The sequence below is a fragment of the Arthrobacter sp. UYEF3 genome, from assembly GCF_040546245.1.
GTDB lineage: Bacteria > Actinomycetota > Actinomycetes > Actinomycetales > Micrococcaceae > Arthrobacter.
Map to the genome: position 1 here is coordinate 1 of NZ_JBEPNK010000010.1, position 57,383 is coordinate 57,383.

The window sequence follows — 57,383 nt, forward strand, 5'->3', positions numbered from 1 at the left end:
ACCCGGGAGGGTGTGGGAGAGTAGGTCACCGCCGGAACATCATTAAACGGTCGAGGACCCCAACCACCACGTTGGGGTCCTCCCGCATTTAACCCCCCACCCACACCAGGAACCCACCCGGAGCACGGGGGTCCGGAACGATGATCAGCCCACTGTCGTTGTGCTTCGGTAGGCTCAAAGCCTAGAACCCGGTTACCGCTTCTGCTTTAAGGACTCCGCATGACTGCACGGACCATCATCATCACCGGCGCCAGCGACGGGATCGGCGCGGCGGCGGCCCGGGCCCTGACCGCGCAAGGCGAGCACGTCGTCGTTGTCGGGCGTTCCGCGGAGAAGACCGCGCGGATTGCCGGTGGGATCGGCGCTGAATACTTCGTGGCCGACTTCGCCGAACTGGCGCAGGTGCGCCGGCTGGCTGCCCAGCTGAAGGAGAAGTACCCGCGGATCGACGTCCTGGCCAACAACGCCGGCGGCATCATGCGTGCCCGGGAGCTCACCGTGGACGGCCATGAGAAGACTTTCCAGATCAACCACCTGGCGCCATTCCTGCTCACCACCGAGCTACTGGACGTCCTCGCCGCGAGCAACGCCACGGTCATCAACACGTCGAGCGTCGCCAACTCGATCTTCGCCAAACTGGACATCGACGATCTCGACGCGTCGCGCAGCTACTCCACCAACCGCGCCTACGGTAACGCGAAGCTCGCGAACATCCTCTTCACCGCGGAGCTCCACCATCGCTACAACGCCGACGGCATCTCGACCGCGGCCTTCCACCCCGGCGGCGTGGCAACCAACTTCGCGGCCGACTCCACGAGCCCCATGCGCCTGGCCTACACGTCGTTCCTCAACCGCTTCATGCTTACCCCGGAGCAGGGCGCTGACACCCTCGTGTGGCTCGCTACAGCGGTGCCAGGGCAGGACTGGACCTCCGGCGCGTACTACGCCAAGCGCGCGCTGGCCAAGGCCAACAAGCAGGCCTACGACGCCGGGCTGGCCCGGGAGCTCTGGGAGCGGAGCGCTGCGATGGTCGCGGAGGAACTCGACACGCTCGACCACCGCGGCTAACGACGCGCCAGGCCCCGCGGCCAACGACGGGCCATAACCCCGGCAGGGCTCGGTGGGATTTCAGGGGACGTGGCGACAGCTGGGTGGATCAGCCGAGGGCAAGGACCAGGTACAGGCCAGCGAGGACGAGCGCGGTGGGGGCCATGACCAGGCGTTCGGGCTTACTGCGGGAGATCCCGTTCATGAGAACGCCGAGGGCGAAGTACGCCGTCAGTACCCACACGGTGATTGAAGTAAACGTTGTACTGATCAACGGCGTGACGAGGTCGGCCCTGGCCAGTGCCGCATAGGCGAAGAGGGCATACACGGCGATGGAGATCCCGCTTGCGATTCTGAGTTTTGCAGGCAATACACGGTGCTGGCCGCCCCACGCCATCCCCCCGAGCGGAGCCCCGGCGATAAGCGAAACCTGGAAGATGGCCAGGGCGGCCAGAAGTGCGCAGGCGATTGTGGCAGATATCTGATCAAACGGCATTAGCAAACCATCCTCTGGTCCAGTGCGGGGCACTCTATGGATCCGCTTGCGGGGGTCCTCCAGGGCTTCCTGCCCGGTCGCAGCCAGTTGCTTTCGGCATGCCGGGCTCTGCGAATCAACTAGCCCGCGGCTTCGACCCTGTCCACCGCGTTGAGGGCGCTTTCCATGGTGCCGGCCAGCTCGCTGGCGGGGGCCGGCTTGGCGAACAGGTAACCCTGCAGCGAATCGCAGCCCAGGTCCATCAGGTACTTTGCCTGCACCGCTGTCTCAACGCCCTCCGCCGTGACCTTCAGGCCGAGGTCCTGGGCGGCTTTGATCATGGTGCGGAAGAACGGAAGCTGCTCCTTGCCGGTCCTGATCATGGCCACGAAGGACCGGTCGAGCTTGACCTTGTACAGCGGCAGTTCCTTGAGCCGGCCCAGCGTCGAATAGCCGGTGCCGAAGTCGTCCATGGCGATCCGAACGCCGGCGGCGCGCAGTTGCCCCAGCTGGCGCAGCACGTCCGAATCGGCATCGAAGAACACGCTCTCGGTCAGCTCCAGCACCAGCTGGCGCGGATCCACCCCGGTGGAGGCGACAATCGCGAGCACGTCGGTGGCGAAGTCGCGGTGCTGGAACTGCAGGCCGGAGACGTTTACGGCCACGCTGTATGCGGCGTCGCCGGCGAGCCAGGGACGGATCTCGGCGCAGGCGCGGCGCATGACCTCATCGCCGATCTCGCGAATCAGGCCGCTTTGCTCGGCCACGGGCAGGAACTGGTTGGGCGGCACCAGCTTGCCGTACCGCTCCCAGCGCGCGAACGCCTCGAACTGCACCACGGCGCCGAGCCCGGGGGACACCACCGGCTGGTAGTGGACCGAGATCTGGCCCAGTTCCACGGCCTGCCGCAGCCCGGACTCGCCCTGGTCCTTATGGGCGGCGGTGTTGAGCATCTCCGGCCGGAACTGCAGCCAGGTGTTTTTCCCCGCAGCCTTGGCCGCCGACATGGCCGAGTCCGCGTGCCGGAGCAGCTCCGCGCCGTCGTGCGTCTGCGGCGTCCTGGACGCCAGGCCCATGCTGACCCCGGGCCGCACCAGCGAGCCGGCGATCCGCGCCGGCACGTACAGGGACTCGGAAATCCGCTTGGCCACGGCCCCGGCGTCGAGGCACTCGGTCAGCAGCACCACGAACTCGTCGCCGCCCAGCCGGGCCACGGTGTCATGCGGCCGGACGCAGTTACGAAGCCGGCTGGCGACCTCCACCAGCAGCTCATCCGCGGCGGAGCGGCCCAGCATGTCGTTGTACCTCTTGAAATCGTCCACGTTCAGCAGCAGCACGTCTACCGGATCCGGCCTGCGCAGCGCCGCGGCCAGACGCTCATTAAACAGGGTCCCGTTGGGCAGCCCGGTCAGTGCGTCCCGCAGCACCGCCGCCTTGAGCCGGTCGTCCTGCTCGGCTGCGCTGGACCGGGGGAGGACGCCGGTGGTTCCGGGAACCAGTTCAGCCTCCGGCGAGTCGAAGGTCCGACGGCGGGGAACAGCCGCCGCCGCGGCGGCGGCCTGGGCGCCGCCGTCGTCCGCCGTCGTCCGCAGTACCCCGGCGACGGCGGGGCGGACAGAAAGTGCGACGGTTCCGCCGGTCCCGACGCCGCCGGTCCCGACGCCGCCGGTCCCGACATTGCCGGGCGCAGGCGGGAGGGCTGCCCACGTGATTTCCAGCGGAAATTCGGAGGCGTCGTAACGCCGTCCGGCACCGGCGAAGCGTGGCCGCGCCGCACCCGCAGGATTCCCGGATCCGCCCGCCGGGCCGGCAAAAACGCTATGGAAATCCTCCCGGGACGAATCGGCGAGCAGCAGTCTGTAGTCGGCGCCCAGCAGCTGCGCACGGGAGTAGCCGAAAAGCTGCTCCGCGGCGTTGTTGACGAAGGAGATGGATCCGTCCGGGGCCAGCAGCAAAAGGGCGTCGGGGCTGTGTTCCAGCACCGTTTGTGCGAATGCTGCGTCCATAGTGTGTCCTGCTCCCCAAAGCGATGATTCTGACTTTCCTGAATCATATGTGGTCAGAGGCACACTCCCGTGCCGCGGCTCGGAACAGGTCGCAACTACAGGACGGCGGCCGGTTCCTGCAGCGCCTCGATGGCCTCGGCGGACTGAGCCACGGCCGCTGCCCGCTGCGATGCCGACACGGGACGGGAGAAGAGGAACCCCTGCAGCGAATCGCACTCATGCTCCATCAGGTACCGGGCCTGCATGGGCGTCTCGATCCCCTCCGCCGTCACCCGCAGGCCAAGGCTGTGGGCCATGTGGATCATCGAGGTCAGGATGGGGAGCCGTTCCTCGCCGGTGCGCAGCATGGACACGAACGACTGGTCGATCTTTACCGCGTCCACGGGAAGCTCCTGCAGGCGGCCCAGCGAGGAATAGCCGGTCCCGAAGTCGTCCAGCGCAACCTGGATGCCGGCCGCGCGCAGCGTGATCAGCTGCGCGATGACGTGCGAGGCGGCGCCGAAGAACACGCTCTCGGTAACCTCGAGGACCAGCTGGTGCGGATCCACCCGGCTCCACGCCGCGATGTCCAGCACCCGCTCGGCGAAGTCCTTGTGCTGGAGCTGAACGCCGGAGACGTTCACGGCCAGGGTCCGCCCGGGATCCGCGGCCAGCCAGGACTGCAGTTCGGTGCAGCTCTGCCGGAGGACCTCCGCCCCGATGTCACGGATCAGGCCGCTGCGCTCGGCCGTCTGGATGAAGGTGTCCGGAGGCATCAGTACGCCGTCGCGTTCCCACCGGGCCAGGGCCTCGTACTGCACCACCTCCCGCTGGCTCGTGGAGACCACTGGCTGGTAGTAGACGGTGATCTGGCCCAGTTCGACGGCGCGGCGCAGCCCCGCGGTCAGCTGGGTGCGTTCCAGCAGGGTGGCCAGCATCTCCGGCTGGAAGTGCACGTAGCAGTTCTTGCCGGCCTCCTTGGCGGCATACATGGCCACATCAGCCTGCCGCAGCAGCTCGGAGGAGGACATTCCCTCCGCCGAGCGGGTAGCCACGCCCAGGCTCAGCCCGGGCCGCATCAGGGTTCCCTCAATGGTGACCGGGGCGTTCAGCGTGCTGACGATCCGTTGTGCCACCGCATCCGAGTCGTTGCAGTCGACCAGCAGGACCACGAATTCGTCGCCGCCCAGCCGGGCCACGGTGCCGTGCGGACCCACGCAGTTCTGCAGCCGGCGGGCGATCTCCACCAGCATCTGGTCCCCGGCGTGGTGGCCCAGGATGTCGTTGACTTCCTTGAAGTCGTCCAGGTCCAGCAGCAGCACCGCCACGGAGCCGGGTGATTCCAGCGCGGCGATGGCGTGCTCATTGAACAGCATGCGGTTCGCCAGGCCGGTCAGGGGATCCCGGAAGGCGAGGGCTTTGAGCTGGTCCGCCTGCTGTGCCAGCTCGTCGAGGGCACGGCGTGCCTGGTCCTGCGCGACGGTGCGCAAGGTGACGTCGCGGAAATTCCAGATCCGGCCCACCACCTCCTCCGCGACCTTCTGCGGCCGCGAATACAGTTCCACCGTGCGGCCGTCCTGGAACTCGAGCACGTCCTGGCTGTGCTGCTCGTGGTTGGCGTAAAGTTCGGCGACCTTGGCCTTGAAGGAGTCCGGGTCCAGCAACTGCTTGGCGATGAACCTGACCAGGGCGTAGGCGTCATCTTCGGCCAGGATCTCGCGCGGCATGCCCCACAACCGGAGGCATTGTTCGTTGACGCTGGTGATCTGGCCGGTGTTGGACACCACCAGAATGCCGTCCGCCGTCGTCTCCAGCGTCGCGTCCAGGAGCGAGACAGCCTGGCGGCGGCCGGCGTCGTTGTCCTGGCGGTGGGAGGCGTCGCGCACGGCAACTGCCATCGACGTTTCGCCCCGGGTCGTAACGAGCGAACAGGTGATTTCCAACGGAATTTCGCGGCCGTCCCGGTGCAGCCCGACGGCGGGGAAGGGCATGGTTCCGAACGTTGCGGAGCGGCCCAGGCTACTCAGGACCCGAAGGAACCCGCCGCGGTCGTCCTCCACTAGAAGGCGGCGGTGCCCGTCGCCGACCAGTTGCTCCGCCGCGTACCCGAACAGGCGCTCGGCCGCCGGATTGAGGAACGATATGGTCCCCTCGGTGCTGAGCAGCAGCAGCGCATCAGGGCCCTGCGCCAGCAGGCTCTCCGCCGGTCCTTGTTCCACGTTGATGCCAGCTCCCGGGCGTTCGGTATGTGATTCCACCGGCAGCGCGGCGGTCAGTAAACTTCAAGCATCATATGGCCCTGAGACGCAAATCACAGCACCGGCCGCTTTTGGGCGGCAGTGTTGCCGCGCAGGCCGAAGTCCGGGCCGACGCGGCGAGCGCCTCGGGGAGCATGCTCGCCGGTTGGGGCCGGGAAAACAGGAAGCCCTGGAGGGAGTCGCAGCCGCGCCGCATCAGGTACTCCGCCTGTTCCGGGGTTTCGACGCCCTCGGCGGTGACGGTCAGTCCGAGGCCGTGGGCCATATCGATCATGGAGTTCAGGATGGGCAGCCGTTCCTGCCCGGTACGGATCATGGCCACGAAGGACTGGTCGATCTTGAGCGTGTCCACCGGCAGTTCCTGTAACCGTCCCAGCGAGGAGTAGCCCGTGCCGAAGTCGTCCAGCGCTACCCTGACGCCGGCGCTGCGGAGCTGAGCGAGCTGGATCTGGACCTGGCAGTCGTCGTCGAAAAAGACGCTTTCGGTGACCTCCATGACCAGCTGGTGCGGGTCCACCCCGCAGGAGTTGGCGGCGGCGAACAGCAGGTCCGGGAAGTTGCCCCGCTGCAGCTGCACGCCGGAGACGTTGACGGCGAGGGACCGGGTGGGGTCCGCGGCGAGCCAGGGCTTGAGTTCGGTGCAGCCGCGCAGCAGGACCTCCGTGCCGATCTCCACGATCAGGCCGCTGCGCTCCGCGGCGGGAATGAACTGCTGCGGCGGGACCACTTCGCCGTCGCGTTCCCAGCGGGCAAGTGCCTCGACCGTGACCACGGTGCCGAGCCGGCAGGACACGATCGGCTGGTAGTGCACCACGATTTCCCCGCTGTCCACGGCAGCCCGCAGCCCGGCCTCCAGGTGGGTGCGTTCGAGCAGGGCGGTCATCATTTCCGGGCGGAAGCGCAGGTAGCGGTTCTTGCCGGCCGCCTTCGCCGCGTACATGGCGATGTCGGCCCGGCGGAGAAGCTGGGAAGCGTCGACGGCGTCGTCGCTGATGGACGCCAGGCCCAGGCTCAGGCTGGGCCACAGCATGGTGCCGTCAAGGCCGACCGGCGCTTTCAAGGATTCGACGATCCGTTTGGCAGCGGCGTCGGCGTCGAGCGAACCAACCAGCAGGATCACGAATTCGTCGCCGCCCAGCCGTGCTACCACGTCGCTGGGCCGGACAGAGGCACGCAGCCGGCGGCCAACCTCGATCAGCATCTGGTCGCCGGCGTGGTGGCCGTGAACGTCGTTGACCTCCTTGAAGTCGTCCAGGTCCAGGAGCAGGACGTCGACGGCGTTCCCGCACGGTCCGGCCAGGGCGTGCGCCAGGCGGTCGTTGAAGAGCTGCCGGTTGGACAGCCCGGTCAGCGGGTCCCGGAAGGCGAGAGCCTTCAGCTGGCTGGCCTGGGCCGCGAGGTCCGCCATCGCCTGATTGATCCGGTCCTGGGCGCGCCGGGCCTCGGTAACATCGCGGAAGCTCCAGACCCGACCCACTACGCGCTCATCCACCCGCTGCGGGCGGGAATAGCGTTCAAAGATGCGTCCGTCGCGGAAGTGAAGCACGTCGTGGCTCTCGGCCTCCGGATCGGCGAAGAGGGCGCTCACCTTTGCGAGGAACTGGTCCGGCTTCGCCAGCTGGCCGAGGACGAAGGCCATCAGGGCCCCGTTCTCGCCGGTGTCAGCTAGCTCGCGCGGGATGCCCCACATCGAGAGGAACTGGTTGTTGAGGGAGGAGATCCGGCCTTCGGCGCCGACCACAAGGATGCCGTCCGCGGTGGATTCCAGCGTGGCGGAGAGCAGGGACAAGGCCTCGCGGAGCCGGGCGTCCTCTTCGGTGCGCGCGGACGTGCTCATGCGGCGGCAACCGGATGAATCTGAGACCAACGTCGGTGCATAGTGAATCCTCCCCTCAGAAATCATAGGGGGCGCACCGGAGCCCCGGCGCCAGGGTGGCGCACGATGTGCCAAAGATGGCCGCTAAGCCTGACCTCGGAGCGGCCAATTCTGGCAATTGGATGGCAGGCGTGGCCCGGCGGGGTTCGTAAGGGCCGTAAAAGTGGACTCAGGGGTGTTCTAGAAACGGCCCGCCGTCGTCGGTGTGGCGCTTATAACCGCGGGCGTCCCGCCGCAGGACGTCCGGGAGTTCGTCGACGAAGACCGTTTGTGGCGGTTCGTAGTAGATCACCAGCACCTCCTCGCCCACGGTGAACTCGCTCTCCTTGTCGAACGGGTGGGCGTGGAAGGCGTTGGTACCCCCGAGGAACGGGAGCATGACTTCCCCGATCGTGCCCGGTCCGATGCGCCCGGTCACCCGCCCGATCTTGCCGGTCAGGCTCCGGTCGACCTCTCTATGCATCGGGGGCTTTCGGCGGCTGCCTCGTTGATTCCTTGCCGTTTTTTAGGGCGGACCGGAGGGCCGGGAGGTAGTCGCCCACCTGCGCCAGGATTCCGCCGACCATCCGGTTGATGCCTTCGCCGCCGTTGAGGACCGTGAACTGGCCGACATGGGCAAACGGCTCTGCCGCCGCCGCGATGATGGCCGGCATATTCTCGGCCAACTGCTGGGAGATGACGGCTTCCTGGTTGGTCCCGAGCGCTTCGGCACGAGCCTTAATGCCGTCCGCCTCTGCCAGCGCCTTGGCCTTGATGGCGGACGCCGCCGCGTCACCGCGCGCCTTCGTCGCGGCGGCCTCGGCTTCGCCGGTGACCCGGGTTGCTCCCGCCGCGGCCGACGCTGCCGTCGCGTTGGCCTGGGCCGTGAGCTCGGTGCGGCGGGCATTGGCCTGAGCCTCGAGTTCCGTGCGCCGGGCCAGTGCCTCGGCGGCGCTGATGTCCGCGGATTTCTGGCCCTCGGCGTCGGTGCGCTTGGCATACGCTTTCGCGTCGGCCGGTTTGCGGACGGTGGTCTGGAGTTTCTGCTCCTCGCGGTCCGCCTCAAGCTTGGCCACCTCGGTTTCCTGGACGACGACCTGCTGGCGGGCGGTTGCGTCGGCCAAGGGGCCGGCCTGGGCAGCATTGGCCTTGGCTTTCTCGGCGTTGGCCAGCGCCATGGATTGCCTGATCGCAGACACGCTCTGGGCGTCGGCAATCAGCGCCTCGGCCTCGGCTTCCTTTTCCGCAGCCTCCCGGTTCCGGGTGGCCTCGGCAATGCGGGCCTCCATCTTGACCTGGGCAATGTGTGGCTTGGCGATGTTCTGGATGTAGCCGGTGGGATCCTGCAGGTCCTTGATTTGCAGTGAATCGACCACCAGGCCCAGCTTTTCCATCTCGATACCACTGGCGCCGCGGACCTGCGACGCCAGCTTGTCCCGCTCGCGGATGATTTCCTCCATGGTCATGCTGCCGATGATGGAGCGCAGGTGTCCTTCGAAGACGTTGTAGACCTGGCTTTCCATTTTGGGCTGCTGGCCGAGGAAACGGCGGGCGGCGTTGGCAATGAAGGGCGGCGCGTCGCCGATCTTGTAGATGACAACGCCCTCGACAATCACCTGGATGCCCTGCGATGTCACGCAGGAAACCTTGAGCTCGGTTTCATTCAGGGTCAGGGACAAGGTCCGGACCGTCTGGAGCCCGGGCAGCACCAACGCACCTTTTCCGGTGACGATCTTGAAGTCCATGCCCTCCCTGGTGTCCAGCGTGCCCCGGGTCAACCCGGAAATGATGAGGGCCTCGTTAGGCTCAGCCACCTTCCACATCAGCTTCGTTGCCACCCAGACCAGCAGGATGACGACGAACGCCACGGCGAGGATGGCGAGAACCGGGATGAAGGCTGAGAAGTCCGGCATGGGTAACCTTTCAGGTCTGTGGGTCAGGCCAGTCTGGAGGGCCGCCGTCGAATAAGTCCAGCATTTGTCGGAACGGCGTGGGCGAGCTGGCGTCGGAAGTCGTCGCGCCGGGTGAAACGCCGGGTAGAAGGAAGCTGGTACGGCCGCCAACGAAACTCAAGGCGCCCGCACCAGCAGGTAGTACGAAATAATTGGATTGCTATGAAACGTTCCTCATTCGCGGCTCCCTTTCCCGGATATCGATTACCGGGTTTGTGCGTCATCGGCCAGATGCCTCGAAAGCAACCAGCCGGCGCCAATCATTGCCACGCCCAGCACCAGGAGGGTCCAGATGTCCATGGTGTTGAACGCAAGGAAGTTGGCCGCCGACCCTACGCCGACGATTAGCCCGTAAACGCTGAAGATGATGTACAGCAGGCCAAAGCCCATGAGGAAGTTCCGTGCTCCCATGTCGTTGCGCGCCATGGTCCACCCGGTGGCGCCGATGGCCAGCTGAACGATGTTCAGCAGCATGGACACCTGGAACAGGCCAAGGAACATGGCCCGCGAATCGGGCCCGAAGAACCTCAGTTCGCTGTACAGCGTGGTAACGCCCGGAATGAACCCCAGGACGCCCACGACCGTTAGGACAATACCCACACCCATGCCCACGTTCTGAACATCTGCCCGTCCGAAATGGGCTCCGTGTGCATGTGGAGATGCGGTAGTCATTTTCTGCCTCCAACCACTGTTGCGGACACTCTTAATTTTACGGCGGAGTGTCCAAAAAAGCGGTGCCCAGGGCGGCTGAAATGCAACGCGAGAGCCTGTCGGAACCGGGGGCGCGGCCCGGCGCGTGGCACGATGGATCACGATGAAACTGCGCGCTGATCAGACCGGGGACCGTGGCCTTCCGATGCCTTTGTGGCTACAGGGGGCGCTCGAATCCGCGCAGGCGGCCGTGATCTCCGCGCTCGCCGTGATTGCGCCGATCGTCGCGGTCTGGTCCACGGCCGGATTCAAGGACACCGGCTTTGACTTCCTCGCCCGGCTGGCCGGCCAGGCCTGGCTGCTGATCCACGGGGTTCCATTGCTGCTGGACACCGTCGGAGCGGGTGCCGCGGGCCAGCCGGAATCCGGCACGCTGTCGCTGATTCCGCTGGGCCTCACGCTGATCCCGTTCCTGCTGGCCTGGCGGGCCGGCCGGCGCCTGGCCCGGGCCTCCTACACCGACCAGCTCTGGCAGGCGCTGCTGGGCTCCTGGCTGATGTACGGCGCCTTCGGGTTCGCCACCGGTTTCCTCTGCCGCACCCCTGAAGTGGGCGTCAGCCTCTGGTTTGCATCCATCGTCCCGCTGATCCCCGTCGCCCTTGGCATGGTGATCGGCGCCCGCCGCGAGGCCGGCTCCTGGAGCCGCCTGATCGGCGTCGACGCCGTTGCCTGGCTCTCGCGCACCAGCCAGCACTCGCGTTGGGCGGGCTCCTACCTGGGCTCCGCCGTCACGGCCGGCTTCGTCGCCGTGATGGCCAGCCTGGCCATGGCCGCTGCGCTCCTCGCGGCGGACCTCCTCATCCACTGGAACCTCATCATCGCCGTGTACGAGGCCCTCCATGCCGGTCCCGTGGGCGGCGCCGCCCTGACCCTCGCGCAGCTGGGCTACCTGCCCAACCTGGCCGTGTTCGCGCTGGCCTGGACCTCCGGTTCCGGGTTCGCGCTTGGCGTCGGCTCGACGGCGGGCCCGCTGGCCACCGCCGTCGGACCGCTGCCCACCGTCCCGGTCTTCGCGGCCCTGCCCTCCGGCGCCCTGGACTATGGCTTCGTGGCGCTGGTGGTGCCGGCTGTCGCCGGTGTCCTGGCGGGCTGGTGGTTCCTGCGCGCCGGCGAAAACCATTTCGACGAATGGCTCTCCATCAAGGTCAAGTCGCGCTGGTTCACCGCCACCGTGTCCACCCTGGTCCTGGGCGCCTTGATCGGCACCGTGGCGGGGCTGCTGACGGCGGGCTTGGCCTGGCTGGCCCGCGGTTCCGCCGGCGTCGGACGGCTGACGGATATCGGCCCGGATCCGCTGCTGACCGCGCTGTTCGTTGGCGTGGAAACCGGCATTGGCGTCGTGATCGGTTACGCGGCCGGTCCATGGCTGGAACGCCGGCAGCGGCTACATGAAGCCGACCTGGAGCCGGCCGCGAATTCGGACTGAGCCGGTGCCGTCCGGGGCAGGGCCGCTAGCGCAGCTGCGTGGGCAGGGACTTCTCCAGCGCCGTCCGGCACGCGGAGGCAGCCTGCTCGGTGAGTGCGTGGCGGGCGCATTGCTGGTAGTCCCGGATCTGGTTGAAGAAGACCGCGGACGCGAGGACCATCAGGACCATCACCGCGGAGACCACCAGGCCCGAGATGGTCCCGAACAACACCAGGCGCGATTCCCTGAGCCTCGCTGCGCGGACCAGCAGGACGACGCCGATCACCACCCCGGCCGCGGTGAGGACAGCGGCGAGCCAGAGGTAGTTGACGTCCAGCTGGAAAACAAAGAACGACCCGAGCACCGCCACAATGAACGTGCGGAACAGCGTGTGCGTCGTGAGCAGCGACGCTTTGGCCGCTTCGCTCCGCGGATGCTGGCCGCGCGGGGTTGCACCGGGGTCGTGGGGGGAGTTCATATTTTCCAGCGTACGCGAGCTACTCATAAGCTAAGGCCATGCGCATAGTAGTCCTCGTCTCCGGCACCGGCTCCAACCTCCAAGCCGTCATCGACGCGGTCAAGGCCGGCGAGCTGGACGTGGACCTCGCCGCCGTCGGGGCGGACCGGTCAGGAACCTACGGGGTGGAGCGCTCCGCGGCCGCCGGAATCCCGACCTTCGTGGTGGACTTCAAGGCCTACTCGGACCGGTCGGCCTGGAACGCGGCGCTCACCGAGGCCGTGGCTGCCTACCGGCCCGACGTCGTCGTGTCCTCGGGGTTCATGCGCATTGTCAGCGCGGACTTCATCGACGTGTTTGGCGGCAGGTACCTGAACACCCACCCGGCCCTGCTGCCGGCCTTTCCCGGAGCGCACGGTGTCCGGGACGCGCTGGCGTACGGCGTGAAGGTTACCGGCTGCACGGTGCACTGGGCCGACGCCGGCGTGGACACCGGCCCGATCATCGCCCAGGAAGCCGTGCCGGTGGCAGAAACCGACACCGAGGAGACCCTGCACGAGCGGATCAAGGCCGCGGAACGGCGGCTGCTCGTGTCGACGCTGCGGTCCCTCGCCGCTGCGCCCCAGTCACCCAACTAGCTCGCAGCAGGGGCCGTTCTGGGCCCTCAAAACGGCCCCTGCTGCGAGTCACATTGCGGGGGAGGGGCCGGCCTGTGGATAACCGTCAAGGAGGGCCCTCGGGTTTGCGACGATGGGTCGATGAAAACACCCCGGCCGCTCCCGGAGCCGTTCGGCTCGGCGCCCTTTACTTTCCAGGAGGCCATCGACGCCGGGGTCAGCCGGCGCCGGCTCAAGCACCGCTCCCTGCACGTTCCGAGCCGCGGGATCCGGCTGCCACTTGATCCATGCTCGGCTGTGAAACTCCGGGCCCGGCCACTCACCCTGATAACGCAATTCTCTGCAGCGTCCCACGCGACGGCCTTTCTGATCTGGGACTTTCCGGGATTCCTGCCGGGTTTGCACGCTCCAGGCATCCATATCTCCAGGCCGGACACGATGGCGATACCCCGCCGCCGGGGCGTGATCGGCCATGTCGGACAGTTCTTCGACGACGAAATCACCAGGCTCGACGGCGTTATGGTCACCACACGTGCCAGAACTTGGCTGGATTGTGCCCGGAAGATGAGCATTGACGAATTGACCGTGGTGGCCGACCACCTGTTGCGCCGTCCCCGGCCTACGTTTGAGCACCGGTCGGATCCCTTCGCCAGTCCGGAGGAACTCGCCGAGATGCTCGACCGGCACAAGGGCACGCCGGGCATTCGGAAAGCGCGGCTCGCCTTGGAGCAAGCCCGGATCGGGGCGGACTCAGCCCCCGAGACGAGGCTTCGGCTGGCGCTGGCCCGAGCAGGACTGCCGGAACCGGAACTGAACGCCGCCACAATCCTGCGCTCCGGCGTCGTGCGTGAACCGGACCTGGCCTACCCGAAGCACAAAGTTGCCGTGGAGTACGAGGGCGCCGGGCACTCCGAACCGGCCCAGATCATCCGTGACATCGCCAGGGAAGAGGATTTCGGCGGCGCCGGGTGGATCCTGGTCCGCATATCGAAACGGCACATGGAGAACGACGCCCGCGCCGCCGCGGTCAAGGTCCGGGCTGCCCTTGCCGGCCGGGGCTGGCAGCCAAGGTGACTGGCAGCTGGGGACGTTTTGAGCGCTCAAAACGGCCCCAGCTGCCAGTCAGTTGGGTTAGGCGAGGCGGCGCTGCTTGGTCTCCGGGGCGAAGAAGGCCATCCACAGCACGCTTAGCAGCACCAGGCCGCCCGCCAGCGCGAAGGACGTGGCGAGTCCTAGCTGCGGCCACAGGAACGCCGCGAAGACCAGCGGACCGAAGCCTGCGCCAAGCCGGGAAAATGTCGAGGCCCAGCCGAAGCCCGAGCCGCGCAGCTCCGTGGGGTACAGCTCGGACACGTACGCGTACAGCACCGGGATGGCCACCTGCACCAGGAAGCCGAACACCAGCAGCCAGAACACGGCCGCCGTCGGGATGTCCACGACGACGGCGACGATCACCAGCGTCAGCGCCGACAGCGGGCCCGTCACGGCCAGGATCCACTTGCGCCCGGTCCGTTCCACAAGCAGGGCGGCTACCACCACGCCCAGCAGGCCGACGGCGGCCATCGACGCGGTCGTGAGGAAGGCCTTGTACTCCTCGAAACCGGCGCCGATCAGGATCCGCGGCATCCAGGTCAGCGACAGGTAATAGACCAGCAGGATGCTGAAGAACAGGGCCCAGGCCGCCGTCGTGATCTTCCAGTCGTACTGCCAGAGCGCGCGGAGCTGGATCCAGGCGCTGCCCGCGGAGAGCCGCGGCGCATCCTGCGGTTCGGGCAGGCTGTAGACCCGGGCTTCGGCGCCGGTGGCTGCTACCAGGCCGTCGATGACGCCGGCGGCTTCCTCGCGGCGGCCCTTGCGGATCAGGAACAGCGGCGACTCCGGGACGCTGCGCCGGATCCAGAACACCAGCAGCGCGGGCAGCACCATGATCAGCATGGTCAGGCGCCAGTCCGCGAAGGCGGCGACCAGTCCGGCCGAGACGAAACCGCACAGCGCCGCGCCGATCGGCCACCAGCCGTCCATGGCGGTGAGGACCCTGCCGCGCTGCTTGCGCGGGGTGAACTCGCCGACCAGCGCGTAGTCCACCGGGATGCAGCCGCCCAGGCCGAAGCCGGCCAGGAACCGGAAGGCCACGAACCAGAGGAAGTCGGGGGAGAAGGCGCCCAGCACGGTGAAGACGGCGAAGATCAGCAGCGTCGCGCTGAAGGCCTTCTTGCGGCCGATGGTGTCAGCGACGGTGCCCCAGACGAAGGCGCCCAGGGCCATGCCGATCAGGTTCGACGTGCCGATCCACGCCGCGTCGCCCGTGCTCAGGGACCAGTGCTTGGAGAGCAGCGGGATGAGGATGCCGTTGAGCGTGACGTCCCAGGCGTCGAACATGAAGCCCAGGCCGCCGATCAGGAAAATCCGTCCCTGGACCTTCCACCGCCACGGCAGTTCCTGGACCACCTGCTCGCCGCTGGGCACCGTGGTGTAAGTGTTCATTTTCGCCTCCTGGGAAAACTCTACGTGGCCCAGGCGCGGCCCATACCCGCTTCACGCTCCGGCGCGCGGGCTTCCCGCTGGAAGGCAGAGCGCCGGGACGCGATAAACTGGCCGCACCCCACCAACCGCGGCCGCGCCGCGATCTAAGACCGCGATCCAAGACGGAGACTTTTGTGAGCTTTACGCAGCCTGAGCGTGTATCCATCGACCGTGTTCCCATCCGCCGCGCCCTCATCTCGGTCTACGACAAGACCGGCCTCGAGGAGCTCGCGCGCGGTTTGCACGACGCCGGCGTCAAGATCGTTTCCACCGGTTCCACCGCCAAGAAGATCGCCGCCGCCGGGATCCCCGTGCAGGAGGTCGAGGAAGTCACCGGCTCGCCGGAAATGCTGGACGGCCGGGTCAAGACCCTGCACCCCCGCGTGCACGGCGGCATCCTCGCCGACCGCCGCGTCCCGGCCCACATGGATACGCTGACGTCGATGGACATCGAGCCGTTCGACCTCGTCGTCGTTAACCTCTACCCCTTCGTGGAGACGGTAAAGTCCGGCGCGGCGCAGGACGACGTCGTCGAACAGATCGACATCGGCGGCCCGGCCATGGTGCGGTCGGCCGCCAAGAACCACGCCGCCGTCGCGATCGTGGTGGACCCGGCGTCGTACGGTTCCGTCGTGGAGGCGGCCTCCGCCGGCGGTTTTGACCTGAAGACCCGACGCCGGCTCGCCGCCAAGGCATTCGCGCACACCGCGTCCTACGACACCGCGGTGGCAACCTGGACCGCCAGCCAGTTCCTGGACGAGGACGGCGACGGCGTGATCGACTGGCCCGCCTACGCCGGGCTGGCGCTGGAACGTTCCGAGGTGCTCCGCTACGGCGAAAACCCGCACCAGCAGGCCGCGCTGTACGTGGACAAGGCCGCCCCCGCCGGCATCGCCCAGGCCGACCAGCTGCACGGCAGGGCCATGAGCTACAACAACTTCGTCGACGCGGACGCCGCCCTCCGCGCCGCGTTCGACTTCGCCGAGCCCGCCGTCGCGATCATCAAACACGCCAACCCCTGCGGCGTGGCCGTGGGTTCCGCGACCGCCGCCGACCCGATCGCCGACGCGCACGCCAAGGCACACGCCTGCGACCCGGTGTCCGCGTTCGGCGGCGTCATCGCGGCCAACCGCACGGTCACCGCCGGCATGGCCCGGACCGTGGCCGGCATCTTCACCGAGGTGGTCATCGCGCCGGGCTTCGAGGACGAAGCCGTGGAGATCCTCGCCAAGAAGAAGAACATCCGCCTGCTCACCCTGCCGGAGGGCTACGGCCGCTACCCGACCGAGTTCCGCCAGGTCTCCGGCGGCATGCTGGTCCAGGCCACGGATAAGGTCGACGCCGACGGCGACAACCCCGCCAACTGGACCCTCGCCGCGGGCGACGCCGCAGACGCCGCCACACTGGCCGACCTGGCCTTCGCCTGGACGGCCTGCCGTGCGGCCAAGTCCAACGCGATCCTGCTCGCCGCCGAGGGTGCCGCCGTCGGCATCGGCATGGGCCAGGTCAACCGGCTCGACTCCTGCCGGCTCGCCGTCGAACGGGCCAACACGCTGGGCGTCTCCGTGGAGTCCGACGTCGAGGGTGCCGGCGGGGCGGCTTCCGTCCAGGCAGAAGCGGACGGCGCCGCCGCGCCGGAGCGGGCCCGAGGTGCCGTCGCGGCCTCGGACGCGTTCTTCCCGTTCGCCGACGGCCTGCAGATCCTGATCGACGCCGGCGTCCGCGCCGTGGTCCAGCCCGGCGGCTCCGTCCGGGACGAGGAAGTGATCGCCGCAGCCAACGCCGCCGGGATCACGATGTACTTCACCGGCGCACGCCACTTCTTCCACTAGAGGTTCCGAGGTTCAGGGCCTGCCCCGCTGCGGGACATGCTCATTCTTCGCGGGCAGGGCAGGGCTGGGCATATGGGCACTATGTCCATTGGTCGGCCCCGGCTTAGGACATGTCCAGGCTGAGCGTCGGGCGGCTGGGCGGCCGTGTCTGGGGGACATGCTCATTCTTCGCGGGCAGGGGTGGGCATGCCCGGCGGGTCCGGGGGACATGCTCATTCTTCGCGGGCAGGGCTGGGCATATGGGCACTATGTCCATTGGTCGGCCCCGGCTTAGGACATGTCCAGGCTGAGCTTCGGGCGGCTGGGCGGCCGGGTCCAGGGGGACATGCTCATTCTTCGCGGGCAGGGGTGGGCATGCGGGCACTATGTCCATTGGGCGGCTCCGACGGAGGGCATGTCCCGCGGACGGCCCGCGGAGCCGCCGCCGTCCAGCCCCGCCGAGCCAAGGCGAGAACTGCGCCCACGGGAACGAGGGGCCACTCGGCCGCCCCCGTCGAGGGGATGGGCGGCAAGTGACCCCGCGTAGCCCTGCTCCTTTTTCTTTGACCGGTTGTTGGAGGAGTGTGGGTGTCCTTCCCAGGAGGGATGCGGAGAGACGGCCGTGCTGGCCGCAGGGTGATGGGTAAGAATCTACGTCACCTTGACTAGCTTGTAAAGTACTTTGTTAATAAGTGACAGACTGACTCCGGGGAGAGTCACGGCCGCTCCGGAATCCTTCAGGCTGTCGTGCGGCCGCCGGAGCCGGTCCCGGATAGGCGCCAATGCGGCCACCTCGGGTAAGTTAGAGCCGTTGAGATACGCAAGATTTCCGCAGACTTTCAGGGAGATGCCCGAGCAATGGCAAAGATTATCTATACCCACACCGACGAAGCGCCGATGCTGGCCACCTATTCGTTCTTGCCGATTGTCGAGGCCTTTGCTTCGACGGCCGGTGTGGAAGTGGAGACCCGCGACATTTCGCTAGCCGGCCGCATCATCGCCGCCTTCGGTGACTACCTGACCGAGGAGCAGCGCGTCGGAGACGCCCTCTCCGAGCTGGGCGACCTTGCCAAGACGCCCGAAGCCAACATCATCAAGCTGCCCAACATCAGCGCTTCCGTGCCGCAACTGAAGGCGGCCGTCGCCGAACTCCAGGGCCAGGGCTACGCGCTGCCGGACTACCCGGACAACCCCGCCTCCGACGAAGAGACGGACATCCGCTCCCGCTTCGACAAGATCAAGGGCTCCGCCGTGAACCCGGTGCTCCGCGAAGGCAACTCGGACCGCCGCGCACCGCTCTCGGTGAAGAACTACGCCCGCCAGAACCCGCACACGATGGGCGCCTGGAGCCCGGACTCCAATACCAACGTCGCCCACATGGATGCGGACGACTTCCGCTCTAACGAGTTGTCCGTGGTTATCGGGGCCGACACGAACATCAAGATCCAGCTGGTCAAGAAAGACGGCACGGTCAAGGTCCTCAAGCGCGCGTTCCCCGTGCTGGCCGGCGAGGTCATCGACGGCACCGTGATGCGCGCCGCAGCGCTGGATACCTTCCTCGCCGCCCAGGTCTCCCGGGCCAAGGAAGAGGGCGTGCTCTTCTCCGCCCACCTGAAGGCAACCATGATGAAGGTTTCCGACCCGATCATCTTCGGCCACGTCGTCAAAGCGTACTTCTCCGATCTTTTCGCCACCTACGGCGAGCAGATCGCCGCGGCGGGCCTGAGCCCCAACAACGGCCTCGCCTCCATCCTCAACGGACTCGAAGACCTCCCGGAGGAGATCCGCGGCGACGTCGAAGCCGCCATCACGAAGGGCCTCAACGACGGCCCCGAGCTGGCCATGGTCGACTCGGACAAGGGCATCACCAACCTGCACGTGCCGTCCGACATTATTGTCGACGCCTCGATGCCGGCCATGATCCGCAGCTCCGGCCACATGTGGGGCCGCGACGGCCAGGAAGCCGACACCCTCGCCGTGCTCCCGGACAGCAGCTACGCCGGTATCTACCAGGTGGTCCTCGACGACTGCCGCGCCCACGGCGCCTTCGACCCGACCACCATGGGCACAGTCCCGAACGTCGGACTGATGGCCCAGGCCGCCGAGGAATACGGCAGCCACGACAAGACCTTCGAGATCCAGTCCGCGGGCACCGTCCAGGTGGTCGACGACGCCGGCACCGTGCTGATTGAACACCAGGTGGCCCCCGGCGACATCTGGCGCGCCTGCCAGACCAAGGACGTGCCGATCCGCGACTGGGTCAAGCTGGCCGTCACCCGCGCCCGCGCCTCCGCCACGCCGGCCGTCTTCTGGCTGGACAAGGGCCGGGCGCACGATGCCCGGATGATCGCCAAGGTCGAGGAATACCTTAAGGACTACGACACCGAGGGCCTGCAGCTGGAAATCATGTCCCCGGATGAGGCCACGGCCTTCACCCTGGAACGCCTGCGCAAGGGCGAGGACACGATTTCCGTCACCGGCAACGTGCTCCGCGACTACCTCACCGACCTGTTCCCGATCCTGGAGCTCGGCACCAGCGCCAAGATGCTCTCGATCGTTCCGCTGATCAACGGAGGCGGCCTGTTCGAAACCGGCGCCGGCGGCTCCGCTCCGAAGCACGTCCAGCAACTGCTCAAGGAAAACCACCTGCGGTGGGACAGCCTGGGCGAGTTCCTGGCCCTCGCCGTGAGCTTCGAGCACCTCGCAACCTCCACCGGCAACGCCCGCGCGCAGGTTCTGGCAGACACCCTGGACCGCGCCACCGGCACGTTCCTGCTGGAGAACAAGTCCCCCAAGCGCAAAGCCGGCGAGCTGGACAACCGCGGCAGCCACTACTACCTCGCCAAGTTCTGGGCCGATGAGCTGGCACGCCAGACCGACGACGCCGAGCTGGCAGCGGCCTTCGCCTCCGTCTCAGAGGCCCTGGGCTCCAACGAGGAGACGATTGTGGGCGAACTGCTGGCAGTGCAGGGCTCCCCGGTCGACCTCGGCGGCTACTACCGTCCGGACGAGGCCAAGGCCTCCGCCGTGATGCGCCCCTCGGCCAAGTTCAGCGAAGTACTCTCCCTGCTGGGCTAGTCCAAGCGCAGCGCGACCGGCGCACCGGGGACCCGGTGCGCCGGTCGGCGTTTAAGGCCCTCCGTCGGCGGCAACTGTTGACGGCGCTCCGTGGGGGCGGCGCGGTGACGCAGCCGGCGACGTCGACGGCGTCGTCCGCGCGAAACGGAGCGGCCCGTGTTAGCGGTCGGAAGCGCGGCGGTCCCGGCGGTCGTCAGGGGTGATGCCGTCGAAGGCCGGTTCGGTGGCCATGTCGGGGTCGGTGCCGGCAGTCTGCCGGGGGCCGACGACGTCGTAGCCGGTGTCGGTCAGCAAGGGCCCCGCAGGCGTGGGCCCGGCGACGTCGCCCTGGTTCACGCGCTCACGCCAGGCGCCCGTCTCAAAATCGCGGCCCTCAATGAATTTTTTGAACCGCAGCAGGTCCGCTCCGACCTGCCGGGAGTCGAGTCCGACCGCCGCGCCGATCTTTTCCGTAGGGGAGCCGGGCTCCCAGACGAGTTCGACGTCGACCCTTGTTTCCGCCGGTCCGAGCTCCGTAAACCGCACGCTGCCGGCGTTGCGGGGGCCGTCCAGGCCCTCCCAGGCCACCTGCCGGCCGGGGTCCTGGCTGGTGATCCGGGCGTTGTAGTCGCGTTTGACCCCGCCGATGCTGGTCTGGAAGTGGACGGTCGTGTCTTCGAGGTGCCGGACGGCGTCGACGCCGCTCATGAACTGCGGGAAATCCTCAAACTGGGTCCACTGGTTGTAGGCCTGGCTCAGAGGGACGTTCACATCGATGGAGTCCTGGACTGTTGCGATGCTTATTTCACTCCTTCGCCCGGCAGGTGGCGGCCCGCCAGCCGTTTCAGGGGACGAATACAAGGTTGGTGCAAGGGCCCGGGTGTTCGCTCGGACAGGGCAAGGCTGTGCTGTGCCTGGGTGTCCAAGCTAGCCGGATCCGGCTGATAGCGAAAGTTCGACAGGCTTCCCCGGCGGGCCCGCCGGCGGCGCCTAGCCGCCGCCCTTAGCCTTTCCCTTGGCTTTGCCGTTCTCGCCCGAGTTTCCGGGAGCCGGGACGGGCGCCGGTGCCGGCGCTGCCCGTGCTGCCTGATCTGCGGCTGCCTGGTCTGCGGCCGCCTGGGCAGCCGCCGCTTCGGCCTGCACTGCTGCGGCCGCCTTTGCGGCTTCCGCGGCGGCGGCCTGCTGCTGGGCCACCCTGGCCGTTAGGTCGGCGCGGACGGCGTCAAGGGACGTCTTGATGCTTTGGTGGCGTTTGAAGGACACCTTGCCCTCTGCTGCTGCCGCGTCGAGCCCGTACCCTAGTTCGTCCAGCAGCTTCAGCGCACCGGCGGAGTCCTCGGTGGCGGCAGCCTCGGTGACGGCGTGGACCTGGGATTGGAGCTGCCCGGCCGCTGCGCTGTCCAGGTCCGGAGCCGGCTCTGCGCAGCCGGAAAGGGAGCCCGCCAGCAGGGCGCCCGCGAGCAGCGGGCCGGCAACCGCCCGCCAACGCCAGTTGCTGTGGACGCTCATGGCTGCACACTGTTCTGTAGCTGCTTCAGGTGTTCGCCCAGTTCGCCGGTGACCGCGGGATAGGGCACGACGGCGGGTGCCTCCGGAGCGGCGAAGGCGAGGGGAACGGCGCCGGCGGCAGCCGCAAGCAGGGCGACGACGGCCAGCACGACGGCGATCCGGGTGCGGCGCCGCCAGCCGCGGAACCGAGTGAACCCGCGGGAGAAGAAGCCTCGGCCGCCGGCACGGGGTGCTTCGGTGTCCTGTATCAGCGTGTCCTGTGTCAGCGTGTCCGGTATCAGGGTGTCCTGTGTCAGCGTGCCTGGCGTCAGCGCGTGCTGCCGGCGGGTACGGGCGTCGCCCGGGAACCCCGCGTGGGCGGCGTCGTGGGCCACACTTCGTGTGGCGGCATGATCGGCGTGCGCCCGGCCGGCGCGCGGCAGCCGGGCCGGCGGAGCCGGCAGGACCCGGGTGCGCTCCTCGGCCAGTAGCCCGGGCAGCGAATCGGGTGCGATCAGTGCGTGGCGCAGTGCGGCCTCCACTTCGGCCGCGGCCGGGCGATCCAGGGGATCCAGTGCGGTCATGGCCCCGATCAATTGCTCCCATTCGGCCGGAACGGTGGCCGGGACAACGGGGGCGCGGTGCAGGCGTGCAACCGCAGATTCGACGGCGCTGCCGGGATACTCCACCGCGCCTGTGATGCACTCCAGCAGCACCAGGCCGAGCGAATAGATATCGCTGGCCGTGCCCATGTCGGCGCCGCGGGCTTGCTCGGGGCTCAGATAGGCCGCCGTTCCTACCATGCTTCCGGTGGCGGTGAGACGGGTCCCGTCGACAATCCTGGCAATGCCGAAGTCGGTCAGTTTCGGCCGCACTGGTTCCCCGGGCCGGACCTGCACCAGGAGGACATTGGCCGGCTTGATGTCGCGGTGGATGATGCCGAGGGAGTGGACGTAGGCGAGGGCGTCCGCGAGGCCCGCACCGATGACGGCAATCTCGTTCAAGGGTAGCGTGCTGTGTCGGATCCGGCTGCGAAGGTCTTGGCCTTCCACCAGTTCCATGGTCAGGAAAGGCCGGGGCTCGGTGGGCACCCGCGTGTCTGTTCCGGCGTCGAAGAGCGTCACCAGGCTTGGGTGGTTCAGCGTGGCCAGGAGTTCGATCTCGGCCTGCTGGCGTTTGATTTCATCGGCATCGGGGGATCGCGGACCGAACAATTTGAGCGCCACGTCCCGGCCCAGGTTCTCGTCCCGGGCCGAGTACACGGACGCCATCCCGCCCCGGCCGATGACGTCTCCCAGACGGTAACGGCCGCTCAACATCTCGTTCGTGACCTCACTGGGCGAAGCGTCCACGATGTTCCCGCCGTCCTTCCCGTTGGCGCTCTGGCAGCGCCCCTAAAGAATAGTACGGGTCCGGGCATCGTGCCTCGGCGCGGGCGGTACCGCTCACATGTCTTGTGGGGGTCTGCATCCACCTTTCACGGGTAAGAGGGTACTGGTCGCCGGAGCCTGTGAGGCCGTTGAATCCCCCAGCGGATCCAACGACTTCGCTCCGGCGGCAGAGAAACCTGGGCGGGGGCGGACACGCGCTACGGCGGACGTTCCGCAAGCGGGGGTATCAATTGGGGTCGGTGAATCCACAGGGTTGCGGGGCGTGACGGCAGGGGCCCGGTCGCGGGCGGCGCTGAGACGGTGCGCCTATGCGAATCGAGGCTACCGGATAACCGGTTGCGGACGGTGGGGTCCATGGGAGGTTCTCCTGAATGACTGACGGCGGGCGCGCGTGGCAACCCGAAGGACCGTGCTCTGCGCAGCGAAACGGCAGAGAACGGCCCTTCTAGTCAGGAGAAGATCCAGGATCAGCGGAGAGAGCAGGATGGACGAGCTTTAACGGGCCGCTGATGGGGTCGGCACCCATCGGTGGGATAAAGAAGAGGGAACCCGGAAGCCACGCGACTGCCCCGGAAGGCCCGCTGGTCGTGGATCCGCTGCCGGAGCCTGAGCCTGGTGTCGGCGGCAGGGCATTGGGGACCGGGAGGCCGGTTCCGCCACCCCAGGGGCGCGGGCCGTCATTGCCGCCGCCGGCCGGCGAGGCAGGAGTGCTGTCGCCGGGAACGGGGCTCGCAGGTGCGGGGTTTCCTTCGGGCGGAGAAGCTACGGGAGAGCCGGCACCTTGCGGTTGCGGCAGGACCAGAAGGGGTCCATAGGACAGGCGCGCCGTGACATAGACGCCCGAGCTGGCCAGTACGCGTTGTGGCTGGCCGGGTGCGCCGGGGGCGCAAGCGAGTGCAGGATCAGCGAGCGGGGAGACAGCCGACACGGCGGACAGGGGCAGCACTGGTGGTTTTGTGGCGGGGACTGCCGGGACAGTGGTTCCCGGGGCCTGGACGGTCGCCGTGGCGGTCGCCGGGACGGGCTTGGGATCGGGGACGGGCGCAGGGGCGGACGGGATTGTTCCAGGCAGCACGGGCTGAGTCGGCGGGGCCGGGGTGACGGCACCGGGCGGGCCAGGTAGCGGTAAGGTGCCGGGCGCTGGCTTAGCAGCCGGTGGCGTGGGTTGCGGTGTCGGATGAACTACCGGAACGCCCGGCAGGGCGCCGGCGGCCGTTGTCGGCGGCGTGGCCGGGTCGGCCGGGCCGGTCACCGGCGCTACCGGGGCAGGAACGGGCGCCGGCGCGGGCAGCACTGGGGGGTCGGCTGGCTTGGTTGCCGGCGGGACCGGAGACGGGCTGTGGGTGACGAGCGGTGCCGGGGCCGCCGGCGGTGCGGGAACAATCGGCGGCGCGGGCTGCGCCACGACGGGCGCCGGTGCGGGAACAATCGGCGGCGCGGGCTGCGCCACGACGGGCGCCGGTGCGGGAACAATCGGCGGCGCGGGCTGCACCACGACGGGCGCCGGCGTCGGGGCCACCGGCGGCGCAGGCGACAACGACGGAGCGAGAGCCGGCAGGGTCGGGGCGGCCACTACGGGCGGCACGGCCGTCGGACTGGGTGCGGGCGCAAGCTCCTCGTCCGTCATAGGCCGTTGGATCATGGCTGCAACGGCGGTATCTGAACTGTGCGGAACAGCGCCGAAAACCTTCACTTCGTTCGCATTGGCCGCGACGGCGGAGAGCGCCAGCCACATCAGCCCTGTCGCGATGGCCAGGAGCACCCGGCGCAGGATGCGGAGCACACGCGGAGGGCTGCTCTCAGACATCATGCGCAACACCCCTCCCCGAAATATCTCGACGATTGGTCTACAGCGTAAGTCCGGAGGCCGGGGCGAGTCCATAGGCTCCGGCAAATCGGGCCGGCACGCGGCCCGCGAATCCGCGGCTAGTGCACGTCGTTCGGGTAGCTCACGCCCAGCTGCGCACGGACGCCGTCGAACAGCCGCATGGTGTTCAGCGAATCCTGCAGCGGCATGACCGGGCTCTCGGTGAGGCCTTGCTGGATACAGCGCGTGACCTCGCGAAGTTCGTAGCTGTAACCGCGCCCCACCACACTGAAACGCTCGGTGCGGGGCTCGTCGAAGCCGATCTGCACCACCAGCTCCTTCGGGTTATTGATCGATCCCAGGCTCTGCAGGAACCCTTTGCTGCCCGCAACGGTGGCGGTGCGCGGCCCATAAGCCAGGAGCGAGGAGGTCAGCTGGGCCTGGGCTCCATGGTGATAGCCGAGGGTCAGGGCGTTCTGGGCGTCCACGCCGTCGTCGTTGAGCCAGCCGGTGGCTGTGACCGTCTGCGGGAAGCCCAGCGTTCCCAGCGCCCACAGCAGGGGGTAGACGGTGATATCCAGCAGCGCGCCGCCGCCGTCCCGCGGTGCCCAGAGCCTGGATGTGGGGGAGTACGGGGCCGGGAAGCCCAGGTCGGCACCGATCCATTTGACCTCGCCGATCTCGCCGGAAGCGGCGATCTCGAATGCCCGCTGCATGCCGGGCAGGAACCGGCTCCACATGGCTTCCATCAGGAACCGGCCCTTGTCCCGGGCCAGGTTCACGAGCTCGGAGGCCTCCCGGGCGTTGATCGTGAGGGCCTTCTCGCACAGCACATGCTTGCCTGCCCGGAGGGCTGCCAGGACAACTGCATGATGCTGGGCGTGAGGGGTGGCGACGTAGACAACGTCGACGGCGTCGTCGGCGATCAGCCGTTCGTAGCCGGCCACGCCGTCCTGGTCGCCGTAGGCCCGCGTGAAGCCGTAGTCGGCCGCGAACGCGTCCGCCGCGGCCTGATTGCGGGAGGACACCGCGTACAGCTCCGCGTCGGTCAGAAGTTTAAGGTCGTTGGTGACCGTGGCAGCGATGCTCCCGGTCGCGATCACGCCCCACCGCAGCCTGGCGCCGGTGGCCGTCCGGGGGTCCTGGTCGGTTTGGCTGAACAGCCAGGGCGTGGCGATAGGGGCAGTCATGCTGCCATCCTCTCACCACGCCCGGCTACACGGCGGCGCCGCCCGCGAGAGGCTACACGGCGGTGCCCGCCGTCGCACGGTTGCGGCCGGTGTCCTCGGTGAGCCGGCCCCGCCGGAGACGGAAGCGGCGGTCCGTTTCACGAAAGAGCCCCGGCCCTCCCTTGCGGGGGAGCCGGGGCTCTGAGGTAAAGCGTCAGGCTACTTCGTCAGCGGTCCGAGTACCGGGTCGTCGACGTAGGCCGTCTTGACGTTTGCCTTGGTCACGATGACCGGCTCCAGGAGGTAGGCCGGAACGGTCTTGACCCCGTTGTTGTAGGACTTGGAGTCGTTGATCTCAGGCGTCTTGCCGGCCTGGATGTCCTTGACCATGGTGATCGCGTGTTCAACGAGCTTGCGGGTGTCCTTGTTGATGGTGGAGTACTGCTCACCGGCGAGGATTGACTTGACGGACTCCACCTCGGAGTCCTGCCCGGTGATGATCGGCAGCGGCTTGCCTGCGGCCTTGACCGAGGTCAGGACCGCGCGGGCCAGCGTGTCGTTCGGGGACAGCACGCCGTCAAGCGTGGCGCTGCCGTAGGTGCCGCTGAGCAGGGTGTCGGCACGACGCTGGGCGTTCTCTGCCTTCCAGCCCTGGGTGACGGCCTGCTCGAACGAGGTCTGGCCGGAGAGGACCTTGAGGGTGCCGTCGTCGATCTTCGGCTTCAGGATGCTCATGGCTCCGTCGAAGAATACCTTCGCGTTGGCGTCATCGGGGGAGCCGGCGAACAGTTCGATGTTGTACGGGCCGGAGGGCTTCTTGGCCTTCATGCCGTCCAGCAGGGCCTGGCCCTGCAGCACGCCGACCTTGAAGTTGTCGTAGGCCACGTAGTAGTCCACGTTCGCGGTGTTCAGCAGCAGCCGGTCATACGCGATGATGGTGGCACCGGCGTCCTTGGCCTGCTTGAGCTGGGTACCCAGCTGGGCGCCGTCGATGGCACCCACGATGATGACCTTGGCACCCTTGGTGACCATGGCGCTGATCTGGTTCTGCTGCTCCGAGACGCCGCCGTTGGCGAACTGCACATCTGCCTTGAAGCCGGCACCGTTGAGGCCATCGTTGAACAGCTTCTCCGCCAGCACCCAGTTTTCACTGGTCTTCTGGGGGAGCGCGACGCCGATCGAGGAGTTCTTGGGGAACGCCTCGCCGCCGCTCGAGCTACCCGAAGATGCGGTGTCGGAGCGGCCGCAGGCTGTCAGCGCCAGTGCCGCAATAGCAGCGATTGCTGCTGCCTTTCCTGCTTTACCAATCATTTGCATTGCTGGGTTCACTTTCTATAGATGGTGTTCGGAGAATCATGGGAGCGGGGCCGGGGAGTTATTCAGGATTCCCTGGCGATGACCTCTTTGGTGGACGTAGATTCCTCGGGCCGGGACTCGCTGTTGCGGCTGAAGTTCTTCATCATCATGCCGATGATCGACCTCTTGCCCTGGCTCTTGTTGTAGACGTCGAAGGCGACGGCGATGAGGAGCACGAGGCCCTTGATGATCTGGGTGAGGTCCGCGCCGACGCCCAGGAGTTGCAGGCCGTTGTTCAGCACAGCCATCACCAGGCCGCCGACGATCGAGCCGATTACCGTTCCGACGCCGCCGGTCACCGCGGCGCCGCCGATGAAGACGGCCGCGATGGCGTCCAGCTCCCAGCCGACGCCGTCAAACGGACCGGAGGCGGTGGACCGGCCGACGAAGATCATGCCGGCAAGGCCGGCCAGAATGGACATGTTCGCCATGACCAGGAAGTTGATTTTCTTGGACTGCACGCCGGACAGCTCGGCGGCGTGCCGGTTGCCTCCGACGGCGTAGACGTGGCGGCCGACGATGGTCTTGGATGAGATGAACCCGTAGATCAGGACCAGGATGGCCAGGATCAGGCCCGGGACCGGGAACGAGGTGCCGGGCCGGCCGGTGGCGAACAGGTACGTCGCGTAGAGGATGGCGGCGCAGATCAGGACCAGCTTGGTAATGGTCACCCAGGCTTCGGGCACCTCGGCGCCGAGCGCAGTGGCCTTGCGGCGCGAGCGGATCTCGCTGAACACCACGAAGCCCGCGCCCAGCAGGCCCAGCAGGACCGTCAGATTGTTGAAACCGGTGTTCGGCCCGACTTCCGGCAGGTAGCCGGAACCGATGTACTGGAAGTCGCTGGGCACCGGGATGGTGTTGGACTTGCCGACGAACTGGTTGAAGCCGCGGAAGAGCAGCATGCCGGCCAGCGTGACGATGAAGGCCGGGATACCGACGTAGGCCACCCAGAATCCCTGCCAGGCCCCGATCACGGCGCCCAGCAACAGCCCGAACAGGATGCCGAGGTACCACGGGATGCCCCAATCGCGGATCATAAGAGCCACGCTGACCCCCACGAACGCCGCGATCGAGCCGACCGAGAGGTCGATGTGGCCGGCGATGATCACCAGCACCATGCCGATCGCGAGGATCAGAATGTAGGAGTTGCCGTTGAAGAGGTTGATGACGTTGCCCGGGGTGAGCGTGCGGCCCTCTGTGAAAATCTGGAAGAAGACGATCAGCGCGACCAGGGCGAAGATCATGCCGAATTGGCGGGTATTGCCGCCAAAGAGCTTCTTGAGCGCATTCATGGTGTCAGTCCTTGTTGTCCGGAATGTTCTGGATAGTCCCAGAGGATCAGGCGGTCTTGCGGGCGGAAGTCATCAGTTTCATGAGGCTTTCCTGGCTGGCTTCCTCTTTGTTCAGCACGCCGGTGATGGCGCCCTCGAAAATCGTGTAGATGCGGTCGGAGAGGCCCAGCAGTTCCGGCAGCTCCGAGGAGATGACGATGACGCCCTTCCCCTGGTTGGCCAACTGCTGGATGATGCCGTAGATCTCGAACTTGGCGCCGACGTCGATTCCGCGGGTGGGTTCGTCCAGGATCAGCAGGTCCGGGTCGGTGAACATCCACTTCGCCAGCACCACCTTCTGCTGGTTGCCGCCGGACAGCTTGGCCACGCCTTCCTCCACGGACGGAGTCTTGGTGCGCAGCGACTTGCGGTACTGCTCCGCGACGGTGAATTCCCTGTCGACGTCGACGATGTTGTGCCTGCTGACCTTCTTCAGCGCCGCCGAGACCGTGGTGGCCTTGATGTCGTCCAGGAGGTTCAGGCCCAGGGACTTGCGGTCCTCCGTGACGTAGCCCAGCCCTGCGTCGATGGCCTGCTTGACGCTCTTGAGGTGAAGTTCCTTGCCGTCCTTGTAGACCTGGCCGGAGATGAAACGCCCGTAGGAACGGCCGAACAAGGAGCGCGCCAGCTCGGTGCGGCCCGCCCCCATCAGCCCGGCGAAGCCGACGATCTCGCCCCGGCGGACGAAAAAGTTGGAGTTCTTGCAGACCAGACGGTCCTGGATCTGAGGGTGCCCCACGTTCCAGTTCTTGACCTCGAAGAACGTCTCGCCGATCTGGGGCTCGTGGTCCGGGAACCGCGATTCCAGGGTCCGGCCCACCATGCCCTTGATGATCCGGTCCTCGTCGACGCCGTCGGCCTTGACGTCCAGGGTCTCGATTGACTTGCCGTCCCGGATGATCGTGATCGAGTCGGCGATCTGCTCGATCTCGTTGAGCTTGTGCGAAATCATGATTGACGTGATGCCGCGGCCCTTGAGGCCCAGGATCAGGTCCAGCAGGTGCTGGGAGTCGGATTCGTTCAGGGCCGCAGTTGGCTCGTCCAGGATGAGGAGCTTAACCCGCTTGTTGAGCGCCTTGGCGATTTCAACCAGCTGCTGCTTGCCGACGCCGATTTCCTTGACCGGGGTATCCGGATTCTCCCGGAGGCCGACCCTGGCCAACAGTTCGGTGGAGCGGGTCCGCGCCTCGCCCCAGTCGATCATTCCGCGCCGGGTGGGTTCGTTGCCCAGGAAGATGTTCTCCATGATGGAAAGTTCCGGGATGAGGGCCAGCTCCTGGTGGATGATCACGATGCCGGCCTGTTCGCTGGCCCGGATGTCCTTGAACTGCTGGACTTCGCTCTGGTAGACGATGTCGCCGTCGTAGGTGCCGAACGGGTAGACGCCCGAGAGCACCTTCATCAGGGTGGATTTTCCGGCGCCGTTTTCACCGCAGATGGCGTGGATCTCGCCCGCCTTCACCCGCAGGCTCACCTCGGCCAATGCTTTAACGCCGGGGAACTCTTTGGTGATGGAGCGCATCTCGAGAATTATCGGATCGCTGTGCGTGTCGAGGGACGTCATTGCCTTTACGCCTCCAATGCATGACTTCGTTGTCCGCCTCTGCAAATCGCAGGGCCGTCTGATGCAAAAGTAAACTGGATCACATCGTTGTCGTCAAGTCTTTAACGCAACGAGCAGGTAACGGCTTTCGAAATGCGCCGAGTTTCGCGGGCGTTTCGGCCCCTAGTTGCGCCGGATTCCGGCGTGCTGGAACACCAGGGATGTCGCTCCCAGGGCCTCGGCGCGGTCGCCCAGCGAGGACATGGTCAGGGTGGTGGTCTCGCCGATGACTGGCACGGCATGGCGCACCAGGCCGCGCCGGATCGGGTCCAGGAGCAGGTCGCCGAGACCTGCCAGCGGGCCCCCGACGACGATCACCTCGGGATTGATCAGGTTTGAGACGTTGCCCAGTGCGCGGCCGACGGCGAGGCCGGCGTCGTCCACCACGCGCAGGGTTGCCGAGTCGCGGCCCAGGGCCTTGCGCACGATGTCCTCCGGGGTCAGCGGCCTGTCCTCGCCCCGGCTCAGGAGCTCGATCATGGTGGTGGTGGAGGCGATCGTTTCCAGGCAGCCCCGGTTGCCGCAGCGGCAGACCAGACCGTGCTCGTGGATCGTGGCGTGGCCGATTTCCCCGGTGATGCCGACGTTCCCGTAATAAGGCATTCCGTTCAGGATCAACCCGGCGCCGATGCCTGAGCCGATCTTGAGGAACAGCAGGTTGTTGACGCCGGTGTGAGGACCCCAGGTGACCTCGGACAGGGCGCCGAGGTTGGCGTCGTTGTCGACAAAAACCGGAAGATCCAGCGCTTTTTCGAGCCTATTGAGAATATTGATGCCCACCCACTCGGGCAGGATGGCGCCTTGTGCCACGGTGCCTGTGCGGCGGTCAATTGGGCCGGGGATGCCGACGCCGGCCCCCACGAGGGCACTGCGTTCGACGCCGCTGCCGGCCAGCAGCCTGTCCAGCACCGCGACGGCCGCCGCGATGCCTTCCTCCGCGTGGTGGCCCAGGGGTAGCAGGATCGATTCCTCAGCGATCACGTGGTAGCTGAGGGAGGCCAGGAACACCCGCAGGTGGCGCCGGCCGAAGTCGATGCCGACGGCGACGGCGCCGTTGCTGTTAAGCCGGACGTTCAGGGCGCGCCGGCCGGAGCTGGTGATCGGCTCGGTGGACGCCAGGCCGGCGTCCTGCATGATCCTGACAATGTTCGACACAGTCGCCGTGGACAGGCCGGTCTGCCGTGCCAGTTCTGCCTGGGTGGAAGGGCCAGCCAGCAGGCACTCGATGATCCGCTGCTGGTTCAAATGCCGCAGGGCGGACTGCGACCCGGGGTTTTTGGTGCGGCTCCTCGTTGAGCGCGATGGTGAGGGCATGGAATGAAGCGTGCCCCATCAACCGCTTGTAGTCAAGAAGTTAACGCAATGGATGATGGCATCGCGTGGTTTCGGCGTCGCGTGGTTCCGGCGACGCGACCGGCCGCCGGCCTTCCTGCAACCGGCTTGCCGGGCGTTCCGCCCTGGTTAGCTGCCGTCAGGGCGGAAATGCACCAGCGCCGGCTTTCTGGGCCGAGGTTACGCTGGGACAACAGAGTCCGCAGCGGTCCTGCGGAGGTGTCCGACGAATTTTGAGGTGGTAATGGTGCTGCTGGCCCTCATGCAGGCGAAGTCGGTCGTTCTGGACGTGGCGGCGAACTGTGCGGCGGTGGAGGAAGCGGCGCGCGCGGCTTCCGAAGCGGGCGCCCAGCTGCTGCTGACGCCGGAACTCTTCCCCGTCGGCTACGCGCCTCGCCGCTTGCGGGCAGCCTTCGATCCCACCACGCTGCCGGCGATCCGGGGGGTCCTGGCCGGCACTGCCCGGCGGCACAACATCGCACTGGTCTACAGCCTGCCCGCAGTGACGCCGGCCGGAGAGTGGAACATTTCCGCGACCCTGGTCAACGAGTCTGGGGACGAGTTGCTCAGTTACAGCAAGGTTCATCTGTTCGGCCCCGAGGAGCGTGCAGCGTTTGCGCCGGCCGCGGAAGCCCCCGAGGTGGTGGTATTCCACGGGTTCAAGACCGCCCTGGTCATTTGCTACGACATCGAGTTTCCCGAGTCCGCACGGGCTGCAGCACTGCGCGGTGCCGAACTGCTGCTAGTGCCAACGGCCCTCGCGGGCGCATTCGACGCGGTGCCGGAGGTGCTGGTCCGGGCCAGGGCGCTGGAGAACCAACTGACGGTGGCTTACGCCAATCACAGCGGCGTGGAAGCCGGCTCCGAGTTCCACGGCGGCAGCATTGTTGCCGGCCCGGACGGCAACGTCCTGGCTGCGGCCGGAGCCGGCGTGGAACTGCTGTTTGCCGAGGTGGGTGAGCCCGCGAAACCAGCCGGAGACACGGCGGACAGCGGAGCCGGTGCGGAGAACGCGGTCAACTATCTGCGCGGCCGCCGCCCGGACCTCTACCGTTCCTGGGGCCTCTGAAGGGTTGAGATCCGGGCGGCCGGCTTCACGGCTGCCAGCGGGCCGCCAGCGCCAGCGCGGGCGACGGCGACGGCGTCGGCGTCGGCTGCGGAGCCGGGCGGCTCCGCTCCGCCCTGGTACTGGAGCGCGATCCAGAGCTCCGCGCGGGCCTGAGCCTGGTTTAGGTCAAGGCCCAGCAGTTCGGCGATGCTGCGTATCTGCCGGCGCACGCTGTTCCGATGCAGTCCCGTGGCCTTTGACGTGGCGTCCCAGCTACCGTTCTCACCAAGCCACGCCCGCAGGATGCCGAGCAGGGTGTCGCGACGCTCCGGCCCGAGCGCGAGCACGGGTGCCAGCAGGCGTCCGGCCAGCAAGGCGCCGGCCTCGGGGCCGAGCAGGCCCGTCACAGACCACGAGACGTCGTCCGCCCGGACGCTCCGGCGGCTCGTAAGAACCCGGTTTCGCAGCGAGGAGTCGCGCTGATAGGCGTCAGCCAGGCCAGCGATTTCGGTGCCGCCGCCAATCACCAGGCGCCAGCCGAGCCGTTCCACCTCGGCGAGTAGGGCGTCGTCGACCCTAAGGCTGGTAATGGCGGCAAAGCCGTAGTCGGTCAGTTCCACTAACTTGGTGTCCAACAGCCGGCGCCATTCAAGCAGTTCCCGCACGGCGCCTTCGCCCGTGCGCCGCGGTGCGTCCGAAGTCCCGGCGGCGCCAGCGGGGGTGCCCATGCGGAGGCCCTGGACGACGCGCAGCTGACCGGACCGGGTCGAGGAAACGCTCTGTGCCAGCAAATCCTTCAAGCCCGTGACCTGCCGTGACGTTCCGGACGTCACGGTCTCCGGGTGTAACAGCAACGCCGTGGCCAGCTGGCTCGGGGCCAACGAACCGCTGGTGCGCTGGCGGACCAGCAATTCCAGTAGCCCGACGGCGGTGGAGACCGCGCTGTTCTGCGCCGGGGTCAGCGGTGCGTCCGTGCCGAGGATGAGCGCGCCGAGGTTGGCGTCCCGGGTGCTGCGCAACGGATACCCGAAGACCAGCGACGAGCCGGCGACGTCGAATGAATCCATCTCCATCCGGGGTCCGCTGCCCGAGAGCAGCCGGGTCAGCAACGGCTGCAAGGCGGCGGAATCAACGACCGCTACCGGGGCGGCGCCAGGGACGGCGGCCTGCGTGCCGGCGGAACCGGCCGACCCGCGGGCACGGACCCGTCCGTCAGCGCCGAACAGCACGGCCCAGACCGGGACGCGTTGCACGAGGGCGGCCAGGAGTTCGTGCTCGGGGCGCGCCGACAGGACTGCGCGCATGAGTTCGCGGTTGGTGTCGGCCAACTGGCGGAAAGTCTTGGCGTTGTCCGATTCGAGGAGCCGGGAGAACTCGAGTCCGAGGGCGGCGAAGGGGACGTTCCCCGGGATGGACACCAATGTCAGCCCGTGCCGCCGGCAGGCGTCGACCACATTGTCCGGCACCGCCTCGAAGTAGGGTTCCAGGCCAAAACCGAGGGCTCCGACGCTGGCCCGGACCAAGCGCCGCACATAGGCATCCACCGCTTCCGCGCTGCCGCTACCGCCCTCGAACGGCAGGCCTGCCGTGAGCAGGAACTCGCCGTCGAGCAAATACGGGGTCGGATCCTCGAGTTCGCTCGGCTCCACCCACCGCAAGCGCTCGTCCCCGTTGCCGGCGTCGTACAGCACCGACAGCGACGGGAGTCGGCGCAGGAACTCCGCCAGCGTGACGAAGCCGAAGCGCTCGGAGTCCTCGGAGGCCACGGCCGGTACCTTCGTGGGGCTGCCCGGGACCCCGGCCGGCGGTGCATTAAGTCTCATGATTCAATTCTATAGGTCATTTTGCACAGCCCTGAGAGATGGCTCACACGCTTAGGGTGGGTCAGGGGAAATCGACCACTACTGAAGATAAGGACGTCAACGATGACTGCGCCAACTCTGCTCGGGGAACGCCCCCCGTCCGCCCCCGGCCGTCCCGGGCTCGCCGCCCAGCTCCTGCGCCGCAAGCCGATCGGTCAGCTGGTCGGCGCGACCGAATCAGGACACCCTGGCACGAGACTGGTCCGCAGCTTTGGTGTGCTGCAGCTGACCATGATCAGCGTCGGAGCCACGCTTGGCACCGGCATCCTGGTGATCCTGGGCGAATCGGTCCCGCTCGCCGGCCCGGCCATCTGGATCTCCTTTGTTATCGCCGGACTCGCCGCCCTGCTCTCGGCCGTCTCCTACGCGGAGATGGCCGGCCTGGTACCGGCCGCCGGGTCCAGCTACTCCTACACCTACGCCACCATGGGCGAGGGCATGGCCTGGATCTGCGGTTGGTGCCTGGTACTTGAATACGCCGTCTCCGTGGCCGCCGTGGCGGTCGGTGCGGGCCAATACGTCAACGAGGCCCTGGCAGTCTTCGGCCTGACCCTCCCGGACACCATCTCGCAGCCGCCGGGAGCCGGCGGCGTGCTTAACCTGCCCGCGATCGTCATTGTGGTCCTGGCCATGGTGCTCCTGATCCGCGGCGCCAAGGAAAGTGCCTGGATCAACACGGCGATCGTCCTGGTCAAAGTGGGCATCCTCCTGTTTTTCTGCGCCGTCGCCTTCACCGCGTTCAACGGCGGACACTTCGAACCGCTCATGCCGATGGGTGCCGCCGGAGTCTCGGCCGCAGCCTCCCGGGTATTTTTCTCCTACATCGGCTTCGACGCCGCGTCCACCGCCGGCGAGGAAGCCCGCAATCCCAAGCGCGACCTGCCTCGGGCCATCCTGCTCTCGATGCTGATCGTCACCAGCATCTACGTGCTGGTGGCCGTCGCAGCGATCGGTGCCCGCCCCTGGGGCTGGTTTGACGGCACGGAGGCAGCCCTCGTGAAAATCCTCGAGGAAATCACCGGCCAGCCGTGGGTCGGCGTGGTGTTCGCCGTCGGTGCCGTGCTCGCCATCGCCAGCATTGTGCTGACCGTGCTCTACGGGCAAACCCGGATCCTGCTGTCCATGTCCCGCGACGGCCTGGTGCCCAGGGTTTTCGGCCGGGTTTCGGCCCGGAGCGGCACGCCGGTTGCGGGAACCCTGATTGTAGGCATCGCCGTGGCGCTGACCGCCGGCCTGGTGCCGCTCGGCGCCCTCGCGGATGCCACCAGCATCGGCACCCTCTTCGCCTTCGCGCTGGTCAACGTGGCGGTCATCTACCTGCGACGCACCCGGCCTGAGCTTGAGCGCAGCTTCCGCGTGCCGCTCTTTCCGCTGACGCCGGTCCTGGGCGCCCTCATGTGTGCCTACCTCATGGCCAACCTCGGCGCCGAGACCTGGGCGGTCTTTGGTGCCTGGATGCTGGTGGGCGTCGCCGCGTACTTCGGCTACGGCCGAAGGAATTCCAGGGTGGCGGCGCTGAGCCACGAGGAATACCGTGAGCTGTCAAGCGCCCGACCCGTCAACTCCACCTCGACCCAGAACTGAAGGCAGCGATTTCATGACCACCGCCACCGAACTGCCGCCACCCGCGCCGGATTCGACCTCCGCTGATGCCCGGGCCGACAGTCTGCCGGCCGCTGCGCCCATCACCATGCTGAATCCGGATTTTCCGTTCAGCTACGACCACTACCTGGCCCACCCGGAGGGCCTGGGATCGGTGCCGCCCGAACTGTACGGGACGGAGGTCGCCGTCGTCGGTGCCGGCCTGTCCGGGTTGGTGACCGCCTACGAACTGATGAAGCTCGGTCTGCGGCCGGTGGTCTATGAGGCCGACAGGATCGGCGGGCGGCTCAGGACCGCGAGCTTCCCGTCCGCACCCGACGTCGTGGCGGATCTCGGCGGCATGCGCTTCCCGGTCTCCGGCAAGGCTTTCTACCACTATGTGGACCTTCTCGGGCTGCAGACGCACGAATTCCCCAACCCGCTGGCGGCGGCGACATCCAGCACGGTGATCGAGCTCGCAGGCCGGAAGTACTACGCCGAAACAGCGGCGGACCTCCCGCCGTTCTTCCTGGAGGTGGCGGACGCCTGGAAGGCAGCCGTGAACGACGGCGCGCGGTTTGCCGAGATGCAGGAAGCCATCCGAACCAGAGACACCGCCCGGATCAAGGAACTGTGGAACGCGCTGCTTCCGGAGCTGGACGAGCAGACGTTCTACGGCTTCATCGCCGGCAGCGACTCCTTCAAGGAGGCCGGTTTCGCGCACCGCGAGGCCTTCGGGCAGGTGGGGTTCGGCACCGGCGGCTGGGACACCGACTTCCCCAACTCCATCCTGGAAATCCTCCGGGTGGTCTACACCGACGCCGACGACCAGCACCGGCTCATCGCCGGCGGTGCCCAGCGGCTCCCCGAAGCACTGTGGGAGCATGCGCCGTCGGGCATGGCGCACTGGCCGGACGGCACCTCCCTGGCGTCGCTGCACGCGGGCGCCCCGCGGGGTGCCGTGGACCGCATCGCCCGGGACGGCGCCGGGGATTTCCGGATCCGGGAACGGTGGGGACGCGAAGCCGCGTACCCGGCGGTCGTGACCACATGCCAGTCATGGCTGCTGTCGACGCGGATCCACACCGACGAGTCCCTGTTCCCCGCCGAGCTGTGGACGGCGATCGAGCGCTCGCACTACATGCAGTCCTCCAAGACCTTCGTCATGGTGGACCGGCCGTTCTGGAAGGACATCGACCCGAAGACCGGCCGCGAAGTCCTGTCCATGACGCTGACCGACCGGCTGAACCGGGCCACGTACCTGCTGGACAACGGCCCGGACCAGCCCGCGGTAATCCTGCTGTCCTACACCTGGAACGACGATGCGCTGAAGTGGCTGGCGCTGGACGCCGAGGAACGTGTCAAGCTCATGCTGCACTCGCTCCAGCAGATCTACCCCGACGTCGACATCGCCAGCCACATTGTTGGCCAGCCGATCACGGTCTCCTGGGAGGCCGACCCCAACTTCATGGGCGCCTTCAAGGCCAACCTGCCGGGTCACTACCGCTACCAGCAGCGGCTCTTCACCCACTTCAAGCAGGACGGGCTGGCCGCCGAACAACGCGGGATCTTCCTTGCCGGCGACGACATTTCCTTCACGGCAGGGTGGGCCGAGGGTGCCGTCACCACCGGTCTCAATGCGGTCTGGGGTGTGGTCAACCATCTGGGCGGCGCATCGGCGTCCGGGAATCCAGGGCCGGGCGAGCTGCTGTCCGAGCTGGGTCCGATCCCGCTGGACTGAACGGCTCGGCAGCTGTGGCGCCGGTGAGCCGCACTGTGAGTCAGCTGTGAAGCCCGCGGTGCGCCCGGGCGAGTTCCTGGTAGTGGGCGGCGTTGCGCTTCACGCCGTCGAACTCTTCCTCGGTGAGCTCCCTGCGGACCTTGGCCGGCACCCCGGCCACCAGCGAGCGGGGCGGGACCACGGTGCCTTCCAGGACCACCGCGCCGGCCGCCACGAGCGAACCGGCGCCGATCACCGCGCCGTTGAGGATGGTGGCGCTCATGCCGATCAGGCAGTCGTCTTCGACGGTGCATCCGTGCACCACGGCACTGTGTCCGACGCTGACGCGGGCGCCGACGGTGCAGGGGAAACCCGGGTCCGCGTGCAGCACGACGTTGTCCTGCAGGTTGCTGCCGGCTCCCACGGTGATCGCCGCGGTGTCGGCCCGGACCGATACTCCGTAGAACGCGCTGGAGTTTTCGGCCAGCGTGGCCCTGCCGATGACGGAGGCGGTCGGGGCGACGAAGGCGGATTCGTGGACTGTCGGGCTGTCGCCGGCGAAGGCGTATACGGGAGTCATGGCTACAGCCTAGGTCACGGCCTATGCCGGGACGCGGCTGGCCTGCCATCAACGCTGTTGCGCTATCACTTGTGGCTGTTCTGAACGCTGAGAAGGACCACAACTGATAGGGCAACCGGGGGTCAGGGGTCGAATGCCTACGCCGGGGCGCGAAGGACCGTGAAGCCCCGCCCGAGGTCCGGGTGCCCCGGTTCGGGGAGGGCGACGGCGACCGGCGCGCCGGGTTCCGCCACGCGCTTCAGTTCGCGGACGACGTCGTCCCAGGCCTGTCGCGGCAGGCCGGCCAGCGCGTCCACCGCCCACACTGCGGCGAACGCGGCGTCGGCGAAGGGCAGGGCCCGCCCGGTTGCCACCGAGGCGGACAGCCCCCGGGCGCGGGCGGCATGGATGTTTTCCTCCGAGGAGTCAACACCGGTGAAATGGATCCCGGAGCGGACAAAGAGAAGTCCCTCCGCGCCCGGGCCGCAGTCCAGGCCCAGCACGCCGCGCCGGCCCTCGGCCTTGAGCAGGGCGATGAAACCGGACAGTTCATCTGTCCGCGTTGGTGCCATGGCTCCAGTTAAGGGCGGCCCGGCACGGATGGCAAGCCTCCGCCGCCGACACGCCTCAGCTGAAGACGACGGTCCGGTTGCCGTCCAGCAGCACCCGGTGTTCGGCGTGCCACTGCACGGCCTGCGCGAGCGTGCGGCCCTCGACGTCGCGGCCCATCTGGACGAACTGCTCGGCTGTACGCCGGTGGTCCACCCGGATGACTTCCTGCTCGATGATCGGGCCCTCGTCCAGGGCGGCGGTGACGTAGTGCGCCGTGGCGCCGATGAGTTTCACGCCGCGGGCGTGGGCCTGGTGGTACGGCTTGGCGCCCTTGAAGGAGGGCAGGAAGGAATGGTGGATATTGATGGCCTTGCCGGTGAGGTCCGTGCAGAGTTCGTCGGAGAGGATCTGCATGTAACGGGCCAGGACCGTGAGTTCGACGTTGTGCTCCGCCATGAGCTTCCGCAAGGCGTCTTCGGCCTCCACCTTGTTGTCCTTGGTGACGGGGATGTGGTGGAACGGGATGCCGTAGAACTCGGCCAGGCCGGCGAGGTCCCGGTGGTTGGAGACGATGGCCGGGATCTCGATCGGCAGGGTGCCGGACCGCTGCAGGAACAACAGGTCGTTGAGGCAGTGCGCGGACGTGCTCGCCATCAGCAGGGTGCGGACTCTCCGGCCGGCCGGGTTAAGACTCCACTGCATTCCGAAGGCGCCGGCCACGGGTTCCAGCGCCATCTGTAATTCGGCCAGCGGTGCAGCTGTGGTGGCTTCGACCCGCATGAAGAACGTACCGGTGCCCTGGCTGCCGTACTGCTGCGAGTCCGTAATGTTGCAACCGGCCACCAGGAGGGCCCCAGCCACGGCGTGCACAATTCCGGGCCGGTCCGGGCAGGAGAGAGTCAGAACGAAGGACGCGGTCAGCTGGCTATCAGTCACGAGAGACAGCCTACCCGCGGCTGGGATACGCTGGGCTGGTCGCAACTGGCGTTGGGTGGCTTACCACCAGGGAGCGGCACGCACGCAGACCACGGATCGTACGCCTGGGCCGAGGGTCATGTTTTCCGGTTGGCAGCCCTCTGCCCGCCCGCCGTCAGCACGCCCTCGTGGGCTGCGCCAGCAGCACGGGTCCCCGGTTCCGGGCCTGTCATCATTGCGGTGCTACGACGGGCCAGCCGGTAACCTGACCTCAAAGCAGTGACCGTTGCCAAGCCAGGAGTTCTCCGTGACTACTTCTTCCTTTCGCCTTTCCTCAACAGCCGTGAGCAACCAGCCGCTCGCCGACCTCGACCCCGAAATTGCCGCCGTCCTGGCCCAGGAACTCGGCCGCCAGCGCGGCACCCTGGAGATGATCGCCTCCGAGAACTTCGCGCCGCGCGCCGTGATGGAGGCGCAGGGCTCCGTCCTGACCAACAAGTACGCCGAAGGCTATCCGGGGCGCCGCTACTACGGCGGCTGTGAGTACGTCGACGTCGCGGAGCAGCTCGCGATCGACCGCGTCAAGGAGCTCTTCGGCGCCGAATTCGCCAACGTCCAGCCGCACTCCGGCGCGCAGGCCAACGCCGCCGCCCTGGCCGCCATGATCACCCCGGGGGACAAGATCCTGGGCCTCTCGCTGGCCCACGGCGGACACCTCACCCACGGCATGAAGCTGAACTTCTCCGGCAAGCTCTACGAGGTCGCCGCCTACCAGGTCGAGGAAGACAGCTTCCGGATCGACATGGACAAGCTGCGGGCGCAGGCGCTCGCCGAAAAGCCGCAGGTCATCATCGCCGGCTGGTCCGCCTACCCGCGCCACCTCGACTTCGAGGCCTTCCGCTCGATCGCCGATGAGGTCGGCGCGCTGCTCTGGACGGACATGGCGCACTTCGCCGGCCTCGTGGCCGCCGGACTGCACCCCAGCCCGGTCCCTTACTCCGACGTCGTCACCTCCACCGTGCACAAGACTCTCGCCGGCCCCCGTTCCGGTGTGATCCTGGCCAAGCAGGAGTGGGCCAAGAAGCTCAACTCCAGCGTGTTCCCCGGCCAGCAGGGCGGCCCGCTCATGCACGTCATCGCCGCCAAGGCGGTGGCCTTCAAGATTGCCGGCACGCAGGAGTTCAAGGAGCGCCAGGAACGCGTCCTCGAAGGCGCCCGGATCATCGCCGACCGCCTCAACCAGTCCGATCTTTCCGATGCCGGCGTTTCCGTCCTGACCGGCGGCACCGATGTGCACCTGGTCCTGGTGGACCTGCGCAACTCCCAGCTGGATGGCCAGCAGGCCGAGGACCTCCTGCATTCGGTCGGCATCACCGTCAACCGCAACGCCGTGCCGTTCGACCCGCGCCCGCCGATGGTCACATCGGGTCTGCGCATCGGCACCCCTGCCCTGGCCACCCGCGGCTTCGGTGCCGAGGAATTCGCCGAGGTCGCCGAAATCATTGCCACCGCACTGAAGGCGGGTTCCGGCACCGACATCGAGGCGCTCCAGTCCCGCGTGGACAAACTCGCCGAGGACTTCCCGCTGTACCCGCAGCACGAGCAGTGGTGATTCGATGAGTACCGCCGACGCAGCAACCGAGCCTTCCTCAGATGCCCGCTCCGCCCCGGCGCAGCCACACACCGCCCGGGTCCTTGACGGCAAGGCCGCCGCGGCCGCGATCAAGGCCGAACTGACCGGGCGCGTCGCCACGCTCAAGGGACGCGGAATCGTCCCGGGCCTGGGTACCATCCTGGTCGGCTCCGATCCGGGCAGCACCTGGTACGTTGCCGGCAAGCACAGGGACTGCGCCGAGGTGGGGATCACCTCGATCCGCCGTGACCTGCCGGAAGAGGCAACGCAGGAAGAATTGCTGACCGTGGTCCGGGAGCTCAACGAGAACCCGGAGTGCACCGGCTACATCGTCCAGCTTCCGCTGCCGGCGCACATCGACCAGGACGTCATTCTGGAGGCCATGGATCCGGACAAGGACGCCGACGGCCTGCACCCGATGAACCTGGGCCGGCTCGTCGCGAACGTTAGCGGACCCATGAAATCCCCGCTGCCCTGCACGCCCAAGGGCTGCGTGGAGCTGCTCACCCGGCACGGAATCAGCCTGAAGGGCAAACGCGTGCTGGTGGTGGGGCGCGGCGTCACGATCGGCCGCCCGGTGGGCCTGCTGCTGACCCGAAAGGACGTCAACGCCACCGTCATCCTGGCCCACACCGGCACCGCGGACCTGCCCGCCGAACTCCGGCAGGCCGACGTCGTGATTGCCGCGGCCGGCCAGCCGCACATGATCAGGGCGGCGGACCTGAAACCGGGTGCCATCGTGCTCGACGTCGGAGTCAGCCGGGTAGACGACGGGTCCGGCAAGGCCGTGGTCACCGGGGATGTCGAGCCGGCAGCGGCCGGCGTCGCCGCCTGGCTATCGCCCAACCCAGGGGGAGTGGGCCCGATGACCCGCGCCATGCTGCTGGCCAACGTGGTGGAAACCGCGGAGCGCCACTTGGACAGCGTAGACGTGCCCAACTAACTGGCATTGGGTGTCGTTTTGACCCCTCAAATCGACACCTGATGCCAGCTACCCGGGGGCAATCCGTAAATGTCCGGACAATTTTACGAAAAGACTCTTTCATAGTTTGCCGCCATCGGCTAGCGTGTTCGGGTGCCTGAACTTGTCTCGAAAGAATTCCCCGTGAGCAGTCCCGACGATACCGGCGAAGTGCAGTACGTCATCACCGCCGAGAACCTCACCAAAAGCTACGGCGACGTCACCGCCGTCGACGGCATCTCGTTCCGCGTGCCCGCCGGCGAAGCCTTCGGACTGCTGGGCCCGAACGGGGCCGGGAAGTCGACCACCATGAAGATGATCGGCGGGGTCTCGCAGCGGACCTCCGGGAGCCTCAGCATTATGGGGCTGGACCCGGAACAGCACGGGCCCGAAGTCCGTGCCCACCTGGGTGTGGTGCCGCAGCAGGACAACCTGGACGAGGAACTGCGGGTCCGCGACAACCTGCTGGTCTACGGACGCTATTTCGGCCTGCCGATGAGCTACCTCAGGCCCAAGGCGGACGAACTGCTCGAGTTCGCGCAGCTGACGGACAAGGCCAAGTCCAAGGTGGACGCACTTTCCGGCGGCATGAAGCGCCGGCTCACGATCGCGCGGTCGCTGATCAACGAACCCCGGATCCTGCTCCTGGACGAACCCACCACCGGCCTGGACCCGCAGGCCCGGCACATCCTCTGGGACCGGCTGTTCCGGCTCAAGGAACAAGGCGTCACCCTGATCCTCACGACCCACTACATGGATGAGGCCGAGCAGCTCTGCGACCGCCTGATCGTGGTGGACAAGGGCCGGATCATGGCGGAGGGTTCCCCCGCTGGCCTGATCCGCGAATACTCCACCCGCGAGGTCCTCGAGCTGCGCTTCGGTTCGGAGCGCAACGCCACGATCGGAGCGGAGCTCGAAGGCATCGGCGAACGCGTCGAGACCCTCCCGGACCGTGTCCTCATCTACGCGCACGACGGCGAAGCCGCCCTGGAGCAGGTCTCCGTCCGGGGCCTGCGCCCGGTCACCTCGCTGGTCCGCCGCTCCTCGCTCGAGGACGTCTTCCTGCGCCTGACCGGACGGAGCCTCGTTGACTAAGGCAGAGCCGGCCAAATCAATCAAAGCGGCGTCGACGACGACGGCGCCCGCCCTGCGCGCGCACCCGCCGGCAGTATCCGCGGCCCGCGCCCGCCGCTGGGGTGCCTTCTACTACGCCGAGCAGGTCCTGCGGGTGATGAAAGGCTACGGCTGGACCATCGTCATGTACGGTGTCGGCCAGCCGGTCGCCTACCTCTTCGCCATGGGGGTGGGCCTGGCCACCCTCGTGGGCACCAACTCCGCCGCGGCTTTCGGCGGTGTCAGCTACCTGGTGTTCATCGCGCCCGCGCTGCTGATCTCCGCCGCGGTGATGACGGCCGCCAACGAGTTCACCTTCCCGGTGATGGACGGCTTCAAATGGCGCCGGGTTTACTACGGCCCGCACGCCTCGCCGCTGACCCCGGCGCAGATCGCGGCCGGGCAGATTATCGCCGTGACGGCGCGTTTCGTGCTGCAGTCGGCGATCTACTTCGGCGTCGTGGCCCTGTTCGGCGCCTCCCCGGGAGGCTGGGGCTGGGTTTCGATCCTGGTGGCCACCCTCGCCGGGCTGTCCTTCGGGCTGCCATTGATGGCTTACGCGGCCACCATCAAGGACGACAAGGGCCAGTTCGCCATGGTGATGCGCTTCATCGTGATGCCGTTGTTCCTGTTCTCCGGAACGTTCTTCCCGCTGGACACGCTGCCCCTGGGAGTCCGCTGGATCGGCTGGATCTCACCGATCTGGCATGGCACCGAGCTGGGCCGCGTGTTCAGCTACGGCTATGGGGAATCACCGCTGCTGACCGTGGTCCACTTCCTCTTCCTGCTCGGCCTCGCCGTGCTCGGCTGGGTGCTGACCCGGCGGCAGTTCGCCAAAAGGATGGCATCATGAGTGGCCTCGCCGGACACTACGATGCGGCCGCCCACGCCGCAACCGAAGCCGCCCGCAACCGCCGGTTCGGACCGCTCTACTCCCGCAACGTGCGCGCCGTCGTCGCGCGCGGGCTGATGGCCACCAAGAGCAGCAACTGGCTGGTCATGCTCTCCGGCTTCTTCGAACCCGTGCTTTACCTGATCTCGATGGGTGTGGGCTTGGGCGCGATTGTCGGCGCCGTGCAGGGCCCCGGCGGGCAGCAGATCTCCTACGCCGCGTACATCGCCCCGGCGCTGCTGGCGGTGTCGGCGATGAACGGCGCCGTCTATGACTCCACCTGGAATGTCTTCTTCAAGATGAACTTCGCCAAGCTCTACCAGGGCATGTTGTACACCTCGCTGGGGCCGATCGACGTCGCGATGGGCGAAATCTTCCTGGCCCTGCTGCGCGGGGCTATGTATGCCACCGGCTTCACCGCGGTCATGGGCGTGATGGGTCTGATTACCACCGCGTGGGCCGCCCTGATGGTCCCCGCCGCAGTGCTGATCGCCTTCGGGTTCGCGAGCTTCGGGATGGGTATCACGAGCTTCATGAAGACCTTCCAGCAGATGGACTGGATCAACTTCGTGATGCTGCCGATGTTCCTCTTCAGCGCCACCTTCTACCCGTTGAGCGTGTATCCGCAATGGATTCAGTGGCTCATCCAGGCGATGCCGCTCTGGCACGGAGTGGAGCTGCTCCGCCAGATCAGCGTGGGCGTGTTCACCCCCGCCACCCTGGTCCACGTCGGCTACTACGTTGTCATGATCGTCCTCGGCGTGGCACTGACCACCGGCCGGCTCCGACGGCTCTTCCTCAAGTAGGGTTCCCGCACCCAAGTGACTCGCAGCAGGGGCCGTTTTGAGCCCTCAAAACGGCCCCTGCTGCGAGCTAGTTGGGGCTGCGCCGGTCTCGTCGTTCGCCCGCGGTGGAAGCGCCAATCAGGGCCGGGCCGGTTTGCGATAATAGGCTCATGCAATCTCTGGGCACCCCTTCCTCTAAGCCGTCCGCGTTCAACGCCGCCACCGGAAAGTTCTCGATGTTCCGCATCGGCGGACTCGGGATGACGGTCTTCATCATCGCCTTCCTGGTAGCCGTCATCTTCGCGGCGAACCAGAACGACGTCGTGGGCTGGGTTGTCGCCGTGATTGCCGCCTTCTGGCTCGCGCTGGCCGCGTTTGTGGTGTTCAGCATCCAGCGGGCCGCCAAGAAGGCCGGCGCCAAGCTGAACGAGGCGCAGAACGCGTTCAACTCCGCGGTGGGCCGGGCGCCGTCGTCCGGCAGTGCCGGCCCCGGCGGAACGCGCCTGGTCGGCGAACGCCGGGAAGCCGACGACCTCCGCGACATGAAGCTGGACCATTCCTTCAAAATCGTCCAGGTGCAGGTCCGCGTGGTGGAGCAGGAACGGGCCAAGGGGGCGGCGTCGGACCAGGACACCATCCGCCGTGCGCTGGAGACCATCGAGATCACGGCCACCAACGCGCGGGACATGCTCAAGGCGCCGGGCGGCTCAGACGAACCCGTCAGCGGAACCATCATCGACTAGAGTGGAACGGGTGAGCTCGGCATTGGAGAAGGACCACCTTCGGATCGCATCGGTAAACGTCAACGGCCTCCGCGCTGCCTACAAGAAGGGCATGGCGGAGTGGCTGGCGCCGCGGGACGTGGATATTCTCTGCCTCCAGGAGGTGCGTGCACCGGACGCGATCGTCCGTGAACTGCTCGGCGAAGGCTGGCACATCCTGCACGCCGAAGCCGAGGCCAAGGGCCGTGCCGGTGTCGCCATCGCCTCCCGCGCCGAGCCCCAGACCACCCGGACCGGCATCGGGGACGACTATTTCGCCACCGCCGGCCGCTGGGTCGAGGCCGACTACATTGTCCGCAACGCCGCGGGACAGGCCTCGCAACTGACCGTGGCCAGCGCCTATGTGCATTCCGGCGAAGCCGGCACACCGAAGCAGGATGACAAGTTCCGGTTCCTGGACGTGATGGTCAACCGCCTGCCGGAACTAACGAAGCACAGCGACCATGCGTTGGTGGTGGGGGACCTCAACGTCGGCCACACGGAACTGGACATACGGAACTGGAAGGGCAACGTCAAACGGGCCGGCTTCCTGCCCGAGGAGCGCGCCTATTTTGACCGTTTCTTCGGCGAGGACATCGGCTGGAAGGATGTTCACAGGGGCCTGGCGGGGAACGTCGACGGCCCCTACACTTGGTGGTCGCAGCGAGGACAGGCCTTCGACAACGACACCGGCTGGCGCATCGACTACCACCTGGCTACGCCCGGTCTAGCGGCCGCCGCCGTGTCAGCCGTTGTTGACCGGGCGCCGTCCTGGGACACACGTTTCTCCGACCATGCTCCGCTGGTAGTGGATTACCGGCTCTAAGTCTGAAGGTTTCATCAACATGACTAGCTCTCCCGTTGCCACCGGCAAAAAGCGCATCCTCTCCGGCGCCAAGCCCACGGCGGACTCCCTGCATCTGGGCAACTACATCGGCGCCGTGCGCAACTGGGTGGACATGCAGGCCGAATACGACGCCGTCTTCTTCATCCCGGACCTCCACGCCATAACCGTCGACTTCGAGCCCTCCGAGTTGGCCCAGCGGACCCGGGTGGTGGCGGCCCAGTACATCGCGGCAGGGATCGATCCGGACAAGTGCATTTTCTTTGTGCAGTCGCACGTTCCCGAACATGCCCAGCTGGCCTGGGCCCTCAACTGCATCACGGGTTTCGGCGAAGCGTCCCGCATGACCCAGTTCAAGGACAAGACGCAGAAATCGGGCGCGGAAGCCGCGACCCTGGGCCTCTTCGCCTACCCGACCCTGATGGCCGCCGACATCCTGCTGTACCAGACGGACCTGGTCCCAGTGGGGGAGGACCAGCGCCAGCACCTTGAACTAACTCGCAACCTGGCCCAGCGCTTCAACACCCGCTTCGGCGAAACCTTCACAGTTCCGGAGGCCACCATCCTCAAGGCCAGCGCCAAAATTTACGACCTGCAGAACCCGGCGGCCAAGATGTCGAAAACGGGCGAGTCGTCCAACGGATCGATCCAACTGCTCGAAGAACCCAGGATCGCCGCCAAACGCATCAAGTCCGCCGTGACTGACGCCGGGACGAGCATCCGCTTCGACCGGGAAGGGAAGCCGGGGATCTCCAACCTGCTGACCATCTATTCGACGCTTACCGGCAAGCCGATGGCGGAGCTGGAAACCGAGTATGAGGGCAAAATGTACGGCCACCTGAAAACGGATCTGGCCGAGGTGATGGTCGACTTCATCACGCCGCTGCGGGACCGCACCAACGAGCTGATGGCCGATCCGGCCGAGCTGGACAGGCTCCTGGCGCAGGGCGCGGAGCGGGCCCGGGAGATCGCCTCGGTGACGTTGGCCCGGGTCTACGAGCGCATGGGCTTCCTGCCCTCCCTCAGCTTGGCGGGAGTCCGCTAGCGCAATGTCCTCCGTCAGCAAAGCCACCGCCAGCGACACCGGCCGCGCAGCCCACCACGGCGCGCGCAAGGGTTTGGGCGCAGCACCGCACCGGAGTGCGGCGGCCGATAACGGGCGGACGCCGGACGAAGGCATCAGCATCGGCGTCATCCTGGGTTTCCCGGCCGAACTCGCCGAGGAGCTGAAGCGCTGGCGGGCCTCCTTCGGGGATCCGATGGCCACGACGGTGCCGGCGCACATCACGCTCGTCACCACCACCATGACGCAGGACTGGGAGGCCACCCGCAGGCATGTCCGGGAGGTGGCGAGCCAGCAGCAGCCGTTCACCGTGACGATTGCGGGTACCGGATCCTTCCGCCCGGTGTCGCCGGTGGTCTTCCTGAACGTCGAGGCGGGCTTCGGCGAGTGCGTCAGCCTGCACCGCCGGCTGCAGTCCGGCCCGCTGGAACGCGAACTGCCCTTCGACTACCATCCGCACGTCACCGTGGCACACGACGTGGCCCCGGATAGCCTGGACGAGGCCGAAACGGCCCTGAAAGACTATAAGGCCAGCTTCCCGGTGGCTAGCATGGGACTCTACGAGCACGACGACAACGGCATTTGGCAGCTACGGGAAGAGCTTGACTTTGGTACCGAACCCGACGAACACCGAGGCACGGCCGGCGCACCAGACGCCCGCTGAACCCCCGCTTCCCACCGACCAGGCCGGGTTGAAACTGGAAGTCATCCGGAAACGGCTCGAGTGGGGCAAGGCGCGCCGCTCCGGCGGCAGCCGGGCGCCCGTGATGGCTATGGTTCCGTGGTTGCTGGCCCGTCTCAATACCTTCCGTCCGCAGCGCGCCTTCCAGCACTACAACCTGCAGCGCGGCCCGCTCATGAGCGCAGGCATCGGTTTCAGGATGTTCTTCGCCATTACGGGCCTGCTGGCCACCGGCTTCTCCCTGGCGGGGCTGTTCCTGAGCGGACAGCCTGCGCTCCTGGATCAAATAATCAAGAGCGTCGCCAAGGCAGCGCCAGGCCTTTTGAAGGTCGACGGCGGCCAGGGGCTGGTTGATCCCCAACAGCTGTTGAACCCTTCCAACCTGGGCTGGGCCGCCGTGATCGCCGCGGCGGTGACCGTTTTCACCGCCCTGGGCTGGATCAGCGGTGTCCGCGACGGCGTTCGGGCCATGATGCAGCTCGGCCCGCGGGGGATGAACCCGGTCCTGCAGATACTGCGCGACGCCGCTACCCTGCTGCTGCTTGGAGCGGCCTTGGTGGTCAGCGCCGCGGCCTCCCTGGTGTTCGGCACCGCGGCAGATTGGGTGGCCGGGCTGCTTCATCTTGATCCGCTGCTGGCACGCCCGCTGACGACGTCGGTCACGATCCTGGTGCCGTTGCTGCTCGGCTGGGGTACAACGCTGATCATGTTCCGGGTGGCTGCTGGGCTGAAGCTGACCCGGCGCGCACTCCTGGAAGGGACCATCCTCGCCGCGGTCGGCACCACGGTGCTCCAGATTTTCAGCACCCAGCTGCTCGCCAGCGCCGGCCGAAATCCGCTCCTGGCTCCGTTCGCCATCATCATTGGCCTGCTGATCTGGTTCAACCTGGTCAGCCAGGTCTACCTCGTCTCCGCCGCGTGGTCAGCGATCCGCGAAAAGGACCTCAAGACCGTGCGGTCCGATACGACTGCCGGCTGGGGAGCCCGGCAGGTGCAGCCGGGCAAGACACCCGCCGGACCGCGGGAGCGCCGCGCGGCTGCTGGTATGTTCAGGCGTCGAGGTACTGGTCGGCCCACGCCGAAATAATCTTCGCCGCCCGGGCGGCCTGGCCTTTGCCCGTGAGCAGATGGTCGGAGCCCTCGAGCGAGACAAAGCTGCGCGGGTGCCGCGCCGTCTGGAAGATGCTGCTGGCGTTATCGATGCCCACTGTGTTGTCAGTGGGGGAGTGCAGCACCATCAGGGGCTTGTGCAGCTGCCGGATGCAGTCGGTCAGGTCCGCAATTTCGAGGTCTTCGACAAAGTGCCGGCGGATCTCCACCCGCTTGCCACCTAGATCCACCTCGGCGCTGCCCTCGCTCAGGATGCGGTCCAGCGCGGCGTCGAAGACGTGAGCCACGTGCTTGGGCGAGAATGGGGCACCCACCGTCGCCACGGCGTCAAGCTCCGGGATGCTGCGGGCAGCTGCCAGCACCGCGGCACCGCCGAAAGAATGCCCCACCAGCAGCGATACGGGCCTTCCTGCGTCGCGCATGAACCCGGCCGCCCTGACGGTGTCCGCGACCTTGTGGCTGAAGGAGCCCTCTGACCACAGCCCGGCGGACTCGCCAAGGCCGAGGTTGTCGAAGCGGAGCATGCCCACCCCGTTGTCCGCCAACGCCTTGCACATCCGGGACGCCGAGGGGCTGTCCTTGCCCAGGGTGAAGCCGTGCGAGAACACGCCCCAGCCCTTCACCTTCCCCTCGGGTAGGTCCAGGACCCCGGAGAGAAGCTCGCCGGTGGACCCTTCGAAGCTGACTTTTTCGGCGCGGGACATTTGCATTTACTTTCGGAGCGGCGTCTGATGGGCGGGAAGACGACGGCGGCGCCCCCACCGGGAAGGTGGGAGGCGCCGCCGTCGTCGGAGCTGGTCTGGAGCGTTCGCTAGATCTTGCGGGACAGGATTGCCTGCTTGACCTCGGCGATGGCCTGCGTGACCTGGATGCCGCGGGGGCACGCCTCGGTGCAGTTGAAGGTGGTGCGGCAGCGCCACACGCCTTCCTTGTCGTTGAGGATCTCCAGGCGCATGTCACCGGCGTCATCACGGGAATCGAAGATGAAGCGGTGCGCGTTGACGATCGCCGCCGGGCCGAAGTACTGGCCGTCGGTCCAGAACACCGGGCAGGACGAGGTGCACGCGGCGCACAGGATGCACTTGGTGGTGTCGTCGAACCGCTCGCGGTCCTCGGCGGACTGCAGGCGCTCCTTGGTGGGCTCGTGGCCCTTGTTGATCAGGAACGGCATAACTTCGCGGAAGGACTGGAAGAACGGCTCCATGTCCACGATCAGGTCCTTCTCCACCGGGAGGCCCTTGATCGGTTCCACCGTGATGGGCTTGGTGGTGTCCAGGTCCTTGAGCAGAGTCTTGCAGGCCAGGCGGTTGCGGCCGTTGATGCGCATGGCATCGGAGCCGCAGACGCCGTGGGCGCAGGAACGGCGGAAGGAAACGCTGCCGTCGATTTCCCACTTGATCTTGTGCAAGGCGTCCAGGATGCGGTCGGTGCCGAACATGGTGACGTGGAAATCGTCCCAGGTGGATTCGTCCGAGACCTCGGGGTTGTAGCGGCGCACCCGCAGGTGGACGTCGAAGGACGGGATCTCCCCGCCGCCGCCGACGCCGGCGGGCAGTTCGATCTTGGAGGCTGGCTCAGCAAGTTCAGCGGTCATCTTAGTACTTCCTCACCATCGGCTCGTAACGCGTAAAGACCACCGGTTTGGTGGCAAGTCGGATGCCCGCTGTTGTTTTTGCGGTTCCCGCAGTCCCATCCGCCGGAGCATGCTCATCCTTGTACGCCATGGAGTGCTTCATGAAATTTTCGTCATCACGCTCGGGGAAGTCCTCGCGGAAGTGTCCGCCGCGGGATTCCTCGCGGTGCAGGGCAGCCACGGTCATGACCTTGGCGAGCTCCAGCAGGAAGCCCAGCTCCACGGCCTCGAGCAGGTCCAGGTTGAAGCGCTTGCCCTTGTCCTGGACGCTGATGCGCTGGTAGCGCTCCTCGAAGGAGGCGATGTCCGTCAGGACCTGGTTCAGCGTGTCGGCGGTCCGGAACACCTGCATGTTGGCGTCCATGGTGTCCTGCAGTTCCTTGCGGATCAGGGCCACCTTTTCGGTGCCGTCCGAGGTGCGGACGTGGTCCAGCAGGTTCAGCGTGTACGCCTCGGGATCGGCGGGGAGTTCGACGTAGTCGGCGGTCTTGGCGTACTCCGCGGCGGCAATGCCGGCGCGCTTGCCGAAGACATTGATGTCCAGCAGCGAGTTAGTGCCAAGGCGGTTGGAACCGTGCACCGAGACGCAGGCGACCTCGCCGGCGGCGTACAGGCCCGGGATGACGGTGTCATTGTCCTGCAGGACCTCGGCGCTGATGTTGGTGGGGATGCCGCCCATGGCGTAGTGCGCCGTCGGGAACACCGGAACCGGCTCCGTATACGGCTCCACACCGAGGTAGGTGCGGGCGAACTCGGTGATGTCCGGCAGCTTGGCGTCGATGTGCGCCGGCTCGAGGTGGGTCAGGTCAAGGAGGACGTAGTCCTTGTTCGGGCCGCAGCCGCGGCCTTCCCGGACCTCATTGGCCATGGACCGGGCCACGATGTCGCGCGGGGCGAGGTCCTTAATGGTGGGGGCGTAGCGCTCCATGAAGCGCTCACCCTCGGAGTTGCGCAGGATGGCACCCTCGCCGCGGGCGGCCTCGGACAGCAGGATGCCCAGGCCGGCCAGACCGGTCGGGTGGAACTGGAAGAACTCCATGTCCTCCAGCGGAATGCCGCGGCGGAACGCAATGCCCATGCCGTCACCGGTGAGGGTGTGGGCGTTGGAAGTGGTCTTGAAGACCTTGCCGGCACCGCCGGAGGCGAAGATCACGGACTTGGCCTGGAAGACGTGCAATTCACCGGAGGCGAGGTCATAGGACACGACGCCGGCAACGCGCTTCTGCTTGTACGGCGTGCCGTCCTCGCGGACCGCGTCTTCCTCGACGGTGAGGAGGTCCAGCACGTAGTACTCGTTGTAGAACTCCACGTTGTGCTTGACGCAGTTCTGGTACAGGGTCTGCAGGATCATGTGGCCGGTGCGGTCCGCGGCGTAGCAGGCACGGCGGACGGGCGCCTTGCCGTGGTCCCGGGTGTGGCCGCCGAAGCGGCGCTGGTCGATCCTGCCCTCGGGCGTGCGGTTGAACGGCAGGCCCATCTTTTCCAGGTCCAGGACGGCGTCGATCGCTTCCTTCGCCATGACCTCGGCGGCGTCCTGGTCCACCAGGTAGTCGCCGCCCTTGACGGTGTCGAAGGTGTGCCACTCCCAGTTGTCTTCCTCGACGTTGGCCAGGGCCGCACACATGCCGCCCTGGGCCGCGCCGGTGTGGGAGCGCGTGGGGTAAAGCTTGGTCAGTACTGCTGTTCGTGCGCGCTGACCGGATTCAATCGCGGCGCGCATGCCAGCGCCACCGGCGCCGACAATGACGACGTCGTACTTATGGACCTGCATACCAGATGCTCTTTCTCTCAAAATTCGCTGTAAAACACCGCCGGCATAGCCTGCGCAGTGAGATCTCGTGATCCTGTCCCGCGCGGGCTGGCAAGGATCAACGCCCGGGGAGCCGGACCGCTACGGGGCGGGGCAGAACCCGCCGGGCAGCTGTACACCGTCGACCACGGGGCACGGATTGAAGGTGAAAATCACCATGGTGCCCAGGATGACGATCGCTGCGGCGGCCGCGTAGAGCACGATCTTCAGCCAGAGACGCGTCGCGTCCTTTTCGGCGTAGTCATTGATGATGGTGCGCACGCCGTTGGTGCCGTGCAGCATGGCGAGCCACAGCATGGCGAGGTCCCAGACCTGCCAGAACGGGTCGGCCCACTTGCCGGCGACGAAGCCGAAGTCGATTGCGTGGATGCCTTCACCAACCAGCAGGTTGACGGTCAGGTGGCCAAAAATAAGGACCACGAGGACTACGCCGGAAAGCCGCATGAACAGCCATGCCAGCATTTCGAAGTTGCCCTTGGAGCCGCCGCTGCGGCGGTACTGCGGCGCGATCTTGCCGCCGGTGGCCTTTCCGCTGCTGCTCCGCGGGCTCTGAATCTGCGTTGCACTCATGGCTAGTGACCTCCGAGGGCGAGGGACAGGTGGCGGATGGAGAAGCCGACCATGACGACGACCCAGAGCGCCAGGACCGTCCACAGCATCTGGCGCTGGTACTTGGCGCCCTTCTTCCAGAAGTCGACGGCGATGATCCGCAGGCCGTTAAAGGCGTGGAACACAATCGCTGCGACAAGGCCCGTTTCACCCAGGGCCATAAGGGGGTTCTTGTAGGCGCCAATCACAGCGGTGTAGGCCTCGGGGGAGACACGCACCAATGAGGTGTCCAGCACGTGGACCAACAAGAAGAAAAAGATCACTACACCGGTAATGCGGTGTCCAACCCAGGACCACATGCCTTCACGGCCGCGGTACAAGGTGCCAGCTGGTTTTGTCGGCACTGAATAAACCTCCCTGCAACACAGCGGCGCTGGCATGGGATCCACGCGGGGGGAACGCCTGCTGCGAGAGCACTCGTAAGCTCAAGCCTAAATCTAGGCTTCGCTCTCAGCTTATCCAATTCAGCGGGTGGTTGGTGACGCCCCCCCGCGCCGATTTTGGACGTTTTTGAGACGAACGCCACACCCGGCGGCCCCCGCAGCCGATACTGCGTCAGTGCCCCGCGTGTGCCCGTCAGTGCCCTCCGTGCACAAAAAGTGGGTACGGGAGGTGGTCGGCTAAAGTAACCGTGATGACTATTGACAAAGTACCCAGCCATAACTCACCCCAGGGCGCTGCGGCGGAGTCCCCGCTCGACCGTTTCGTTGCGGTGATTCCGGCAGGCGGTGTGGGGACCCGGCTCTGGCCGCTGTCCCGGGCCGCCGCCCCCAAGTTCCTGCACGACCTCACGGGGTCCGGCAGTACTTTGCTGCGCGCCACCTACGACCGGCTGGAACCGCTCGCCGGCAGCCGCGTACTGGTGGTGACCGGAACGGCGCACCGTGCCGCGGTGTGCAGCCAGCTGCCGGAAGTTCAGGAGTCTGATCTGGTGCTGGAGAGCGAGCCCAAGGATTCCGGGGCGGCCATCGGGCTCGCGGCCGCCATACTCTACGAGCGCGATCCGGACACCATCATGGGGTCGTTCGCGGCGGACCAGGTCATCAGCCCGGACAGGCTGTTCCAGGATGCCGTCCGAGAGGCCATCCACACCGCGGCCACCGGCAAGATCGTCACCATCGGCATCAAGCCAACCCACCCCTCCACCGGCTTCGGCTACATCCGCGCCGGCGACAAGCTCACCGTGGCCGGCGCCCCGAGCGCCCACACGGTGGTCGAGTTCGTCGAAAAGCCCAGCGAGGAAGTCGCCCAGCAGTATCTGGACAGCGGCGAGTATGTCTGGAACGCCGGCATGTTCGTCGCACCGGTCTCGCTCATGCTCAAGCACCTGGAAGCCAACCAGCCGGAGCTCTTCGCGGGCCTGCAGGAAATCGCCAAAGCCTGGGACACCCCGCTGCGCGACGAGGTGTCGGCCCGCGTCTGGCCCACCTTGCCCAAGATCGCCATTGACTACGCGGTCGCCGAGCCGGCCGCGGCCGCCGGGGACGTCGCCGTCGTCCCCGGCGCTTTCCGTTGGGACGACGTCGGTGACTTTGCTTCGGTGGGCCGGCTCAACAGCGCTAAGGAAGTTGACGACGTCACCGTGATCGGCGAGGGTGCCCGGGTGTTCACCGAAGACGCCAGCGGCGTGGTGGTCACCGACACCAAACGCGTGATTGCCCTGATCGGCATCAAGGACGTGGTGATCGTGGATACCCCGGACGCGCTGCTGGTGACCACCAAGGCGCATTCGCAGCGGGTCAAGGCAGCGGTCGACGCGCTCAAGGCCAGCGGCGACACGGACGTTCTTTAAGGCCGTAACCCGACGTCCGCGATGCCGCTATTTTATGGACTCTCGCTACAGTGATTGTGTGCGCAATTACACTACTGAAGCTGAACCGACGACGTTGGTGGGGCCGTGGCTGGAACCACTCCTGCCGGAGCTGATCGGCTTCCGCCGCGACCTCCATGCGCACCCCGAACTGTCCTTCAAGGAATTCCGCACCACGGACAAGCTGGCCCAACGGCTCGAGGCCGCCGGGCTCAAGCCGCGCCGGCTCGAGGGCACCGGGCTGACCGTGGATGTGGGCGAGGGGCCCATCGCCACCGCCCTCCGCGGCGACATCGACGCCCTGCCCATCATCGAAGAAACCGGGCTGGAGTTCGCGTCCCGGAACCACGGCGTAACCCACGCCTGCGGCCACGATGTCCACACCACCACGATGCTGGGCATCGCCCTGGTCCTGCAGCGGATGCATGAGTCCTCACCGCTTGGGGGTACGGTGCGGATCATCTTCCAGCCGGCCGAGGAGACCATGCCCGGCGGCGCGCACGCCTGCATCGAGCAGGGAGTGCTGGAGGGGGTGCCGAGGATCCTGGCGCTGCACTGCGATCCCCGGATCGACGTCGGCAAGATCGGCACCCGGATCGGTGCCATCACCTCGGCGTCGGACACCATCAAGATTGAACTGAGCGGCCGCGGCGGGCACACCTCACGCCCCCATCTGACCGAGGAACTTGTCTTCGCCTTGGCCCAGATCGCCGTCAACGTCCCGGCCGTGCTGTCCCGCCGCGTCGACGTGCGCAGCGGAGTGTCGGTGGTGTGGGGCCAGATTTCGGCAGGCTCGGCACCGAACGCCATCCCCGCGAGCGGCTACATGGCCGGGACCATGCGCTGCCTGGACCGGGACGCCTGGCACAGCGCGGGGGAGGTCCTCGACGAAGTCGTGCAGCAGATCGCGGCGCCCTACGGCGTCGACGTTCACCTCGAACACACCCGCGGAGTGCCCCCGGTAGTGAATTCGGAGCACGAAACTGCGCTGATCGAGGCCGCGGCCCGCGCCGAACTCGGCGAGAGTTCCGTTGTGCTGACGCCCCAGTCCATGGGCGGCGAAGACTTCGCCTGGTTCCTGGCCGACCTGCCGGGCGCAATGATGCGGCTCGGCACCAAGACCCCCGGCGGGGAAGAGTATGACCTGCACCGCGGCGACTACATCCTGGACGAACGTTCCCTGGGGCTGGGTATCCGCGTGCTCACCGCCGCCGCCCTGCGCACCATCCGGGACCTCCGCCTCCCGTAAGCCGCACCCCTGACCCGTAGTCCGGCCCGCGCGTAGCCGCATGCTGCGCGGACGTCCCAGCGGCGACGTTCGGCAAAATGGGTGTGCACAATTGAATTGTGGGCTAGTCTTCTTGGGTGACTGAAACCGAACCTCTCGACGCTTCCCGGCTCGACGCTCCGCGGCTGAAGCGCCAGGTGTGCTTTGCCATGTATGCGGCGTCGCGGGCCGCCACCGCCGCATATCGGCCCATGCTTGACGAGCTGGGCCTGACCTACCCCCAATACCTCGTGATGATCGTGCTTTGGGAGGACCAGCCCCGCAGTGTCCGGAATCTGGGCCAGGAACTCGGCCTGGATTCAGGAACTCTTTCGCCGCTGCTCAAGCGGCTCGAGTCGCTCGGTTTCGTGGAACGACGGCGGTCCGCCACGGATGAACGGCGCGTCGAGGTCTTCCTCACCGCGGCCGGCGCCGCCCTCAGCGCGCGCGCCACCGCGATCCCGCAGCGACTCGCCGACGCCGCCGGCCTGTCGGCCGCCGAACTCGACCAGCTGCGCGAGACACTGGGCCGGCTCACGGCCG

49 protein-coding genes and 1 riboswitch (1 of these 50 running past the window's edge) are annotated in these 57,383 nt (G+C 67.1%); of the genes, 22 read left to right on the forward strand and 27 right to left on the reverse strand.

The genetic code is table 11. The features are described from left to right. Positions 1–219: 219 nt before the first annotated feature. Entirely contained in the window at positions 220–1,068 is an 849-nt protein-coding gene (locus ABIB14_RS08985) for an SDR family NAD(P)-dependent oxidoreductase (RefSeq protein WP_354235534.1), read from the forward strand. An 88-nt stretch (positions 1,069–1,156) separates the two neighbouring features. Here ABIB14_RS08985 and ABIB14_RS08990 read toward each other — a convergent pair whose 3' ends face one another. The 7 genes from ABIB14_RS08990 to ABIB14_RS09020 form a co-directional block, all read right to left on the reverse strand. Next, complete coding sequence (locus tag ABIB14_RS08990; RefSeq protein ID WP_354235535.1) at positions 1,157–1,543, reverse strand: hypothetical protein; 387 nt, start codon at positions 1,541–1,543, stop codon at positions 1,157–1,159. A gap of 119 nt (positions 1,544–1,662) precedes the next feature. After that, positions 1,663–3,528, reverse strand: coding sequence for a putative bifunctional diguanylate cyclase/phosphodiesterase (locus tag ABIB14_RS08995; protein ID WP_354235536.1), 1,866 nt, complete (start codon positions 3,526–3,528; stop codon positions 1,663–1,665). A 95-nt stretch (positions 3,529–3,623) separates the two neighbouring features. Then, complete coding sequence (locus tag ABIB14_RS09000) at positions 3,624–5,765, reverse strand: putative bifunctional diguanylate cyclase/phosphodiesterase (RefSeq protein WP_354235537.1); 2,142 nt, start codon at positions 5,763–5,765, stop codon at positions 3,624–3,626. A 31-nt stretch (positions 5,766–5,796) separates the two neighbouring features. Beyond that, positions 5,797–7,602, reverse strand: coding sequence for a putative bifunctional diguanylate cyclase/phosphodiesterase (locus ABIB14_RS09005; RefSeq protein WP_354235538.1), 1,806 nt, complete (start codon positions 7,600–7,602; stop codon positions 5,797–5,799). A 208-nt stretch (positions 7,603–7,810) separates the two neighbouring features. Further along, the gene (locus ABIB14_RS09010; RefSeq protein WP_354235539.1) at positions 7,811–8,104 is read right to left on the reverse strand and encodes an NfeD C-terminal domain-containing protein; all 294 of its coding nucleotides are present in this window, start codon (positions 8,102–8,104) and stop codon (positions 7,811–7,813) included. Beyond that, positions 8,097–9,533 carry a flotillin family protein gene (locus tag ABIB14_RS09015; RefSeq protein ID WP_354235540.1) on the reverse strand — a complete coding sequence of 479 codons (1,437 nt, stop codon included), beginning with the start codon at positions 9,531–9,533 and terminating at the stop codon, positions 8,097–8,099. The genes ABIB14_RS09010 and ABIB14_RS09015 overlap by 8 nt, the downstream gene beginning before the upstream one ends. A 243-nt stretch (positions 9,534–9,776) precedes the next feature. Beyond that, positions 9,777–10,244 carry a DUF4383 domain-containing protein gene (locus tag ABIB14_RS09020; protein WP_354235541.1) on the reverse strand — a complete coding sequence of 156 codons (468 nt, stop codon included), beginning with the start codon at positions 10,242–10,244 and terminating at the stop codon, positions 9,777–9,779. A gap of 142 nt (positions 10,245–10,386) precedes the next feature. On the opposite strand from ABIB14_RS09020, the gene ABIB14_RS09025 reads away from it, so the two are divergent. Continuing rightward, positions 10,387–11,709, forward strand: coding sequence for a cell division protein PerM (locus ABIB14_RS09025; protein ID WP_354235542.1), 1,323 nt, complete (start codon positions 10,387–10,389; stop codon positions 11,707–11,709). Positions 11,710–11,734: 25 nt separating this feature from the next. Here the strand turns inward: ABIB14_RS09025 and ABIB14_RS09030 are convergent, their stop codons facing one another. Beyond that, positions 11,735–12,166: a hypothetical protein gene (locus tag ABIB14_RS09030; protein WP_354235543.1), complete on the reverse strand. Its 432-nt coding sequence runs from the start codon at positions 12,164–12,166 to the stop codon at positions 11,735–11,737. Positions 12,167–12,204: 38 nt separating this feature from the next. On the opposite strand from ABIB14_RS09030, the gene purN reads away from it, so the two are divergent. Beyond that, positions 12,205–12,783 carry a phosphoribosylglycinamide formyltransferase gene (gene purN, locus ABIB14_RS09035; RefSeq protein ID WP_354235544.1) on the forward strand — a complete coding sequence of 193 codons (579 nt, stop codon included), beginning with the start codon at positions 12,205–12,207 and terminating at the stop codon, positions 12,781–12,783. 120 nt (positions 12,784–12,903) lie between these two features. Next, positions 12,904–13,836 carry a hypothetical protein gene (locus ABIB14_RS09040; protein WP_354235545.1) on the forward strand — a complete coding sequence of 311 codons (933 nt, stop codon included), beginning with the start codon at positions 12,904–12,906 and terminating at the stop codon, positions 13,834–13,836. A 57-nt stretch (positions 13,837–13,893) separates the two neighbouring features. Here the strand turns inward: ABIB14_RS09040 and ABIB14_RS09045 are convergent, their stop codons facing one another. Next, positions 13,894–15,246 (reverse strand): MFS transporter, encoded by a 1,353-nt coding sequence (locus ABIB14_RS09045; RefSeq protein ID WP_354235546.1) that lies wholly within the window; start codon positions 15,244–15,246, stop codon positions 13,894–13,896. A 173-nt stretch (positions 15,247–15,419) separates the two neighbouring features. Between ABIB14_RS09045 and purH the strand changes: the two genes are divergently transcribed. Continuing rightward, positions 15,420–17,117, forward strand: a complete 1,698-nt coding sequence (gene purH / locus ABIB14_RS09050) for a bifunctional phosphoribosylaminoimidazolecarboxamide formyltransferase/IMP cyclohydrolase (RefSeq protein ID WP_354235547.1) — start codon at positions 15,420–15,422, stop codon at positions 17,115–17,117. Between the two features lie 837 nt (positions 17,118–17,954). Beyond that, a complete protein-coding gene (locus ABIB14_RS09055; protein ID WP_354235548.1) occupies positions 17,955–20,174 on the forward strand; it encodes an NADP-dependent isocitrate dehydrogenase in 2,220 nt (739 codons plus the stop codon). Positions 20,175–20,333: 159 nt separating this feature from the next. On the opposite strand, the gene ABIB14_RS09060 is transcribed toward ABIB14_RS09055, so the two are convergent. The 9 genes from ABIB14_RS09060 to ABIB14_RS09100 all read right to left on the reverse strand — a co-directional run bounded on the left by ABIB14_RS09060 (position 20,334) and on the right by ABIB14_RS09100 (position 31,612). Continuing rightward, positions 20,334–20,957, reverse strand: coding sequence for an SRPBCC family protein (locus tag ABIB14_RS09060; RefSeq protein ID WP_354235634.1), 624 nt, complete (start codon positions 20,955–20,957; stop codon positions 20,334–20,336). A 186-nt stretch (positions 20,958–21,143) separates the two neighbouring features. Continuing rightward, positions 21,144–21,662: a mucin-associated surface protein gene (locus ABIB14_RS09065; RefSeq protein WP_354235549.1), complete on the reverse strand. Its 519-nt coding sequence runs from the start codon at positions 21,660–21,662 to the stop codon at positions 21,144–21,146. Further along, positions 21,659–22,996, reverse strand: a complete 1,338-nt coding sequence (locus ABIB14_RS09070) for a serine/threonine-protein kinase (RefSeq protein WP_354235635.1) — start codon at positions 22,994–22,996, stop codon at positions 21,659–21,661. Before ABIB14_RS09070 ends, ABIB14_RS09065 begins: the two co-directional genes overlap by 4 nt. A 481-nt stretch (positions 22,997–23,477) precedes the next feature. Continuing rightward, positions 23,478–24,842, reverse strand: a complete 1,365-nt coding sequence (locus ABIB14_RS09075) for a hypothetical protein (RefSeq protein ID WP_354235550.1) — start codon at positions 24,840–24,842, stop codon at positions 23,478–23,480. A 116-nt stretch (positions 24,843–24,958) separates the two neighbouring features. Then, entirely contained in the window at positions 24,959–26,029 is a 1,071-nt protein-coding gene (locus ABIB14_RS09080; RefSeq protein ID WP_354235551.1) for a Gfo/Idh/MocA family protein, read from the reverse strand. Between the two features lie 198 nt (positions 26,030–26,227). Continuing rightward, positions 26,228–27,325 carry a substrate-binding domain-containing protein gene (locus ABIB14_RS09085; protein WP_354235552.1) on the reverse strand — a complete coding sequence of 366 codons (1,098 nt, stop codon included), beginning with the start codon at positions 27,323–27,325 and terminating at the stop codon, positions 26,228–26,230. A 62-nt stretch (positions 27,326–27,387) separates the two neighbouring features. Next, positions 27,388–28,656: a multiple monosaccharide ABC transporter permease gene (mmsB, locus tag ABIB14_RS09090; protein WP_354235553.1), complete on the reverse strand. Its 1,269-nt coding sequence runs from the start codon at positions 28,654–28,656 to the stop codon at positions 27,388–27,390. 46 nt (positions 28,657–28,702) lie between these two features. Next, positions 28,703–30,259, reverse strand: a complete 1,557-nt coding sequence (mmsA, locus tag ABIB14_RS09095) for a multiple monosaccharide ABC transporter ATP-binding protein (RefSeq protein WP_354235554.1) — start codon at positions 30,257–30,259, stop codon at positions 28,703–28,705. Between the two features lie 162 nt (positions 30,260–30,421). Further along, entirely contained in the window at positions 30,422–31,612 is a 1,191-nt protein-coding gene (locus tag ABIB14_RS09100; RefSeq protein ID WP_354235555.1) for an ROK family transcriptional regulator, read from the reverse strand. A gap of 262 nt (positions 31,613–31,874) precedes the next feature. On the opposite strand from ABIB14_RS09100, the gene ABIB14_RS09105 reads away from it, so the two are divergent. Continuing rightward, positions 31,875–32,699, forward strand: coding sequence for a nitrilase-related carbon-nitrogen hydrolase (locus ABIB14_RS09105; RefSeq protein ID WP_354235556.1), 825 nt, complete (start codon positions 31,875–31,877; stop codon positions 32,697–32,699). Here the strand turns inward: ABIB14_RS09105 and ABIB14_RS09110 are convergent. After that, positions 32,678–34,501 carry a PucR family transcriptional regulator gene (locus ABIB14_RS09110; protein ID WP_354235557.1) on the reverse strand — a complete coding sequence of 608 codons (1,824 nt, stop codon included), beginning with the start codon at positions 34,499–34,501 and terminating at the stop codon, positions 32,678–32,680. The genes ABIB14_RS09105 and ABIB14_RS09110 overlap by 22 nt on opposite strands. Before the next feature lie 102 nt (positions 34,502–34,603). On the opposite strand from ABIB14_RS09110, the gene ABIB14_RS09115 reads away from it, so the two are divergent. Together ABIB14_RS09115 and ABIB14_RS09120 are read left to right on the forward strand one after the other, a co-directional pair. Further along, a complete protein-coding gene (locus ABIB14_RS09115) occupies positions 34,604–36,124 on the forward strand; it encodes an amino acid permease (RefSeq protein ID WP_354235558.1) in 1,521 nt (506 codons plus the stop codon). Positions 36,125–36,137: 13 nt separating this feature from the next. Next, entirely contained in the window at positions 36,138–37,862 is a 1,725-nt protein-coding gene (locus ABIB14_RS09120) for a flavin monoamine oxidase family protein (protein WP_354235559.1), read from the forward strand. Positions 37,863–37,902: 40 nt separating this feature from the next. Here the strand turns inward: ABIB14_RS09120 and ABIB14_RS09125 are convergent, their stop codons facing one another. The 3 genes from ABIB14_RS09125 to purU all read right to left on the reverse strand — a co-directional run bounded on the left by ABIB14_RS09125 (position 37,903) and on the right by purU (position 39,888). Further along, complete coding sequence (locus ABIB14_RS09125; RefSeq protein WP_354235560.1) at positions 37,903–38,421, reverse strand: gamma carbonic anhydrase family protein; 519 nt, start codon at positions 38,419–38,421, stop codon at positions 37,903–37,905. Positions 38,422–38,558: 137 nt separating this feature from the next. Further along, complete coding sequence (locus ABIB14_RS09130) at positions 38,559–38,972, reverse strand: methyltransferase domain-containing protein (protein WP_354235561.1); 414 nt, start codon at positions 38,970–38,972, stop codon at positions 38,559–38,561. A 55-nt stretch (positions 38,973–39,027) separates the two neighbouring features. Continuing rightward, on the reverse strand, positions 39,028–39,888 hold the full coding sequence (purU, locus tag ABIB14_RS09135; protein WP_354235562.1) for a formyltetrahydrofolate deformylase: 861 nt from the start codon (positions 39,886–39,888) through the stop codon (positions 39,028–39,030). A 31-nt stretch (positions 39,889–39,919) separates the two neighbouring features. Further along, a riboswitch (ZMP/ZTP riboswitch) is annotated at positions 39,920–40,005 on the forward strand. A gap of 169 nt (positions 40,006–40,174) precedes the next feature. Between purU and glyA the strand changes: the two genes are divergently transcribed. From glyA to ABIB14_RS09185, 10 genes are all read left to right on the forward strand, one after another. Next, positions 40,175–41,479, forward strand: a complete 1,305-nt coding sequence (glyA, locus tag ABIB14_RS09140; protein ID WP_354235563.1) for a serine hydroxymethyltransferase — start codon at positions 40,175–40,177, stop codon at positions 41,477–41,479. Positions 41,480–41,483: 4 nt separating this feature from the next. Further along, positions 41,484–42,443 (forward strand): bifunctional methylenetetrahydrofolate dehydrogenase/methenyltetrahydrofolate cyclohydrolase, encoded by a 960-nt coding sequence (locus tag ABIB14_RS09145; RefSeq protein WP_354235564.1) that lies wholly within the window; start codon positions 41,484–41,486, stop codon positions 42,441–42,443. Between the two features lie 162 nt (positions 42,444–42,605). Continuing rightward, a complete protein-coding gene (locus ABIB14_RS09150) occupies positions 42,606–43,556 on the forward strand; it encodes an ABC transporter ATP-binding protein (protein WP_354235565.1) in 951 nt (316 codons plus the stop codon). After that, positions 43,549–44,427, forward strand: a complete 879-nt coding sequence (locus ABIB14_RS09155; RefSeq protein WP_354235566.1) for an ABC transporter permease — start codon at positions 43,549–43,551, stop codon at positions 44,425–44,427. The genes ABIB14_RS09150 and ABIB14_RS09155 overlap by 8 nt, the downstream gene beginning before the upstream one ends. Continuing rightward, positions 44,424–45,272, forward strand: coding sequence for an ABC transporter permease (locus ABIB14_RS09160; protein WP_354235567.1), 849 nt, complete (start codon positions 44,424–44,426; stop codon positions 45,270–45,272). Before ABIB14_RS09155 ends, ABIB14_RS09160 begins: the two co-directional genes overlap by 4 nt. A gap of 149 nt (positions 45,273–45,421) precedes the next feature. Further along, entirely contained in the window at positions 45,422–45,994 is a 573-nt protein-coding gene (locus tag ABIB14_RS09165) for a hypothetical protein (protein WP_354235568.1), read from the forward strand. A 10-nt stretch (positions 45,995–46,004) separates the two neighbouring features. Next, positions 46,005–46,838 (forward strand): exodeoxyribonuclease III, encoded by an 834-nt coding sequence (locus ABIB14_RS09170; RefSeq protein WP_354235569.1) that lies wholly within the window; start codon positions 46,005–46,007, stop codon positions 46,836–46,838. A 19-nt stretch (positions 46,839–46,857) separates the two neighbouring features. Then, positions 46,858–47,901, forward strand: a complete 1,044-nt coding sequence (gene trpS, locus ABIB14_RS09175) for a tryptophan--tRNA ligase (protein WP_354235570.1) — start codon at positions 46,858–46,860, stop codon at positions 47,899–47,901. 4 nt (positions 47,902–47,905) lie between these two features. Continuing rightward, positions 47,906–48,583 carry a 2'-5' RNA ligase family protein gene (locus ABIB14_RS09180; RefSeq protein ID WP_354235571.1) on the forward strand — a complete coding sequence of 226 codons (678 nt, stop codon included), beginning with the start codon at positions 47,906–47,908 and terminating at the stop codon, positions 48,581–48,583. After that, complete coding sequence (locus tag ABIB14_RS09185; protein WP_502909638.1) at positions 48,528–49,688, forward strand: YihY/virulence factor BrkB family protein; 1,161 nt, start codon at positions 48,528–48,530, stop codon at positions 49,686–49,688. Before ABIB14_RS09180 ends, ABIB14_RS09185 begins: the two co-directional genes overlap by 56 nt. Here the strand turns inward: ABIB14_RS09185 and ABIB14_RS09190 are convergent. The 5 genes from ABIB14_RS09190 to sdhC form a co-directional block, all read right to left on the reverse strand. Then, entirely contained in the window at positions 49,651–50,415 is a 765-nt protein-coding gene (locus tag ABIB14_RS09190) for an alpha/beta hydrolase family protein (protein ID WP_354235572.1), read from the reverse strand. The two genes, ABIB14_RS09185 and ABIB14_RS09190, sit on opposite strands and share 38 nt — an antisense overlap. A gap of 107 nt (positions 50,416–50,522) precedes the next feature. Continuing rightward, entirely contained in the window at positions 50,523–51,305 is a 783-nt protein-coding gene (locus ABIB14_RS09195; protein ID WP_354235573.1) for a succinate dehydrogenase iron-sulfur subunit, read from the reverse strand. A gap of 1 nt (position 51,306) precedes the next feature. Continuing rightward, on the reverse strand, positions 51,307–53,115 hold the full coding sequence (gene sdhA, locus ABIB14_RS09200; RefSeq protein ID WP_354235574.1) for a succinate dehydrogenase flavoprotein subunit: 1,809 nt from the start codon (positions 53,113–53,115) through the stop codon (positions 51,307–51,309). A gap of 120 nt (positions 53,116–53,235) precedes the next feature. After that, positions 53,236–53,724 carry a succinate dehydrogenase hydrophobic membrane anchor subunit gene (locus ABIB14_RS09205; protein WP_354235575.1) on the reverse strand — a complete coding sequence of 163 codons (489 nt, stop codon included), beginning with the start codon at positions 53,722–53,724 and terminating at the stop codon, positions 53,236–53,238. A 2-nt stretch (positions 53,725–53,726) separates the two neighbouring features. Beyond that, complete coding sequence (gene sdhC / locus ABIB14_RS09210; protein WP_082576094.1) at positions 53,727–54,107, reverse strand: succinate dehydrogenase, cytochrome b556 subunit; 381 nt, start codon at positions 54,105–54,107, stop codon at positions 53,727–53,729. A gap of 290 nt (positions 54,108–54,397) precedes the next feature. Between sdhC and ABIB14_RS09215 the strand changes: the two genes are divergently transcribed. From ABIB14_RS09215 to ABIB14_RS09225, 3 genes are all read left to right on the forward strand, one after another. Further along, on the forward strand, positions 54,398–55,555 hold the full coding sequence (locus ABIB14_RS09215) for a mannose-1-phosphate guanylyltransferase (RefSeq protein ID WP_354235576.1): 1,158 nt from the start codon (positions 54,398–54,400) through the stop codon (positions 55,553–55,555). A gap of 58 nt (positions 55,556–55,613) precedes the next feature. Next, a complete protein-coding gene (locus tag ABIB14_RS09220) occupies positions 55,614–56,822 on the forward strand; it encodes an amidohydrolase (RefSeq protein WP_354235577.1) in 1,209 nt (402 codons plus the stop codon). 188 nt (positions 56,823–57,010) lie between these two features. Beyond that, positions 57,011–57,383, forward strand: the 5' portion of a protein-coding gene (locus ABIB14_RS09225) for a MarR family winged helix-turn-helix transcriptional regulator (RefSeq protein WP_354235637.1). 20 nt of this gene lie beyond the right edge of the window; 373 of the gene's 393 nt are visible here — the first part of the coding sequence; it begins with the start codon at positions 57,011–57,013; its stop codon lies off the right edge, out of view.

Bases quoted from the DNA above. Each gene is read 5' to 3' on its own strand.
- ABIB14_RS08985 (WP_354235534.1), top strand. From the start codon at position 220: ATGACTGCACGGACCATCATCATCACCGGCGCCAGCGACGGGATCGGC.
- ABIB14_RS08990 (WP_354235535.1), bottom strand. From the start codon at position 1,543: ATGCCGTTTGATCAGATATCTGCCACAATCGCCTGCGCACTTCTGGCC.
- ABIB14_RS08995 (WP_354235536.1), bottom strand. From the start codon at position 3,528: ATGGACGCAGCATTCGCACAAACGGTGCTGGAACACAGCCCCGACGCC.
- ABIB14_RS09005 (WP_354235538.1), bottom strand. From the start codon at position 7,602: ATGAGCACGTCCGCGCGCACCGAAGAGGACGCCCGGCTCCGCGAGGCC.
- ABIB14_RS09010 (WP_354235539.1), bottom strand. From the start codon at position 8,104: ATGCATAGAGAGGTCGACCGGAGCCTGACCGGCAAGATCGGGCGGGTG.
- ABIB14_RS09015 (WP_354235540.1), bottom strand. From the start codon at position 9,533: ATGCCGGACTTCTCAGCCTTCATCCCGGTTCTCGCCATCCTCGCCGTG.
- ABIB14_RS09020 (WP_354235541.1), bottom strand. From the start codon at position 10,244: ATGACTACCGCATCTCCACATGCACACGGAGCCCATTTCGGACGGGCA.
- ABIB14_RS09025 (WP_354235542.1), top strand. From the start codon at position 10,387: ATGAAACTGCGCGCTGATCAGACCGGGGACCGTGGCCTTCCGATGCCT.
- ABIB14_RS09030 (WP_354235543.1), bottom strand. From the start codon at position 12,166: ATGAACTCCCCCCACGACCCCGGTGCAACCCCGCGCGGCCAGCATCCG.
- purN (WP_354235544.1), top strand. From the start codon at position 12,205: ATGCGCATAGTAGTCCTCGTCTCCGGCACCGGCTCCAACCTCCAAGCC.
- ABIB14_RS09040 (WP_354235545.1), top strand. From the start codon at position 12,904: ATGAAAACACCCCGGCCGCTCCCGGAGCCGTTCGGCTCGGCGCCCTTT.
- ABIB14_RS09045 (WP_354235546.1), bottom strand. From the start codon at position 15,246: ATGAACACTTACACCACGGTGCCCAGCGGCGAGCAGGTGGTCCAGGAA.
- ABIB14_RS09055 (WP_354235548.1), top strand. From the start codon at position 17,955: ATGGCAAAGATTATCTATACCCACACCGACGAAGCGCCGATGCTGGCC.
- ABIB14_RS09065 (WP_354235549.1), bottom strand. From the start codon at position 21,662: ATGAGCGTCCACAGCAACTGGCGTTGGCGGGCGGTTGCCGGCCCGCTG.
- ABIB14_RS09075 (WP_354235550.1), bottom strand. From the start codon at position 24,842: ATGATGTCTGAGAGCAGCCCTCCGCGTGTGCTCCGCATCCTGCGCCGG.
- ABIB14_RS09080 (WP_354235551.1), bottom strand. From the start codon at position 26,029: ATGACTGCCCCTATCGCCACGCCCTGGCTGTTCAGCCAAACCGACCAG.
- ABIB14_RS09085 (WP_354235552.1), bottom strand. From the start codon at position 27,325: ATGCAAATGATTGGTAAAGCAGGAAAGGCAGCAGCAATCGCTGCTATT.
- mmsB (WP_354235553.1), bottom strand. From the start codon at position 28,656: ATGAATGCGCTCAAGAAGCTCTTTGGCGGCAATACCCGCCAATTCGGC.
- mmsA (WP_354235554.1), bottom strand. From the start codon at position 30,259: ATGACGTCCCTCGACACGCACAGCGATCCGATAATTCTCGAGATGCGC.
- ABIB14_RS09100 (WP_354235555.1), bottom strand. From the start codon at position 31,612: ATGCCCTCACCATCGCGCTCAACGAGGAGCCGCACCAAAAACCCCGGG.
- ABIB14_RS09105 (WP_354235556.1), top strand. From the start codon at position 31,875: ATGGTGCTGCTGGCCCTCATGCAGGCGAAGTCGGTCGTTCTGGACGTG.
- ABIB14_RS09110 (WP_354235557.1), bottom strand. From the start codon at position 34,501: ATGAGACTTAATGCACCGCCGGCCGGGGTCCCGGGCAGCCCCACGAAG.
- ABIB14_RS09115 (WP_354235558.1), top strand. From the start codon at position 34,604: ATGACTGCGCCAACTCTGCTCGGGGAACGCCCCCCGTCCGCCCCCGGC.
- ABIB14_RS09120 (WP_354235559.1), top strand. From the start codon at position 36,138: ATGACCACCGCCACCGAACTGCCGCCACCCGCGCCGGATTCGACCTCC.
- ABIB14_RS09125 (WP_354235560.1), bottom strand. From the start codon at position 38,421: ATGACTCCCGTATACGCCTTCGCCGGCGACAGCCCGACAGTCCACGAA.
- ABIB14_RS09130 (WP_354235561.1), bottom strand. From the start codon at position 38,972: ATGGCACCAACGCGGACAGATGAACTGTCCGGTTTCATCGCCCTGCTC.
- ABIB14_RS09145 (WP_354235564.1), top strand. From the start codon at position 41,484: ATGAGTACCGCCGACGCAGCAACCGAGCCTTCCTCAGATGCCCGCTCC.
- ABIB14_RS09160 (WP_354235567.1), top strand. From the start codon at position 44,424: ATGAGTGGCCTCGCCGGACACTACGATGCGGCCGCCCACGCCGCAACC.
- ABIB14_RS09165 (WP_354235568.1), top strand. From the start codon at position 45,422: ATGCAATCTCTGGGCACCCCTTCCTCTAAGCCGTCCGCGTTCAACGCC.
- trpS (WP_354235570.1), top strand. From the start codon at position 46,858: ATGACTAGCTCTCCCGTTGCCACCGGCAAAAAGCGCATCCTCTCCGGC.
- ABIB14_RS09180 (WP_354235571.1), top strand. From the start codon at position 47,906: ATGTCCTCCGTCAGCAAAGCCACCGCCAGCGACACCGGCCGCGCAGCC.
- ABIB14_RS09190 (WP_354235572.1), bottom strand. From the start codon at position 50,415: ATGTCCCGCGCCGAAAAAGTCAGCTTCGAAGGGTCCACCGGCGAGCTT.
- ABIB14_RS09195 (WP_354235573.1), bottom strand. From the start codon at position 51,305: ATGACCGCTGAACTTGCTGAGCCAGCCTCCAAGATCGAACTGCCCGCC.
- sdhA (WP_354235574.1), bottom strand. From the start codon at position 53,115: ATGCAGGTCCATAAGTACGACGTCGTCATTGTCGGCGCCGGTGGCGCT.
- ABIB14_RS09205 (WP_354235575.1), bottom strand. From the start codon at position 53,724: ATGAGTGCAACGCAGATTCAGAGCCCGCGGAGCAGCAGCGGAAAGGCC.
- ABIB14_RS09215 (WP_354235576.1), top strand. From the start codon at position 54,398: ATGACTATTGACAAAGTACCCAGCCATAACTCACCCCAGGGCGCTGCG.